This is a genomic window from Aciduricibacillus chroicocephali (assembly GCF_030762805.1).
GTDB lineage: Bacteria > Bacillota > Bacilli > Bacillales > Amphibacillaceae > Aciduricibacillus > Aciduricibacillus chroicocephali.
Window position 1 is genome coordinate 1,108,358 of the sequence record NZ_CP129113.1, and the last position, 57,671, is coordinate 1,166,028.

Annotated in this window: 64 protein-coding genes (2 of these 64 running past the window's edge); 61 read left to right on the forward strand and 3 right to left on the reverse strand. The window is 42.5% G+C overall.

Annotation, left to right across the window (positions count from 1 at the left end; all coding sequences use genetic code 11):
- The 9 genes from coaBC to spoVM form a co-directional block, all read left to right on the forward strand.
- Positions 1–203, forward strand: partial view of a bifunctional phosphopantothenoylcysteine decarboxylase/phosphopantothenate--cysteine ligase CoaBC gene (gene coaBC, locus QR721_RS05780; RefSeq protein ID WP_348029506.1) — the final stretch only. 1,003 nt of this gene lie to the left of the window's left edge; only the last 203 of its 1,206 coding nucleotides appear in the window; its start codon lies beyond the left edge, outside the window; it ends in the stop codon at positions 201–203.
- Entirely contained in the window at positions 200–2,605 is a 2,406-nt protein-coding gene (gene priA / locus QR721_RS05785; protein ID WP_348029507.1) for a primosomal protein N', read from the forward strand. Before coaBC ends, priA begins: the two co-directional genes overlap by 4 nt.
- Before the next feature lie 24 nt (positions 2,606–2,629).
- Positions 2,630–3,574 carry a methionyl-tRNA formyltransferase gene (gene fmt / locus QR721_RS05790; RefSeq protein ID WP_348029508.1) on the forward strand — a complete coding sequence of 315 codons (945 nt, stop codon included), beginning with the start codon at positions 2,630–2,632 and terminating at the stop codon, positions 3,572–3,574.
- Positions 3,571–4,920: a 16S rRNA (cytosine(967)-C(5))-methyltransferase RsmB gene (rsmB, locus tag QR721_RS05795; RefSeq protein ID WP_348029509.1), complete on the forward strand. Its 1,350-nt coding sequence runs from the start codon at positions 3,571–3,573 to the stop codon at positions 4,918–4,920. Before fmt ends, rsmB begins: the two co-directional genes overlap by 4 nt.
- Positions 4,921–4,965: 45 nt before the next feature.
- A complete protein-coding gene (locus tag QR721_RS05800; RefSeq protein WP_348029510.1) occupies positions 4,966–5,727 on the forward strand; it encodes a Stp1/IreP family PP2C-type Ser/Thr phosphatase in 762 nt (253 codons plus the stop codon).
- Positions 5,721–7,727 carry a Stk1 family PASTA domain-containing Ser/Thr kinase gene (pknB, locus tag QR721_RS05805; RefSeq protein WP_348029511.1) on the forward strand — a complete coding sequence of 669 codons (2,007 nt, stop codon included), beginning with the start codon at positions 5,721–5,723 and terminating at the stop codon, positions 7,725–7,727. The genes QR721_RS05800 and pknB overlap by 7 nt, the downstream gene beginning before the upstream one ends.
- Positions 7,728–8,609 carry a ribosome small subunit-dependent GTPase A gene (gene rsgA / locus QR721_RS05810; protein WP_348029512.1) on the forward strand — a complete coding sequence of 294 codons (882 nt, stop codon included), beginning with the start codon at positions 7,728–7,730 and terminating at the stop codon, positions 8,607–8,609.
- 3 nt (positions 8,610–8,612) lie between these two features.
- Positions 8,613–9,266 (forward strand): ribulose-phosphate 3-epimerase, encoded by a 654-nt coding sequence (rpe, locus tag QR721_RS05815; RefSeq protein WP_348029513.1) that lies wholly within the window; start codon positions 8,613–8,615, stop codon positions 9,264–9,266.
- 130 nt (positions 9,267–9,396) lie between these two features.
- Entirely contained in the window at positions 9,397–9,480 is an 84-nt protein-coding gene (spoVM, locus tag QR721_RS05820; RefSeq protein WP_348029792.1) for a stage V sporulation protein SpoVM, read from the forward strand.
- 92 nt (positions 9,481–9,572) lie between these two features.
- Here the strand turns inward: spoVM and rpmB are convergent, their stop codons facing one another.
- A complete protein-coding gene (rpmB, locus tag QR721_RS05825; RefSeq protein WP_348029514.1) occupies positions 9,573–9,761 on the reverse strand; it encodes a 50S ribosomal protein L28 in 189 nt (62 codons plus the stop codon).
- 231 nt (positions 9,762–9,992) lie between these two features.
- Between rpmB and QR721_RS05830 the strand changes: the two genes are divergently transcribed.
- The 11 genes from QR721_RS05830 (at position 9,993) to rnc (ending at position 20,362) form a co-directional block, all read left to right on the forward strand.
- A complete protein-coding gene (locus QR721_RS05830) occupies positions 9,993–10,355 on the forward strand; it encodes an Asp23/Gls24 family envelope stress response protein (RefSeq protein WP_348029515.1) in 363 nt (120 codons plus the stop codon).
- 83 nt (positions 10,356–10,438) lie between these two features.
- Entirely contained in the window at positions 10,439–12,097 is a 1,659-nt protein-coding gene (locus QR721_RS05835) for a DAK2 domain-containing protein (protein WP_348029793.1), read from the forward strand.
- A 186-nt stretch (positions 12,098–12,283) separates the two neighbouring features.
- Positions 12,284–12,943 carry an L-serine ammonia-lyase, iron-sulfur-dependent subunit beta gene (gene sdaAB, locus QR721_RS05840; protein ID WP_348029516.1) on the forward strand — a complete coding sequence of 220 codons (660 nt, stop codon included), beginning with the start codon at positions 12,284–12,286 and terminating at the stop codon, positions 12,941–12,943.
- A 21-nt stretch (positions 12,944–12,964) separates the two neighbouring features.
- Complete coding sequence (gene sdaAA / locus QR721_RS05845; protein WP_348029517.1) at positions 12,965–13,861, forward strand: L-serine ammonia-lyase, iron-sulfur-dependent, subunit alpha; 897 nt, start codon at positions 12,965–12,967, stop codon at positions 13,859–13,861.
- A 4-nt stretch (positions 13,862–13,865) separates the two neighbouring features.
- Complete coding sequence (gene recG, locus QR721_RS05850) at positions 13,866–15,899, forward strand: ATP-dependent DNA helicase RecG (protein WP_348029518.1); 2,034 nt, start codon at positions 13,866–13,868, stop codon at positions 15,897–15,899.
- A gap of 99 nt (positions 15,900–15,998) precedes the next feature.
- The gene (fapR, locus tag QR721_RS05855; RefSeq protein ID WP_348029519.1) at positions 15,999–16,589 is read left to right on the forward strand and encodes a transcription factor FapR; all 591 of its coding nucleotides are present in this window, start codon (positions 15,999–16,001) and stop codon (positions 16,587–16,589) included.
- Positions 16,573–17,577 carry a phosphate acyltransferase PlsX gene (gene plsX / locus QR721_RS05860; RefSeq protein ID WP_348029520.1) on the forward strand — a complete coding sequence of 335 codons (1,005 nt, stop codon included), beginning with the start codon at positions 16,573–16,575 and terminating at the stop codon, positions 17,575–17,577. Before fapR ends, plsX begins: the two co-directional genes overlap by 17 nt.
- Entirely contained in the window at positions 17,574–18,524 is a 951-nt protein-coding gene (fabD, locus tag QR721_RS05865; RefSeq protein ID WP_348029521.1) for an ACP S-malonyltransferase, read from the forward strand. Before plsX ends, fabD begins: the two co-directional genes overlap by 4 nt.
- Positions 18,517–19,257: a 3-oxoacyl-[acyl-carrier-protein] reductase gene (fabG, locus tag QR721_RS05870; RefSeq protein ID WP_348029522.1), complete on the forward strand. Its 741-nt coding sequence runs from the start codon at positions 18,517–18,519 to the stop codon at positions 19,255–19,257. The genes fabD and fabG overlap by 8 nt, the downstream gene beginning before the upstream one ends.
- A 58-nt stretch (positions 19,258–19,315) precedes the next feature.
- The gene (gene acpP, locus QR721_RS05875) at positions 19,316–19,549 is read left to right on the forward strand and encodes an acyl carrier protein (RefSeq protein ID WP_348029523.1); all 234 of its coding nucleotides are present in this window, start codon (positions 19,316–19,318) and stop codon (positions 19,547–19,549) included.
- 117 nt (positions 19,550–19,666) lie between these two features.
- Positions 19,667–20,362, forward strand: coding sequence for a ribonuclease III (rnc, locus tag QR721_RS05880; protein WP_348029524.1), 696 nt, complete (start codon positions 19,667–19,669; stop codon positions 20,360–20,362).
- A 36-nt stretch (positions 20,363–20,398) separates the two neighbouring features.
- Here rnc and QR721_RS05885 read toward each other — a convergent pair whose 3' ends face one another.
- The gene (locus tag QR721_RS05885; RefSeq protein WP_348029525.1) at positions 20,399–20,620 is read right to left on the reverse strand and encodes a DUF1128 domain-containing protein; all 222 of its coding nucleotides are present in this window, start codon (positions 20,618–20,620) and stop codon (positions 20,399–20,401) included.
- Positions 20,621–20,794: 174 nt separating this feature from the next.
- Here QR721_RS05885 and smc point away from each other — a divergent pair, with 174 nt between their 5' ends.
- The 32 genes from smc to fliJ all read left to right on the forward strand — a co-directional run bounded on the left by smc (position 20,795) and on the right by fliJ (position 51,327).
- A complete protein-coding gene (gene smc / locus QR721_RS05890) occupies positions 20,795–24,358 on the forward strand; it encodes a chromosome segregation protein SMC (RefSeq protein ID WP_348029526.1) in 3,564 nt (1,187 codons plus the stop codon).
- Positions 24,359–24,378: 20 nt separating this feature from the next.
- Positions 24,379–25,392, forward strand: a complete 1,014-nt coding sequence (gene ftsY / locus QR721_RS05895) for a signal recognition particle-docking protein FtsY (protein ID WP_348029527.1) — start codon at positions 24,379–24,381, stop codon at positions 25,390–25,392.
- A 76-nt stretch (positions 25,393–25,468) separates the two neighbouring features.
- Positions 25,469–25,795, forward strand: coding sequence for a putative DNA-binding protein (locus QR721_RS05900; RefSeq protein WP_348029528.1), 327 nt, complete (start codon positions 25,469–25,471; stop codon positions 25,793–25,795).
- A 15-nt stretch (positions 25,796–25,810) separates the two neighbouring features.
- Entirely contained in the window at positions 25,811–27,154 is a 1,344-nt protein-coding gene (ffh, locus tag QR721_RS05905; RefSeq protein ID WP_348029529.1) for a signal recognition particle protein, read from the forward strand.
- An 82-nt stretch (positions 27,155–27,236) separates the two neighbouring features.
- Complete coding sequence (rpsP, locus tag QR721_RS05910; protein WP_348029530.1) at positions 27,237–27,509, forward strand: 30S ribosomal protein S16; 273 nt, start codon at positions 27,237–27,239, stop codon at positions 27,507–27,509.
- A complete protein-coding gene (locus QR721_RS05915) occupies positions 27,510–27,767 on the forward strand; it encodes a KH domain-containing protein (protein WP_348029531.1) in 258 nt (85 codons plus the stop codon).
- Between the two features lie 78 nt (positions 27,768–27,845).
- Positions 27,846–28,241 carry a YlqD family protein gene (locus QR721_RS05920; RefSeq protein ID WP_348029532.1) on the forward strand — a complete coding sequence of 132 codons (396 nt, stop codon included), beginning with the start codon at positions 27,846–27,848 and terminating at the stop codon, positions 28,239–28,241.
- A 7-nt stretch (positions 28,242–28,248) separates the two neighbouring features.
- Complete coding sequence (rimM, locus tag QR721_RS05925; protein ID WP_348029533.1) at positions 28,249–28,764, forward strand: ribosome maturation factor RimM; 516 nt, start codon at positions 28,249–28,251, stop codon at positions 28,762–28,764.
- Positions 28,764–29,498, forward strand: a complete 735-nt coding sequence (gene trmD / locus QR721_RS05930) for a tRNA (guanosine(37)-N1)-methyltransferase TrmD (protein ID WP_348029534.1) — start codon at positions 28,764–28,766, stop codon at positions 29,496–29,498. Before rimM ends, trmD begins: the two co-directional genes overlap by 1 nt.
- 131 nt (positions 29,499–29,629) lie before the next feature.
- The gene (gene rplS, locus QR721_RS05935; RefSeq protein ID WP_348029535.1) at positions 29,630–29,974 is read left to right on the forward strand and encodes a 50S ribosomal protein L19; all 345 of its coding nucleotides are present in this window, start codon (positions 29,630–29,632) and stop codon (positions 29,972–29,974) included.
- A 102-nt stretch (positions 29,975–30,076) separates the two neighbouring features.
- Positions 30,077–30,628, forward strand: coding sequence for a signal peptidase I (gene lepB / locus QR721_RS05940; protein ID WP_348029536.1), 552 nt, complete (start codon positions 30,077–30,079; stop codon positions 30,626–30,628).
- A 3-nt stretch (positions 30,629–30,631) separates the two neighbouring features.
- On the forward strand, positions 30,632–31,471 hold the full coding sequence (gene ylqF, locus QR721_RS05945) for a ribosome biogenesis GTPase YlqF (protein ID WP_348029537.1): 840 nt from the start codon (positions 30,632–30,634) through the stop codon (positions 31,469–31,471).
- Positions 31,472–31,518: 47 nt separating this feature from the next.
- A complete protein-coding gene (rnhB, locus tag QR721_RS05950; RefSeq protein ID WP_348029538.1) occupies positions 31,519–32,304 on the forward strand; it encodes a ribonuclease HII in 786 nt (261 codons plus the stop codon).
- A 5-nt stretch (positions 32,305–32,309) separates the two neighbouring features.
- Entirely contained in the window at positions 32,310–34,538 is a 2,229-nt protein-coding gene (locus QR721_RS05955) for a hypothetical protein (protein ID WP_348029539.1), read from the forward strand.
- Positions 34,535–34,816 carry an EscU/YscU/HrcU family type III secretion system export apparatus switch protein gene (locus QR721_RS05960; RefSeq protein ID WP_348029540.1) on the forward strand — a complete coding sequence of 94 codons (282 nt, stop codon included), beginning with the start codon at positions 34,535–34,537 and terminating at the stop codon, positions 34,814–34,816. The genes QR721_RS05955 and QR721_RS05960 overlap by 4 nt, the downstream gene beginning before the upstream one ends.
- A gap of 74 nt (positions 34,817–34,890) precedes the next feature.
- Entirely contained in the window at positions 34,891–36,051 is a 1,161-nt protein-coding gene (gene sucC / locus QR721_RS05965; RefSeq protein WP_348029541.1) for an ADP-forming succinate--CoA ligase subunit beta, read from the forward strand.
- 50 nt (positions 36,052–36,101) lie between these two features.
- A complete protein-coding gene (gene sucD, locus QR721_RS05970; RefSeq protein WP_348029542.1) occupies positions 36,102–36,983 on the forward strand; it encodes a succinate--CoA ligase subunit alpha in 882 nt (293 codons plus the stop codon).
- Between the two features lie 354 nt (positions 36,984–37,337).
- The gene (dprA, locus tag QR721_RS05975) at positions 37,338–38,081 is read left to right on the forward strand and encodes a DNA-processing protein DprA (protein WP_348029543.1); all 744 of its coding nucleotides are present in this window, start codon (positions 37,338–37,340) and stop codon (positions 38,079–38,081) included.
- A gap of 64 nt (positions 38,082–38,145) precedes the next feature.
- Entirely contained in the window at positions 38,146–40,230 is a 2,085-nt protein-coding gene (gene topA, locus QR721_RS05980; protein ID WP_348029544.1) for a type I DNA topoisomerase, read from the forward strand.
- A gap of 97 nt (positions 40,231–40,327) precedes the next feature.
- Positions 40,328–40,642: a hypothetical protein gene (locus tag QR721_RS05985; RefSeq protein ID WP_348029545.1), complete on the forward strand. Its 315-nt coding sequence runs from the start codon at positions 40,328–40,330 to the stop codon at positions 40,640–40,642.
- Positions 40,643–40,867: 225 nt separating this feature from the next.
- A complete protein-coding gene (gene xerC, locus QR721_RS05990) occupies positions 40,868–41,773 on the forward strand; it encodes a tyrosine recombinase XerC (protein ID WP_348029546.1) in 906 nt (301 codons plus the stop codon).
- A gap of 80 nt (positions 41,774–41,853) precedes the next feature.
- Positions 41,854–42,336 (forward strand): HslVU peptidase proteolytic subunit, encoded by a 483-nt coding sequence (gene hslV / locus QR721_RS05995; RefSeq protein WP_431189534.1) that lies wholly within the window; start codon positions 41,854–41,856, stop codon positions 42,334–42,336.
- 18 nt (positions 42,337–42,354) lie between these two features.
- A complete protein-coding gene (gene hslU / locus QR721_RS06000; RefSeq protein ID WP_348029548.1) occupies positions 42,355–43,749 on the forward strand; it encodes an ATP-dependent protease ATPase subunit HslU in 1,395 nt (464 codons plus the stop codon).
- Positions 43,750–43,808: 59 nt separating this feature from the next.
- Positions 43,809–44,588: a GTP-sensing pleiotropic transcriptional regulator CodY gene (gene codY, locus QR721_RS06005; protein ID WP_348029549.1), complete on the forward strand. Its 780-nt coding sequence runs from the start codon at positions 43,809–43,811 to the stop codon at positions 44,586–44,588.
- A 332-nt stretch (positions 44,589–44,920) separates the two neighbouring features.
- Positions 44,921–45,313: a flagellar basal body rod protein FlgB gene (gene flgB, locus QR721_RS06010; RefSeq protein WP_348029550.1), complete on the forward strand. Its 393-nt coding sequence runs from the start codon at positions 44,921–44,923 to the stop codon at positions 45,311–45,313.
- Between the two features lie 2 nt (positions 45,314–45,315).
- Complete coding sequence (flgC, locus tag QR721_RS06015; RefSeq protein ID WP_348029551.1) at positions 45,316–45,768, forward strand: flagellar basal body rod protein FlgC; 453 nt, start codon at positions 45,316–45,318, stop codon at positions 45,766–45,768.
- A gap of 36 nt (positions 45,769–45,804) precedes the next feature.
- A complete protein-coding gene (gene fliE / locus QR721_RS06020; RefSeq protein WP_431189519.1) occupies positions 45,805–46,107 on the forward strand; it encodes a flagellar hook-basal body complex protein FliE in 303 nt (100 codons plus the stop codon).
- 93 nt (positions 46,108–46,200) lie between these two features.
- A complete protein-coding gene (fliF, locus tag QR721_RS06025; protein WP_348029552.1) occupies positions 46,201–47,799 on the forward strand; it encodes a flagellar basal-body MS-ring/collar protein FliF in 1,599 nt (532 codons plus the stop codon).
- A 12-nt stretch (positions 47,800–47,811) separates the two neighbouring features.
- On the forward strand, positions 47,812–48,825 hold the full coding sequence (fliG, locus tag QR721_RS06030; RefSeq protein WP_348029553.1) for a flagellar motor switch protein FliG: 1,014 nt from the start codon (positions 47,812–47,814) through the stop codon (positions 48,823–48,825).
- On the forward strand, positions 48,818–49,564 hold the full coding sequence (gene fliH / locus QR721_RS06035) for a flagellar assembly protein FliH (protein ID WP_348029554.1): 747 nt from the start codon (positions 48,818–48,820) through the stop codon (positions 49,562–49,564). The genes fliG and fliH overlap by 8 nt, the downstream gene beginning before the upstream one ends.
- Positions 49,561–50,880: a flagellar protein export ATPase FliI gene (fliI, locus tag QR721_RS06040; protein WP_348029555.1), complete on the forward strand. Its 1,320-nt coding sequence runs from the start codon at positions 49,561–49,563 to the stop codon at positions 50,878–50,880. Before fliH ends, fliI begins: the two co-directional genes overlap by 4 nt.
- Positions 50,881–51,327 (forward strand): flagellar export protein FliJ, encoded by a 447-nt coding sequence (fliJ, locus tag QR721_RS06045; RefSeq protein ID WP_348029556.1) that lies wholly within the window; start codon positions 50,881–50,883, stop codon positions 51,325–51,327.
- Here the strand turns inward: fliJ and QR721_RS13890 are convergent.
- Positions 51,257–51,679, reverse strand: coding sequence for a DUF3147 family protein (locus tag QR721_RS13890; protein WP_431189520.1), 423 nt, complete (start codon positions 51,677–51,679; stop codon positions 51,257–51,259). The two genes, fliJ and QR721_RS13890, sit on opposite strands and share 71 nt — an antisense overlap.
- Positions 51,680–51,788: 109 nt before the next feature.
- On the opposite strand from QR721_RS13890, the gene QR721_RS13895 reads away from it, so the two are divergent.
- The 9 genes from QR721_RS13895 to fliY all read left to right on the forward strand — a co-directional run.
- Positions 51,789–51,995, forward strand: coding sequence for a magnesium transporter MgtE N-terminal domain-containing protein (locus QR721_RS13895; protein ID WP_431189535.1), 207 nt, complete (start codon positions 51,789–51,791; stop codon positions 51,993–51,995).
- A 12-nt stretch (positions 51,996–52,007) separates the two neighbouring features.
- On the forward strand, positions 52,008–53,462 hold the full coding sequence (locus QR721_RS06055; RefSeq protein ID WP_348029558.1) for a flagellar hook-length control protein FliK: 1,455 nt from the start codon (positions 52,008–52,010) through the stop codon (positions 53,460–53,462).
- Between the two features lie 10 nt (positions 53,463–53,472).
- Positions 53,473–53,985 carry a flagellar hook assembly protein FlgD gene (gene flgD / locus QR721_RS06060; protein ID WP_348029559.1) on the forward strand — a complete coding sequence of 171 codons (513 nt, stop codon included), beginning with the start codon at positions 53,473–53,475 and terminating at the stop codon, positions 53,983–53,985.
- A gap of 15 nt (positions 53,986–54,000) precedes the next feature.
- Entirely contained in the window at positions 54,001–54,378 is a 378-nt protein-coding gene (locus QR721_RS06065) for a TIGR02530 family flagellar biosynthesis protein (protein WP_348029560.1), read from the forward strand.
- A gap of 85 nt (positions 54,379–54,463) precedes the next feature.
- Positions 54,464–55,273, forward strand: a complete 810-nt coding sequence (flgG, locus tag QR721_RS06070) for a flagellar basal body rod protein FlgG (protein ID WP_348029561.1) — start codon at positions 54,464–54,466, stop codon at positions 55,271–55,273.
- Between the two features lie 44 nt (positions 55,274–55,317).
- A complete protein-coding gene (locus QR721_RS06075) occupies positions 55,318–55,539 on the forward strand; it encodes a flagellar FlbD family protein (RefSeq protein WP_348029562.1) in 222 nt (73 codons plus the stop codon).
- Positions 55,532–55,951, forward strand: a complete 420-nt coding sequence (gene fliL, locus QR721_RS06080) for a flagellar basal body-associated protein FliL (protein WP_348029563.1) — start codon at positions 55,532–55,534, stop codon at positions 55,949–55,951. Before QR721_RS06075 ends, fliL begins: the two co-directional genes overlap by 8 nt.
- Positions 55,952–55,996: 45 nt before the next feature.
- The gene (gene fliM / locus QR721_RS06085) at positions 55,997–56,995 is read left to right on the forward strand and encodes a flagellar motor switch protein FliM (RefSeq protein WP_348029564.1); all 999 of its coding nucleotides are present in this window, start codon (positions 55,997–55,999) and stop codon (positions 56,993–56,995) included.
- On the forward strand, positions 56,985–57,671 hold the 5' portion of the coding sequence (gene fliY, locus QR721_RS06090; RefSeq protein WP_348029565.1) for a flagellar motor switch phosphatase FliY. Its footprint extends 543 nt past the window's final position; only the first 687 of its 1,230 coding nucleotides appear in the window; it begins with the start codon at positions 56,985–56,987; its stop codon lies beyond the right edge, outside the window. The genes fliM and fliY overlap by 11 nt, the downstream gene beginning before the upstream one ends.

Consider the following 57,671-nt stretch of genomic DNA (forward strand, 5'->3'; position numbering starts at 1 on the left):
AAAAACTTCAAAAGAAAAATCTGGACGCTATTGTTATCAACAATGTTGCTGAGCCGGGAGCTGGGTTTGGACATGATACGAATATAGCTACTTTTATAAGTAAAGAATTGGGAGAAAAGAATCTCCCGCTATCCAGCAAAAAAATGATGGCTCATGACATTCTCAATCTGATTAAGCGCGAATTGCCAGGTGATACAAAGTGAAAATCGCTAATGTGATTGTCGATGTTCCATCAAGTTCGATCAATCAGACTTTTGACTACCTTGTTCCAGAGCGTTTTGAAGAAGTAATTGAACCGGGTATGCGTGTACTTGTTCCGTTTGGACCAAGAAAAATCATGGGATTTGTAGCTGGTATCTCAGAAAACTCTGAACACGAGAAGCTGCGAAGTATTATTGAATGTCTTGATATCATACCGGCACTTACAAAAGAGTTGCTTGAAGTTGGAAAATGGCTGGCTGAGGAGACACTCTGTCTTTATATAACAGCTTTTCAGGCAATGCTTCCCCAGGCTCTCAAATCTAAATACAAAAAAGAATATATACGTGTTTCAGATCATCTTGAGACGGAGCTTGAACGGCAATTCGCCGGACGTGATATTTTGACTGAAGAGGATTTGGGCGAAGCACAAGGAGACCTTGCTGCTTTACAGCGAGCAATTCGCCGTGGGGATGTTGAGATAAACTATATAGTGAAATCACGCATAACGAAAAAGCAAGTCACTATGGTTGAGCGCGTGGCAGAGCTTTATAAGCTTGAGGAAGCGGTCGCTGATTTGACAAAGCAGGCTGTTAAACAGAAGGAGATGCTCGAATACTTTCTGGAAAATGATGTGCCTGTTGTACAGAGTGATCTTTTGAAAAAGCTTGATACCACGTCGGGAACGGTTAAGACGCTGGTCGATAAAGGACTGCTCCGCCGCTTTAAAAAAGAAGTGCTGCGCAATCCTTATGATGATGAAGCATTTGCCAGGACGGTTCCACATGAACTGAATGACCAACAAAAAAAGGCGATTGAGCCAATTAATAGTGCAGTAGATCAGAACTTACATGATATTATTCTGCTTCACGGCATAACAGGCAGCGGCAAAACGGAAGTTTACTTGCAAGCGATAGAAAAAGTGCTGGCAAAAGGTGAAGAAGCGATTGTACTTGTGCCGGAAATTTCGCTTACTCCGCAGATGGTCAACCGATTTAAAGGGCGTTTTGGCCATAGAGTAGCAGTCATGCACAGTGCTCTTTCTGCTGGTGAAAAATATGATGAATGGCGAAAGATTCAGCGTAAAGACGTCCAAGTAGTCGTTGGTGCACGCTCGGCTGTGTTCGCACCTTTTGAAAATCTTGGAATCATCATCATGGATGAAGAACATGAGACGACTTATAAGCAGGAAGATCAACCGCGCTATCATGCTCGCGATGTGGCAATTCATAGAGCGAATAATCATAGCTGCCCAGTTGTTCTTGGCAGTGCGACACCTACTTTGGAATCGTACGCACGAGCAAAAAAAGGTGTATATAAACTTGCAGAATTGACCGAACGCACAAATGGTAAACCTCTCCCGGATGTAGAGATTGTAGATATGCGAGAGGAATTACATGCAGGTAATCGTACGATGTTCTCCCGTAAGCTGAAGGAGAAGATGGATGAAAGGATTTCCAAAGGCGAACAGATTGTTCTGCTTCTTAACCGAAGAGGCTATTCAACATTTGTTATGTGCCGTGACTGCGGTCATGTGAAGGAATGCCCGCACTGTGATATCGCTTTGACATATCATAAGAACAGCCACCAGCTGAAATGCCATTATTGTTCATATGAAGAGCCAATGCCGCTTGTTTGTCCTGAATGTGATAGTGATGCTATCCGCTATTTTGGAACAGGGACACAGCGTGTTGAAGAGGCTTTAACACAGCTTATGCCTGAAGCTCGTATTATACGAATGGATGTTGATACGACAAGGAAAAAGGGTGCCCATGAACGCTTATTGAACCAATTTGCGGAAGGTGGAGCAGATATCCTGCTAGGTACTCAGATGATCGCGAAAGGGCTGGATTTTGAGAATGTAACACTTGTCGGCGTGCTTACTGCCGACTCAATGCTTCATCTGCCTGATTTCCGATCATCAGAGCGAACTTTTCAACTGTTGACTCAAGTAAGCGGACGTGCTGGTCGTCATGAACTTCCAGGTGAAGTGATTGTACAGACATATACACCGGATCACTACAGCGTTGAGCTTGCAAGCGTTTATGACTTTCACGGTTTTTTTAACAGAGAAATGCGGATGCGTAAAACATTCCATTATCCGCCCTACGTCTTCCTAGCACTAATGACAGTATCTCATGAGAACAAAATCGTAGCGATGCAGACGGCAAGACAAATTGTGCAGAGTCTTTCAGGTGCTGGTGAGGGAGAGCTCATTGTGCTCGGTCCAACACCATCCCCAGTCCCTCGTGTGAAAGATAGATATCGATTTCAATGCATGGTAAAATACAAAAACAGAAGCATAGCGCGAGGACTGATTGAAAAGGCTATTCGCGAACACGATGAAAAGGTTAAAAAAGATAATTTGCAAATAAAAATAGATTTGGATCCTTACAACATGATGTAGGCTATTCCATAAGGAGGAATTTGTTTGAAAAAAATCGTATTCATGGGCACTCCGGATTTTTCAGTTCCGGTACTTCAGGCTCTGGCGAATTCCGATTATGAAGTTGTCCTTGCTGTTACACAGCCCGACCGCCCAAAAGGACGAAAGAAAGTATTAACACCTCCGCCTGTAAAGACTGCAGCCGAGGAACTTGGCATTGCCGTATTTCAGCCTGAGCGTTTAAAGGAAGACTGGGAACCGATTAGAGAAGTGGAACCTGACCTTATCGTAACTGCTGCATATGGCCAGCTTTTGCCGAAAGAACTGCTTGATTTGCCGGACTATGGCTGCGTCAATGTCCATGCTTCTTTATTGCCCGAGCTGCGCGGAGGGGCGCCAATCCACTATGCGATTCTCCAAGGAAAGAAAGAAACAGGCATTACAATCATGTATATGGCCGAGAAATTAGATGCTGGTGACATCATATCTCAGCAGTCACTTGTCATTGAACGGAATGATGACGTAGGTACCTTACATGAAAAGTTATCCGAAATTGGAGCCAAACTATTACTTAATACATTGCCTAAGCTTTTCGAAGGTAACGTAGAGGCTATTCCACAAGATGAGAGCAAGGCAACTTTTGCTTCCAATATTAAACGTTCCGAAGAGAAAATCGATTGGACGCGCACAGCTGAAGAAATATTCAACCAAGTACGCGGTTTAAGACCTTGGCCTGTGGCATTTACTGCCTGTGAAGGTCAAAACATAAAGATTTGGGCTGTAGAGCCGATTCAAACGAGTAATAGTGGGAAGCCTGGCGAAATCACTTCTGTGGAAAATGGTACTGTTACAGTCGCTTGCGGTGACAATCAGGCGGTCAATTTGATAGAGATTCAACCAGCTGGAAAGAAGAGAATGAATACGGACGATTACTTAAAAGGAAGCAAGATTATCCTTCAGCCCGGTACCATTCTTGGTGAAAGCAAATGAGCAAATATAAGCTGAGAAATGGAGCGCTCGATATTCTGGAACGCATTGAACAGGGAGGCTTTAGCCATCTGCTCATAGACAATGTAATCAAGTCTGGCCAGATTGACTCAAAAGACGAGGGCTTGCTTACTGAGATTGTTTACGGTACTGTTCAGCGCCGGCTGACATTGGACTATGTAATTGAATCTTATGTAAAAAATCCTTCAAAGATGAAAAAATGGGTTATTAATCTGTTGCGCATGTCAATTTACCAAATGGTTTATCTTGATCGTGTTCCAGACCATGCAATTATTCATGAAGCTGTTGAGATTGCCAAGCAGCGGGGACATAAAGGAATAGCTTCCCTTGTTAATGGTGTTCTTAGAACTGTGCAGCGTGAAGGAATGCCAGACGTTCAAAAAATTTCAGATCCAGTTACGCGATTAGCTATTGAGACAAGTACCCCTGAGTGGCTTATTTCACGATGGGTCAAGGAATATGGTTATGACACAGCTCTGGAAATGGGAATGGAAAACCTTCGTAAAAGGCCGCTAACAGTGCGTGTGCAGCCGCTTAGAATAAAGCGGGAAGATGCATTAAATGAACTGAAAGCAGAGGGGTATGAAGTTTCACCTTCTCTATTCTCAGAACAGGGAATCATTGTAGAGAAAGGAAACATCCTTAAGTCCCGCCTGTTTAAGGAACATTTGATTACGGTACAAGATCAAAGCTCCATGCTTGTAGGGGAAATGCTCGATGTGCAGCCTGGCATGCGAGTACTGGATGCTTGCAGTGCACCAGGAGGAAAGACGACGCATATCGCTGAAAAAATGCAAAATGACGGTGAAGTTTTTGCTTTTGACATACATGATAAGAAAGCGAAACTTGTAAAGAACAAAGCTGGAGAATTGGGGCTTTCAATCATCTCGGCAGAAGGCCACGATGCCCGTAAATTGCAGGATAAGTTTTCTCCAGAAAGTTTTGATCGAGTTCTTGTAGATGCACCATGTTCTGGCATCGGCGTTGTACGAGGAAAGCCGGATATTAAATACAACAAGCAAGAATCAGATATTTACAATCTGGCAAGAATCCAAGAAGATATTCTTGATAGCATCGCTCCGCTCCTTAAAAAAGGCGGAAAGCTTGTATATAGCACATGTACTGTGGACAAGGCGGAGAATGAAGAGATTGTTCAGAAGTTCCTTGAGAAGCATTCGGATTTTGAAGTTGATCAGCAGTTTTTTAAAGAGCTGCCAGAACCAGTGATAGAAGCTGAAGGCATATCTGAAAACGGATTGCAGCTTTTTCCACAGTCATTTGGCACAGATGGTTTTTTCCTAGTCCGGTTGTGTAAGAAGCAGGGCTGAACGGGTAATCCTGAATAGATGACCTATAACGCAGAGGTGAAGCGAGTGGAAGGGATTTTTTTAACAGACCGTGGCCAGATCAGAAGTCATAATGAAGATGCTGGTGGGATTTTCTTTAATCAAAAAGGTGAACTTCTAGCTATTATCGCTGATGGCATGGGTGGCCATCAAGCGGGAGACGTTGCTAGCGGCATGGCGACTTCCCTGCTCCGTGGCAAATGGGAAGAACTTGTGCATGGAGGCGGTCCGCAGCAAGTGGAGAACTGGCTTGCAAATGCGATTGAAGAGGTGAATAAGGAAATCTTCGAATATGGCAAAGGCAAAGAAGAGTGCCACGGGATGGGTACGACAATTGTAGTTGCCATCTGTCTGGAAGACTTTGCAACAATTGCTCATATCGGAGACAGCCGCTGTTATCTCCTGAATGAAAATGGGTTCAGGCAAGTAACAGAAGATCATTCACTTGTAAATGAGCTTGTTCGAGTGGGACAAATTACGAAAAATGATGCGGAACATCATCCGCGAAAAAATGTTCTGTTAAAAGCTCTTGGAACGGAAGAACAGGTGAAGCCGGACATTAGAACGATTGAATGGGAATCAGGTAATGCATTGCTGCTCTGCTCAGATGGGCTTTCCAACAAGCTGTCTGGAGATGAGTTGAAATTAATGTTGGAAGAAGAACTGGATCTGACCAAAGGCGGCCAGGCACTTGTCAATCTTGCCAATGAGCGTGGCGGGGAGGATAATATCTCACTTGCACTGATCCGGCATGGACAGGCTTTGGAAGCAGGTGACAATGAATGCTAGAAGGCCACCTGCTTGGCGATCGCTATCTGATTAAACGAACAATCGGCGGCGGTGGTATGGCGAATGTGCTTCTTGCATGGGACACAATACTGGAACGCAACGTTGCAATTAAAATTTTGCGGCTTGAATACGCAAACGACCAGGAATTCATCGCCCGTTTTGACCGAGAAGCACAATCTGCTACAAGCCTCGCCCACCCGAATATCGTCAATATTTATGATGTTGGCGAAGAAAAAGAAATGCTCTACATGGTTATGGAATATGTGGATGGAATGACTTTAAAGGAATACATAAAACGGCATGGCCCTATTGAAGTCGAAGAAGCACTTGATATTATGAAACAAATTCTCGCGGCTATTGAGCATGCACATGAGAATGGACTTGTCCATCGGGATATCAAGCCGCAGAATATTCTATTAGATGGTCATGGCCAAGTTAAAGTGACAGATTTCGGGATTGCTCTTGCGCTTAGTGCGACTTCGCTTACTCAAACGAATTCAATTGTAGGCTCGGTTCATTATTTATCACCTGAGCAGGCTAGAGGGAGCATTGCAACGAAGAAATCTGATATTTATTCACTTGGGATTGTCCTGTTTGAGCTACTGACTGGTAAGTTACCATTTTCTGGGCAGTCTCCAGTTGCCATTGCACTTCAGCATTTGCAACATGATACTCCCTCTGTTCGGGATATAAATCCGGAAGTGCCGCAAAGCGTTGAAAACATCGTTCTTCGTGCAACTGCAAAGGACCCATTACATCGATATGCAACGGTTCAGGAAATGGATGACGCATTAAGTGTAGCTTTGGAAGAAGAGCGGCTTAACGAACCAAAGTATGAGCCGCCTGTAGAACCCGGTGAGGAAACTAAAGTACTCCCAGTCATTACAGAGGCGATGCGATCAGACCAATCTATGGACGAAACAATTATTCATCAGGCTGCTGTTCCAAAGTCCAAAGATGACGTCAAGTCTCCTAAAAAGAAAAAACGTTCAAAGAAGAAAAAATGGTTCATCCTGATTTCCATTTTTCTATTTCTGCTCCTAACAGGGGTTGCTGTTGCTATCGCATATCCAATTTTGACAGCTCCAAAGGATACAACAGTACCGAATCTCGAGAACAAGGAATACGAAGAAGCAGTTGAGCTGCTGCAAAAGCGCAAGCTTAAAGCAGAGAGAAAATATGCCTATTCCAATAAAATAGAAGAAGGATTTGTCATTAGGACGAAACCTGCAAAAGGATCGAAAATTAAAGAGAATTCGACAGTCGTGATATATGTAAGTCAGGGAAAAGAAAAGAAACGTTTCGCTGATTACAAAGGCGAACAATTTTCTGATGTGGAAGAAAAGCTGAAAAAGGAAGGTTACAAAGACGTAATCGCCTATGAGACATTTTCTGAAGAGCCTGTAGGACAGATTCTCAGGCAGATCCAGCCTGATGCCAATACGGAAGTTGTCCCTTCCGAAACAAATGTAATCTTTGAAATAAGCAAAGGACCTGAACTCGTCAGTTTGTCGAGTCTACGTGGCATGACAGAAGATGAAGCAGCAGATTACTTGGCTGGAAATGGATTGAAAATTGATCCACATGACGAACATTCTGAAGAAATTCCCAAGGGGGAGGTCATACGTCAGGAACCTGTAGCAAGTACGAACTTGGAGCTTGGTTCAACGGTTAAAGTTTACATCTCAAAAGGACCAAAGAAGAAAAAGCCTGTAGAGAAAGAGATTACCTTCACTGTACCTTTCTCAACAGATCAGCAGGAGACTTCAAGTGAGGAAGAAAACAATAATACCAATAATGCAGTCCCACAGCGGGTTAAAATTTATATTGGCGACAAAGACCGTAATATTGATGACGTCGCAATTGAAGAAGATATTACTGCAGATAAGGATTTTACAATTAAATTGAAAATTGAACAGGGCAAGTCAGCAGAATATAAGGTAACGCGCGACGAACAGCTGATTATGGATAAGAATGTATCTTATGAGGAAGGTGAATAAATGCAAGAGGGCAGGATCATCAAGGCGCTTAGCGGCTTTTATTATGTAGAGAGCGGCGACGAGGTTATACAATGTCGTGGACGCGGCGTTTTTAGAAAAAGAAAAGTAAGTCCACTCGTTGGTGATTTCGTGAAATTTGAAGCCGAAACGAAAGATGAAGGCTATATTCTTGAGATAATGGACAGAAAGAATGAACTCATTCGTCCGCCCATCGCGAATATAGACCAGGCGATCATTGTCTGTTCTGCTGTCAGACCCGACTTCAGCACGCTGTTACTTGATCGTTTTCTTGTTCTTGTGGAAAGCAAACAGATCATGCCGCTTATTTTTATAACGAAGATGGATTTAACATCACCGGAACAGAAAGAAGCTATTGAAAATTATAAAACAGGCTACGAGAAAATCGGTTATACTGTTGAGTTGCTTTCTTCTAAAGATCCGGATGGAAAAGAGTATTTGCACCCGCATCTAACTGGAAAAGTATCTGTTGTTGCCGGTCAGTCGGGTGTTGGCAAGACGTCCATGCTCAATGCGCTTGACAGCGGCCTTTTACTGAAGACGGATGCAATATCTGAAAGCCTGGGACGCGGGAAACATACGACTCGCCATGTTGAGCTCATTGATATTGCTGGCGGGCTCATTGCTGATACACCTGGATTCAGCTCACTTGACTTCCAAGAGTTAGATGCTGTTGAACTGTCGGACTGCTTCCCAGAGATGGATAGACTGTCGGCAGATTGCAAATTCCGTGGCTGTCTTCATCATAAAGAGCCGGGGTGCGCCGTGAAGGAAGCGGTAGAAGAGGGAGACATCTTTATCCACCGTTACGAACATTATTTGCGTTTCCTGGAAGAAATCCAAACTAGAAAGCCGAGGTACTAGATTATGGTTAAAATTGCACCTTCTATTTTGTCCGCTGATTTCGCCAAGTTGGGCGATGAGATTAGAGACGTAGAGGCAGGCGGAGCTGCCTATATTCATGTCGACGTAATGGATGGGCATTTTGTGCCAAACATTACGATTGGCCCACTAATTGTAGATGCTATTCGTCCTGTGACACAATTGCCTCTTGATGTACATTTGATGATTGAAAACCCCGATCAGTATATTCCGGCATTTGCCAAAGCTGGAGCAGATATCATTACAGTGCACCAGGAAGCATGTCCGCATTTGCACCGGACGATTCAGTTGATTCGTGATAACGGAGTAAAACCTGGTGTTGTTCTTAATCCTGCTACACCTGCGGAATTGGTCAAAGGTATTTTACCTGATGTAGACATGGTTCTTGTCATGACGGTAAATCCTGGTTTTGGCGGGCAGTCCTTCATACATTCAGCTGCAGAGAAAATCAAGCAGCTTGCTGAGTGGCGCAAGGAGATGAATCTCGATTTTGAAATTGAAGTAGATGGCGGAGTGAATACAGATACAGCAAAGATCTGCACAGATTTCGGTGCAGATGTACTTGTAGCAGGAAGTGCCGTATATAATAAAGAGAATCGCAAAGAGGCGATATCTTCTATTATTGATGCGACAAAGTAAATGCTTTTCGTCCAACCAAAATTAAAGAAATGAAAAGTGCTTTTTATGGACACCCCCGCATACCTTGAAATATAGAGCGATGCAGAATCTGCAAATTCGCTAGCTTCGCTTGAACAAGGAGGCGGGACTCATGAAATTTTATACAATAAAGCTCCCACGTTTTATCGGCGGATTCGTCCGTGTTTGTATGGGAATGTTCAAAAAAGAAAAGTAGAAAAACGAGCCCCAACCAAAATTGGCAGGGGCTCGTTTTTCATTCAAAAATAAAAAACACCCCCAGAGGGTGCTCTTTACATTTGTCTGTTATTAGACGCGTTCAACTTTGCCTGATTTCAAGGCGCGAGCTGAAACGTATACGCGTTTAGGCTTTCCGTCAACCATAATGCGGACTTTCTGCAAGTTGGCTTTCCAGCTGCGTTTGTTCGCGTTCATAGCGTGGGAGCGCTGGTTTCCAGTACGTGTTTTACGACCTGTAACTGCACATTTTCTAGCCAATGTAATCCCTCCTGCTCTATCGTGATCAAATGACAATACTTAATCAATTTATCATAATTGACTTCATAATGCAATTGATTTTCGATGATCTATAAAGGAAATATTCTTGACAGATAGGAAAACTGAATAGAAGTGGAGAATAACAATTCTTTTAAACATAGATTGGATGTAGTAAAATAAGGTATGATTGTATGCGCTTTGCTCATCACTTTACAGGAGGGGGACATCTCCATGTCCATTGAGATGAACACTGAAGACGGTCTCATTACAGTAACGAATGAAGTGATTGCCGCCATAGCGGGCGGTGCGGCGATTGAGTGCTATGGCATCGTTGGAATGGCTTCCAGAAGTCAAATCAAAGACGGTCTTGCCGAGATATTAAAGAAGGATAATTTCTCGCGTGGCATCGTCGTCAGACAGAAAGATAATCGTCTTGATATAGATATGTTTATAATTGTCAGTTATGGAACGAAGATTTCAGAAGTGGCTCATAATGTCCAAGCGCAGGTAAAGTATATGCTGCAACAGGCGCTCGGTCTTGAAATTGATTCGATTAATATCTTTATTCAAGGTGTACGCGTAGCGAAAAATTAGCAAGGCAAATAGCTTTGGAGAGATCCGGAGCTTCTGGCATCCTGCACTAATGCGGGATGCCAAAAAGATTGGGAGTGAATAATGTGTCGCTTGACAAGCTAGTTGGCGAGAAGCTCGCCCAGATGGTTCAAATGGGGGCAGCGAATCTGGCCCAGAATGCAGATTATATTGATAAGTTGAACGTTTTTCCAGTACCCGACGGCGATACTGGTACGAATATGAACCTTTCAATGACATCCGGAGCAAAAGAGGTGAAACATCAGCCGGCAACGTCAGTAGGAGCTGTTGCCGGAGCCTTTGCAAAAGGGCTATTGATGGGAGCTAGAGGGAATTCCGGTGTTATTCTTTCCCAGCTATTCCGAGGGTTTGCAAAGGAATTGGAAAATGTCAAGGAAGCGGATACAGTTCAGTTTGCTGCTGCTCTTGATGCTGGCGTACAGACAGCATATAAGGCAGTCATGAAGCCAGTTGAAGGAACAATTTTGACAGTGGCACGTGAGACTGCTGAATCAGCAATAGAAGCGGCACTTACTGAAAAGGACATGGTCGTCTTTATGGCAACAGTCGTTGACAGTGCTCGGACAGCTCTGAAGCGAACGCCTGAACTTCTTCCTGTATTGAAAGAAGTTGGAGTGGTCGATTCAGGTGGACAAGGTCTTCTTACAATATATGAAGGCTTTCTCGCTTCTCTTAAGGGGGAAGCTCCAAAAGCTGAGAGTGAAACGGTAGCTATTGAGGAGCTTGTAAATGCCGAGCATCATAGAGTTGCTCAAGATTTCATGAATACAGAAGACATCAAGTATGGTTATTGTACTGAGTTCATGGTTAAGTTTGACGATGAAAAGCTTGCTCAGCATCCCTATGATGAAACGGCATTCCGCAATGCACTTGCTGAACAAGGAGACTCATTGCTCGTCGCATCTGATGAGCAGATTGCCAAGGTACATGTACATACTGAATACCCAGGACAAGCGATGACCCTTGGCCAGCAATATGGCAGCCTCATCAATATTAAGGTTGAGAATATGCGTGAACAGCATATGGCTATCATTGGTAATAAGGAAGTGGAACAGGCTCCGGCCGAAAAGACGGCATATGCAGTTATTGCCATTGCAATGGGAAATGGTATTAGCAATCTTTTTGAAAATCTTGGTGCTAATGTTATACAAGGCGGCCAGACGATGAATCCAAGTACACAGGATATTGCAGAAGCTATCGCTGGAGCGAATGCTGAGCAGGTAATCATATTGCCGAATAATAAGAATATTGTCATGGCGGCTGAACAGGCGGCTGAACTTGCTGAGCTGCCGGCTAAGGTAGTTCCAGCAAAGACGATACCCCAAGGAATCAGTGCTATGCTCGCCTTTAATCCGGATATGGAAATAGAGCGTAACGTGGAAATGATGTCTGCTGCTGCCGCACATGTAAAGACCGGACAAGTTACTCATGCCGTAAGAGATACAACGATTGAAGGGCTTCAGATTAAGAGCGGACAGTTTATGGGAATTGCAGACGGTTCCATTAAAACATCAGCAGACAGTTGCCAAGATGCGGCTGAACAGCTGCTTCATATGCTCATCACTGAAGATGATGAGATCCTAACCATTATATTTGGTGAAGGTACTACACTTGAAGGGGCGGAAAAACTTGCCCGCACAGCTGAAGAGCTGAACTCTGATATTGAAGTAGAAATACACGAAGGAAATCAGCCGATATACTCCTATATTTTTGCTGTCGAATAATGTTATAATATGATCAGGAATTTCTCCCACTGGATTTAAGTAATGTAAATGTCCATTGGGAGAAATTTTGTTTCCAATCAATTTGTGATCATAATTAAAAAGCAGTATGGCGTTTTCAGATCTTTCTGTTATACTGTTAAATGGAATTATTATAAAAAACAAAAACTAATAGGCGGTGAGATGCCCATGAAATACAATTCAGTATTCGACATTATTGGACCGGTCATGATCGGGCCTTCCAGTTCTCATACAGCCGGCGCTGCCAGAATCGGAAAAGCTGCACTCGACTTTTTCGGTAAGGAACCGACATGGGCGCGCATACATCTGTATGGATCTTTTGCAAAAACTTATAAAGGTCATGGAACAGACTTTGCACTTGCGGGCGGTTTGCTCGGATTTGATACAGACGATAAGCGAATGAGCAAAGCACTCGATATCGCGAAAGAAAAGGGACTTGAAATCGAATTTATTGAAGACGAAGCTAGCACTGAACACCCGAATACCGCTCGTCTCATAATAGGCAATGATACAGAACAGATAGAAGTTGTAGGTATTTCTATCGGTGGCGGTATGATGGAAATCACGGAACTGAATGGCTTTGAATTAAGGCTTTCAGGTTCGAACCCAGCAGTTCTTATTGTGCACAATGACCGTTTCGGTGCTATCGCTAAAGTAGCGCAGATTTTCGCGGCAAATGAGCTCAACATAGGACATATGGCAGTTAACCGTAAAGAAGTCGGCAAGGAAGCTTTGATGATTATTGAAACAGACGGTAAAATCAGCGAAACGATTATGGATGAGATCAGAGAGTTGGATAGTGTCATCTCTGTTTCACAGATTAATTAATAGATAGAAAGGAGCCTGCCCATGTTTCGCAATGTAGCGGAGTTGGTCGCAATGGCCGAAGAACAGAATATTCCTATTTCTGAAGTGATGATTCTTCAGGAAATGGAAGTTAAAGAAAAAACACGCGAAGAAGTCTACGCCGAAATGGAGCGCAACCTGACAGTTATGGAACAGGCGATTGAAGATGCGCTCAAAGGTGAGGGTGTAAGGTCTGTAACTGGTCTTACAGGGGGCGATGCTGTCCTTGTTCAGAAATACATGAAAGAAAAAATGCCGCTTTCAGGTAATCTTATTATGGATGCCGTATCAAAAGCGATGGGTACAAATGAAGTTAACGCCGCTATGGGTACAATTTGTGCTACTCCTACAGCAGGAAGTGCAGGTTGTGTACCAGGCACATTGTTTGCTGTTAAGAGTCAGCTCAACCCGACACGAGATCAGATGATTCGCTATTTGTTCACAGCAGGTGCATTTGGATTTGTTGTAGCGAATAATGCATTTATTGCTGGTGCAGCTGGCGGGTGTCAAGCTGAAGTCGGTTCTGCAGGAGCTATGGCTTCAGCTGCAATCGTTGAGATGGCTGGAGGTACGCCACAGCAATCTGCGGAAGCTTTTGCAATGACAATGAAGAATATGCTTGGACTTGTATGCGATCCGGTTGCTGGTCTTGTCGAGGTGCCATGCGTCAAACGAAACGCGGGCGGTTCAACATTGGCTATCATGTCTGCAGACCTTGCACTTGCAGGTGTAACAAGCCGAATTCCATGTGATGAAGTAATCGGTGCCATGTACAAAATTGGTCTATCCATGCCGTCTACATTACGTGAAACAGGTGAGGGTGGACTTGCAGCTACACCTACAGGACGCATGCTGCAAGAGAAGATCTTTGGCATGACTGCTCAGTTGATGGGCGAGTGATTGCATGCTGAACGTGCCTGTTACAGAAATTAAAGGTGTTGGCGAGAAAATGGCAGAAGATCTCGCTTTGATGAAAATCAATACTATAGGAGATCTTTTGCAATATTTTCCGTACCGATACGATATTCATGAAATCAAACCACTTAGTGAATTGGTTCATAATGAACAGGCGACGATTGAGGGAAGGGTGCTATATGCTCCTTCCCTCAGTTTTTATGGCAAAAAAAAGTCGCGTCTTACTCTGACAATAGAGGCAGAACATGTTGCCATTAAAGTCGTCATGTTTAATCGCGCATTTCTAAAAAATCAGCTTGAGCCAGGCGACATTGTTACTTTGACAGGCAAATGGGATGCGAATCGGCTGCAGCTTACAGCAACCCATTTTCACAAAGGTGAGGCTCGGCAGTCAGATGATATTCGACCTGTCTATTCAGCGAAGGGCGATGTAACAACAGCCAAGTTGAAAAAATTGATTGCTGAAGCACTTAAGTCATATGGGAAGGATATACAGGAATTGCTGCCTGCCCGTTATTTGCAAAGCTATAAACTTCCTGGACGCCTGGAAGCGATCAGTTCCTTACATCTCCCCGAAAACAGGCTTGCATTAAAACATGCGAGGCGCCGTTTTATTTATGAAGAGTTTCTTTTATTTCAATTGAAGATGCAATGGCTGCGTAAAACGCTTAGAGAATCAACAGAGGGTAATGCAAAGAAAGTAGATAAGGAAGAGCTAAGTTCCTTTATTAATAGCTTTCCATTCCAGCCAACAACAGCCCAGGAACGAGCTGTGAAAGAGATTTTGAAGGACATGCAGGCTCCTTATCGCATGAATCGACTTCTTCAAGGGGATGTTGGTTCAGGAAAGACAGCAGTTGCGGCAATTTGCCTTCATGCGAATATGACTGCGGGTAAACAAGGAGCATTAATGGTTCCTACTGAAATCCTGGCCGAGCAGCATGTGCAATCATTACGCGGATTATTCGGAGATATTGCACGAATTGAACTGCTTACCGGTTCAGTTAAAGGGAAGAAACGTAAAGAACTTCTTGCAGACTTGCAGAATGGCGAAATTGATCTAGTCATCGGGACACACGCATTGATTCAGGATGACGTGTTTTTTGCCGATCTCGGACTTGTTATTGTGGACGAACAACATCGCTTCGGGGTCGAACAGCGTCGTACATTAAGAGAAAAGGGACTTCATCCGGATGTACTCTTCATGACAGCAACCCCGATCCCGAGGACGCTTGCCATAACAGCGTTTGGTGACATGGATGTCTCTGTACTCGATGTGATGCCAGCCGGACGTAAGGAAATTAAAACATTTTGGATGAAGGATAACGAACTTCCCAAAATATTGGCGTCTGTTCAAAAGCATGTTTCCATGGGAGAACAGGCATATGTCATTTGTCCATTAATTGAGGAGTCGGACAAGCTTGATATTCAAAACGCTGTTGATCTGCATCAGCAGCTTGTCACTTACTTCCCTTCAAATATTAAGGTCGGATTGATGCATGGCCGTCTAACAGCACAAGAGAAAGACGAAGTGATGCAAGAGTTCCAGGAGAATCGGATCCAGATTCTTGTCTCAACAACAGTTGTTGAGGTCGGTGTGAACGTTCCAAATGCAACCGTTATGGTGATTTATGACGCAGAGCGATTTGGTCTGTCACAGCTTCATCAATTGCGCGGACGTGTAGGTAGAGGAGACAAGCAAAGCTACTGTATCCTCATTGCTGATCCCAAAGGAGAAGTAGGTAAAGAAAGAATGCGTATTATGACTGAGACGAATGACGGTTTTGTTCTTTCTGAAGAGGATCTCAAGTTGCGTGGGCCGGGGGACTTCTTTGGTAGAAAGCAGAGCGGATTACCAGAGTTCAAAATTGCCGACATGATACACGACTATCGGGCTTTGGAAACAGCAAGGCAAGATGCTTACGAAATTATCGAACAGAATTTGCTGGAAAAAGATCCAGAATTCAATTTGATTGCTGAAGAGTTGGAGAAAGAAAAAGCTTTTTCAGAAAAACTTGATTGACGGCTTCAATTGTTGCATCTGCCAAAAAGTTCATATATATTACTATTAGTACCAAGTCTTAAATCTATTGAACTTGCATATTTGGACGGTGCGTTTTTTATGAAAAAGAGCAAAGCAGAACGTCAAAAAGAACTAGTTAAAATGATAGAGAAGACACCATTTGTTACTGATGACCAGCTTGCAAGTATGTTTGGAGTCAGTATACAAACGATTCGCCTTGATAGACTTGAACTGGGTATTCCTGAACTGCGAGAAAGGATTAAATCCGTTGCCAAATCGAAATGGAAAGAGACTGTAAAAGCTCTGCCCATAGAGGATGTCATTGGAGAAATCATTGATCTTGAACTGGGCAGGCGTGCTATTTCTATACTGGCAATCGGCAAAGAGCATGTTTTTTCTAAGAATAGAATTGCAAGGGGACATCATTTGTTTGCACAGGCCAATTCGCTTGCTGTCGCCGTAATCAATGATGCCTTCGCACTTACATCTAAATCAACTGTAAAATTTACACGTCCTGTTCTTGAAGGAGAGCGGGTTGTCGCAAAAGCCCATGTAGAAGAATTGGGTGAACGTAATTTGACGATGGTCGAAGTTGAAAGCTTTGTTGATTCTGAGCTCGTTTTTAAAGGGCAATTTCATATGTATCATTCAAGCGAACGAAGGGAAGATTCTGATGAAGTTGGCAATTGACGCAATGGGCGGAGACAACGCACCGAAAGCAATCGTTTCAGGTGCAATGGATGCTGTTAAAGAGATGGACAATCTTACAATCACACTAATCGGTGATGAAAAGCAGATTGCCCCATATCTGTCCGATACTAGAAACATAGAAATCATCCATACGGAAGAGATGATCACCGCAGATGATGAGCCGGCGCGTGCAATCAGGAGGAAGAAAAACGCTTCTCTTGTTCTCATGGCACAGGAAGTGAAAGAAGGCCGTGCTGATGCTTGTATTTCAGCGGGCAATACCGGTGCTTTGATGGCTGCTGGGCTGTTTATCGTCGGACGTATCAAAGGCATTGACCGTCCTGCACTTTGCCCTACTTTGCCGACAGTGGACGGGAAAGGTTTTATGCTTCTGGATGTTGGGGCGAATGTTGATGCCAAACCGCAGCATCTGCTGCAATATGGCGTCATGGGATCAATTTATGCGGAAAAAGTCCGTGGTATTAAAAATCCGACTGTCGGGCTTCTAAACGTTGGAACTGAGGATGGGAAGGGAACTGACCTTACAAAGAACGCATTCAGTTTGCTTGAAGCGGCCCCAGTCAATTTCGTTGGAAATGTCGAGGCACGTGACCTGTTGGATGGAGTGGCAGACGTTGTTGTCACTGACGGGTTCACTGGAAATGTAGCCTTAAAGACAGTTGAAGGAACAGCAATGTCCGTTATGAAGTTGATGAAGGAAGTTCTAATGTCATCAGCGAAAGCAAAAATCGGGGCAAGCCTTATTAAAAAGGATTTGCGCGGCATTAAAGATAAACTGGACTATTCAGAGTATGGTGGTGCGGCTTTATTCGGACTGGCAGCCCCTGTTGTGAAAGCACACGGTTCGTCGAACAGCCGTGCAATTTTCAACGCGATTAAACAGGCGCAGTATATGGCAGACAATCAGATTTCCAGTATTATAAAAACGACGATTGAATCCATGAAAGTTGAGGAGGAAGCAGAATGAACAAAATCGCATTCATGTTCCCTGGTCAAGGCTCACAAAGTGTTGGCATGGGCAAGGAACTTTATGAAACATATCCAATTGTGCGTGCGCTTTATGAGGAAGCTGACGAACTGCTTGGCATGAAGTTATCGGAACTTATGTTTAATGGTCCGGAAGAAAATCTTAAAGCAACCGAGAATGCTCAACCCGCACTTCTGCTCTCAAGCATTGCAGTACATAGTGTATTAACAGAATACGGTATTAAGCCAGATATGGCAGTTGGTCATAGTCTTGGTGAATATAGTGCTCTCGTTGCATCAGGCGCACTTTCATTCCAAGATGCAATTAGACTTGTACAGAAACGCGGTCAGCTTATGGAACAGGCATATCCGAAAGGTCAGGGAGCGATGGCTGCTGTGCTAGGTCTGGAACAAGCAAAGGTAGAAGCAGCTTTGGAACAGATTTCCGGAGATCAGCCTGTTGATGTTGCGAACCTTAACTGTCCTGGACAAATTGTTATCTCGGGAAGTAAAGAAGGTATTGGACAAGCAGAAAGCGTTCTTAAGGAAGCTGGTGCCAAGCGTGTTAAAGAGCTTGCTGTCAGTGGTCCATTCCATTCACGTCTTATGAAACCAGCAAGTGAAAAATTTGCTGCAGAACTTGAAGGAATTACAATTCAAGATCCTGTAATACCTATGTTTGCAAACGTTACAGCAGCACCGGTTTCAACTGCTGCCGAAGTAAAAGACTTACTAATTAAACAGCTCTATTCTCCAGTACGATTTTCTGAAGCAGCTAGCACGATGATTGAAAAGGGTGCCAGCCGATTTGTTGAACTTGGAAACGGAAAGGTATTGTGTGGTCTGCTTAAGAAGATCGATAAATCCATTCCAACTTATGCTGTTCAAGATAAGGAAACATTGGAAGGTCTTGCTGCATGGCTAAAGGAGGAGACACAAAATGCTTAAAGGTAAAAACGCACTCGTTACAGGAGCCTCACGCGGCATTGGTCGAGCGATTGCAATAGAACTTGCAAAACAGGGAGCCAATGTAGCTGTAAACTATGCAGGAAGCGCAGATAAAGCAGAAGCGGTCGTAAAGGAGCTTGAAGAGCTTGGTGTTTCTGCCTTCGCCGTTCAGGCAGATGTAGCGAATGAAGAAAGTGTCAAGGATATGATCAAGCAGACGATTGATACATTCGGCTCTCTCGATATTCTTGTAAACAATGCTGGTATTACAAAAGACAATTTGCTAATGCGCATGAAAGAAGAAGAATTTGATGCGGTCATTAATACAAACCTTAAAGGTGTATTCCTTTGCACAAAAGCGGTTGCACGCCAGATGATGAAACAAAAGAGCGGACGCATTGTCAATGTTTCATCCATCGTCGGAGTTAGCGGTAATGCTGGACAAGCGAATTATGTAGCAGCCAAAGCAGGCGTAATCGGTTTGACAAAGACTGCGGCCAAGGAATTTGCTTCACGCGGCATTCTTGTAAATGCTGTAGCTCCAGGTTTCATTGCTACAGACATGACTGATGTCCTGACAGATGAACAAAAAGAAGCGATGCTTACACTAACACCTTTGGCTAAATTTGGCCAGGCAGAAGATGTGGCACGTGTTGTTCGGTTCCTTTGCTCAGAGGATGCGAATTATATGACAGGGCAAACTCTTCATGTAGATGGCGGAATGGTCATGTAATTGTAGTTTTACAAGAAGGACTTTCTTGTTTTATACTTCTTGAAGGGAGGTGAATTAAGTGGCAGATGTATTTGATAAAGTAAAAGACATCATCGTTGATCAATTGGATGTGGATGCAGACAAGGTAACAATGGAAGCTTCTTTCAAAGAAGATCTTGAAGCTGATTCTCTAGACGTAGTTGAGCTCGTCATGGAATTTGAAGATGCTTTCGATATGGAAATTTCCGATGAAGATGCTGAAAAGATCCAGACAGTCGGCGATGCTGTGAACTACATAAATGGTGCACAGTAAGTAAATGACAGCAGCTCGTTTTACTGCTGTTCTCTAAAGAAAGTCTCGTCAGTTTCGGCGGGACTTTCTGTATATATTGAGCCATGCCGGAAAGATTATAACGCGAGGTGGTAGACCATGAGTTTTTCGCAATTGATGGAAGACCTGAACATCACGTTCCGGGACGGCAATCTGCTGAAGCAGGCTTTTACCCATTCATCCTATGTGAATGAGCATCGTGAAGAAAACAACTCGGATAATGAACGTCTTGAATTTCTTGGGGACGCTGTACTGGAGCTCGGAGTATCGCAGTATTTGTTTCGCAATCATACTGAATTGGCAGAAGGGCAAATGACGAAACTTCGGGCATCGATTGTATGTGAAGCGTCACTCGTCAACTTCGCAAGGGCACTGGACTTTGGAAACTACATTCTGCTTGGAAAAGGTGAAGAACAAACTGGCGGGCGAAATCGTCCGGCTCTTCTGGCAGATGTATTTGAATCATTTCTTGGTGCGCTGTACCTTGATCAGGGTTATGATGCGGCGATTGATTTCCTAGAAAAATACGTATTTCCGAAAGTATCCACTGGTGCTTTTTCGCATGCGATGGATTATAAGAGCCAGCTTCAAGAGCTTGTCCAACAATACAAGAATCAGCAGATTACCTATTCGATCATTAATGAAAAGGGCCCTTCCCATGATAAGGAATTTATTGCCCAAGTTTCAATAAATGATGATATTGCAGCCTCGGGAACAGGTCGCACAAAAAAGGAAGCAGAGCAGAGAGCGGCCAAAAATGCTCTTGATGCTTTTAACGAGAGAAATACAAAATAAGAAAACGAGCGGCATCTTAATTGGCCGCTCGTTTTCTTATTTGCGTGCTTTACGCAATTCCTCGATGAATGCTTGAGTCTCTGAAGGACTTAGAGAATTACGAGATTTAATCATTTCATACATAAATTTCAGGTCTTCATATTTGGATATATCGTAATCTTCTGGGTCGAGCAATGCACGATTGACAACGTTTAATCTCTCGGCGAGACCAGCCATGATAACTTTTAGATTCTCTTCTGTAGCTTTCTCCAAACTCATTCGAACACTCCTTTAAAGTCCCGGGTATGAGGCATCATTGTTTTAACACTAGACTCAAGTGCCACGCGTTCCCTTCTTTTGCTATTCAGATTATGATAAGATAATTACGTTAAAAAGCCAAGAGATAACATTTGTGCATGAATTGCACACCTTGTTTGATATAGGAGAATGAGCATGTATTTAAAACGGTTGGAAACGGTCGGTTTCAAATCATTTGCTGAACGCATTGATTTGGAATTCATGCCGGGCATGACTGCTGTCGTGGGACCGAATGGCAGTGGCAAAAGCAATATTACAGAAGCTGTGCGCTGGGTACTTGGCGAACAATCAGCCAAATCACTGCGAGGCGCCAAGATGGAAGATATTATTTTCCAAGGCAGTGCGGGAAGAAAAGCACTGAATATGGCTGAAGTTACAATTGTTCTAGATAATGAATCGCAATCATTGCCACTTGATTTTGCGGAAGTAAGTATTACTCGTCGAGTATACCGATCAGGCGAAAGTGAGTTTTATATAAATCGGAAATCATGCCGCTTGAAAGATATTATCGATCTGTTTCTTGATTCGGGTCTTGGACGGGAAGCCTTCTCAATGATTAGCCAAGGAAGAGTTGAGGAAATCCTGAGTTCAAAGGCTGAACAACGCAGGACAATCTTTGAAGAAGCAGCAGGGGTTCTGAAATACAAACAAAGAAAGCAAAAAGCTGAATACAAACTTGCTGAAACCGAAATGAACTTGGAAAGAGTTCGAGATATTGCGGGTGAGTTGGAGCAGCAGATTGAACCGCTCGAACTTCAGGCGGATAAAGCTAAGCAGTATAAAGAACTTGCGAATCAGCGCAAATCACAGGAAATTTCAATTTTGCTTGCAGAGATTGAGCAGTTTCACGGCGAATGGAAAAGCCTTCTTGATCAGTTGAAAGAAGGAGAAATCAGAGAAATTGCGTGGAAAAGATCAATCGGTGAACAAGAATCCAAGATTGAGAAAGAAAAAAAGAGTCTGGATGAGCTCGATGGCATGATTGAAGAAGACCAGGCGATGCTTGTCAAATTAACTGAACAGATCGAGCAAGCAACAGGAAAGAGAGAAGTTCTTCTGGAGCGTTCCAGGCATGCGGAGGCATTCAGACAGAAGACAACTCAGGAGAAAGAGAGATTAGGAAAACAACTCAACGAAATTGAGTATGCTTTGAAGGCATGCAGGTCAGAAGTCGATGAAAAAGAATTTTCTTATGAGGAATTACTAAAGAAAATAGCTCAGCTGGAGAGACTGTTATCAGAACTGAGTATAAATCGGTCACATGAGATTGAGAATCTAAAATCTGATTATATCGAACTGCTCAGTAAGAAGGCCGCACTTTCCAATGAAAAAAAGGCCGTTGCAGAACAACTTGATAAATTGTCCTCAAGAACCGATTCAGAACATGATAGAACGGATCATCTGCACACGAAGCTCAAAGAGAATGAGCGGTTTATTGAGAAGGCGAAAGCTTATAGATATGAAGTTATAAAGCAAGTAGAATCCAGTAGAGCAAACCAGCATAAGAACAGAGATGCTATCTCTGCCTTGCAAAATGAATTGCAAAGATTACGTGATATCCAATATCGTTCATATGAGAAAGTTACTAAACTTCAATCCCGCAAAGAAATGCTCGAAACGATGAAGGCAGAAATGCAAGGATTCCAGTTTGGCACTAAAGAGATTCTGCAGGCTATGGAAGCGGGCAAGCTTCAAGGGATCAAGGGAGCTGTAATTCAGCTTATCACTGTTCCTGATCATCTTACTGATGCGATAGAAACTGCTCTGGGGGGAGGAGCACAGCATCTTGTTGCAGAAAATGAAGCGGCGGCTAGAAGCGGAATAGCTTGGCTGAAACAGAATAAAAAAGGAAGGGCAACCTTTTTGCCGCTTAAAACGATAGAAGCCCGTCGTCTTCCCGACTCTATCATTCGAAATATAGAAAAACATTCGGGTTATATTGGAATTGGATCAGATCTGATTAAATTTGAGGCGGAGAGTGAGCCTGCAATCCGTCATCTTCTCGGAAATGTAGTCATTGCTGCAGATCTCCGGGCTGCAAATGAAATTGCAGCGCTCTGCAACCGACGTTATCGTATTGTTACAATTGATGGTGATGTCGTTAACCCTGGAGGGTCGATGTCCGGCGGTACAAAACGGAAAACCGGTACAAGCATCTTTTCAAGAAAAAAAGAATTAATTGAAGTCCATAATATTCTTACAGAAGAAGAAAAGGTGCTTGCTAGTTCACAGAATGAACACCGAGAGGCCGAGAAGCGACTTTCAATCCTTAAGCATGAATTTGAAGATGCAGAGAAGACACTTACAACATATTCTGAGAAGTTGGCAATGGCCGAGAGATCTCTGCAGGAACGTGAACTTGAAAAGGAATCTTTAGAAAATCAGCTTGCAATGCAGCAACAAGGAAATAGTGATTTTCGAATAGAACGTGATGAGCTTCTTAGCAAACAAGCTGAGATTCGTGAGCAGCTTGAAGCACTTCAGAATCAAATCTTACAAATGGACAAACATATTAAGGACCTTGTTGAGGCGGATGAGAAGAACAAGCAGAAACAGACCAAAGTAATGGAACAACTCCATGCTGCACAACTTGAGCTCGCTAAAACTGGGGAACAATTACAAGCCCTTTACAATCGAAGTGCCTTGCACGATGAACAGCGCTCGGCAATTAAAGCAGAGTTAGTTGAGCTGAACGAATCGCTTAATTTCGCAGATGAGGCACAGACAGAGAAGCTTGTGCAGCAACTCGACAAAGAAACAAGATCAGCCGCAAAGGAAAAGGAAAATGTGCTTGCGAGGTTGAGAGATATTCGTCAAAAACGTCACGATCGGACGAAGCGCCTGCAGGATGCAGAACAGGAGCTTAAAGCAGAAAATCGTCTATTGCAGGCCTTTTCGAAAGATAGGCAAAATCAAGAGATTCACGCTGCCCGCCTAGATGTTTCATTAGATTCTAAACTGGAGACGCTACAGGAAGAATATAATATTACACACGAGAAAGCATCAAGTATATATGAAAAATGTGAAAATCTTGAACAAGGGAAAATACAGCTTTCCCAACTGAATAAGCAAATTGAGCGGCTAGGTACTGTGAATTTAGGAGCAATTGAGGAATTCGAACGTATATCAGAACGTTTCCGTTTCCTTACTGAGCAAGAGACAGATTTAATTACAGCAATGCACACATTAAATGGAGCGATTACGGAATTAGATGGCGAAATGGAACGACGCTTTGCTGAGACATTTTATGAAATCCAGAAAGAGTTTTCGCAGGTGTTTCAGGAACTTTTCGGAGGTGGACGTGCAGAGCTTACACTTACAGATCCAGGGAATCTGCTTGGTACTGGAATTGAGATTGTAGCAGAACCACCAGGGAAAAAGCTAAAGGCTCTCAGTTTGCTTTCAGGAGGAGAGCGCGCACTTACTGCGATTGCTCTACTGTTCTCAATCCTGCGTGTCCGTCCCGTCCCATTCTGTATTCTTGATGAAGTTGAGGCCGCCTTGGATGAAGCAAATGTTGTAAGGTTTGCAAAGTATTTGCATGCACATAGCAGGCGGACTCAGTTTATCGTCATTACACATCGGAAAGGAACAATGGAGGAAGCAGATGCATTGTTTGGCGTGACAATGGAAGAATCAGGCGTTTCACGGCTTGTATCAGTCAAGCTTTCAGATGCAGAAGATCTCGTTAATATTTAAAACAGAAAGGGTTGTGGCAAATGAGTTTCATGAAAAAACTCCGTGATAAATTCAAGACAAAAGAGAATGAGGAAGTTTCCGAGAAATATAAATCCGGCATGGAGAAAACGCGTTCATCTTTTTCCGGCAAAATCAATAACCTGATTGCTCGCTACCGGAAAGTTGATGAGGACTTTTTCGAAGAACTAGAAGAGGCGTTGATTACAGCGGATGTCGGCGTCATGACTGTTATGGATCTGATTGATGAACTAAAAACGGAAGTGAAACGACGTAATATTAAAGATACAGCAGAACTGAAAGACGTCATTTCTGAGAAGCTTGTTGAAATTTATTACGGTGAAGATGATGAAAAAATTGAATCTTTGAATCTGCAGGATGAAGGGCTAACTGTCATTCTTGTTGTTGGCGTAAACGGTGTTGGTAAAACAACATCCATTGGCAAACTTGCCCATCAGATGAAAGAAGAAGGGAAGGAAGTAGTCCTCGCAGCTGGTGATACTTTCCGCGCTGGAGCAATTGAGCAGCTTGAAGTATGGGGAGAGCGGGCCGGAGTAGGAGTCATAAAACATAAAGAAGGAAGCGATCCCGCAGCTGTAATCTATGATGGCATTCAGGCAGCCAAATCAAGAAAAGCGGATGTGCTTATATGTGATACTGCTGGGCGACTTCAAAACAAAGTGAATCTTATGAATGAACTTGAAAAGGTTAGACGTGTCATTGAGCGTGAAGTACCTGGAGCTCCTCATGAAACTTTGCTCGTGCTCGACGCAACTACAGGTCAGAATGCACTTAGCCAAGCCAAGACATTTGGTCAAGCTGCAAATGTTACAGGTATTATTTTGACAAAGTTGGATGGAACAGCGAAAGGCGGGATTGTTCTTGCCATTCGACATGAAATGCATATTCCAGTTAAGTATGTCGGGCTTGGTGAGAAAATGGAGGACTTACAGCCGTTTGATGCTGAAGGGTTTGTTTATGGGTTGTTCGCTGACATGCTTGATGAAGAGTCAGTTGAAAAGGAAGAAGAAGCTTAATAAAGAGTATTTACTTGACAGTTAATCCTACTTTTCGCTATTGTAATTGTATTGCAAATCCAAGAGGTGCATAAATATGCTTGAAAAGACAACGTATATTAACGCTCTGTTTGATTTTTATCAGGCGTTGCTTACACCGAAACAGCGCAATTATATGGAAATGTATTATGCCGAAGATTATTCCCTTGGCGAGATATCCGAAGACAGCCAAGTCTCCAGACAAGCTGTATATGACAATATTAAACGTACTGAAGCCATTCTTGAGACATATGAAGAAAAGCTTCGTCTCTATGAAAAGTTCAAGAAACGGACAGAGCTTATTGACAAGCTTGAAATAGACCGTTTGAACATGTCAGATGAGGAATTTGAACATTTAATCTCCAGGTTGAGAGAATTGGATTAAGGGGGGATTCGAAAAATGGCATTTGAAGGTTTGGCCGACCGGCTGCAAAATACAATTAAAAAGATAACTGGCAAAGGAAAAGTATCCGAAGCTGACGTCAAAGAAATGACCCGGGAAGTCCGGCTTGCTCTTCTGGAAGCTGACGTTAACTTTAAAGTAGTTAAAGATCTGATCGGGCGTATTAAAGAGCGTGCGATTGGCCAGGAAGTTATGGAGAGCCTAACACCGGGTCAACAAGTTATTAAAGTTGTAAAAGAAGAACTGTCAGATTTGATGGGTGGCGAGCAGAGCAAAATTGCTGTAAGTGATCGCCCCCCTACTGTCATTATGATGGTTGGTCTTCAAGGGGCAGGTAAAACAACGACAACCGGCAAGCTCGCAAATTATCTGCGTAAGAAACAAAATCGCTCTCCACTCCTGGTTGCTTGCGATATTTACCGTCCGGCTGCCATTAAACAGCTGGAAACGCTCGGTGCTCAGCTTGATATGCCTGTTTTCTCAATGGGCACAGATGTCAAACCGGCTGAAATTGTTCAGGAGGCATTGAAAGAAGCGAAGGCGAATCATAATGACTATGTCTTAATTGATACGGCAGGGCGTCTTCATATTGATGAAGAGCTTATGGGTGAATTGCAGGAAGTTCGAGAAGTGGCGAAGCCTGAAGAGATTTTCCTCGTTGTTGATGCAATGACCGGTCAGGATGCAGTGAACGTTGCTGAGAGCTTCAATGAACAGCTTGATGTAACTGGTGTAGTCTTGACTAAGCTTGACGGTGATACACGTGGCGGGGCTGCACTTTCTATAAAAGCAGTTACCGGAAAACCGATTAAATTTGCCGGGATGGGCGAAAAACTTGATGCTCTTGAGCCGTTCCACCCGGAGCGTATGGCTTCGCGTATTCTTGGTATGGGCGATGTGCTTACCCTGATTGAGAAGGCACAATCAAACATAGATGAGAAGCAGGCCAAGGAACTGGAAGAAAAGATGCGAAACATGAGCTTCACTTTTGATGACTTCCTTGAACAGATGAGTCAGGTGAAGAAGATGGGTCCGCTTGAAGATCTTATGTCTATGATTCCGGGAGCGGGGAAAATCAAAGGCTTGAAGAACGCTCAGATTGATGAAAGGCAGCTTAGTCATATTGAGGCAATCATTCAATCAATGACTAAACAAGAACGTATTGATCCGAATATTATCAATGCTAGCCGCCGCAAGCGTATTGCTGTTGGTTCGGGAACTTCCGTCTCCCAAGTAAACCGGCTAATCAAGCAGTTTAATGATATGAAGAAGATGATGAAGCAAATGACGAACATGACAAAGGGCAAAAAGGGCAAGGGATTCAAACTTCCTTTCATGTAATGTAAAAAACCTTTACAGACTTCGTTCTTTCTGCTAGAATAAAAAAATGTGATCATGATTAAATTTTTGGAGGTATATTATAATGGCAGTAAAAATTCGTTTGAAGCGCATGGGTTCTAAAAGAAAACCTTTCTATCGTATTGTAGTAGCAGATTCACGTTCACCACGTGATGGTCGTCTAATCGAGCAAATCGGCACATACAACCCGATTACAAGCCCAGCTGATGTAACAATCGATGAAGCAAAAGCAATTGACTGGATGGCAAAAGGCGCACAGCCAAGCGACACAGTTCGCAACTTGTTCTCCAAGCAAGGTATTCTTAAGAAGTTCCACGAACAGAAGAACCAGAAGTAATTGCAGTTCAGCGCAGCGATGAAATCTCTCGTTGAATCGATTGTGAAGCCGCTGGCAGTTTATCCTGATGTGGTTTCGATTGAAATGATTGAAACCGATGGAAAGCTGACTTGCCAATTGCTCGTCCATCGGGAGGATGCTGGCAAAATCATCGGCAGAAACGGACGGATTGCCAAAGCAATCCGCAAGGTGATGGAAGCAAGTGCACCTGATATGAAGGTATACTTGGATATAAAGAAATGGGAAGGGACCGAATGAGGCCTTTCCCATTTTCCTTTTTAAGAGCTCTTTTGGTATAATTGTAACAATTGCCAATGAGAGAGCGAGGTTCTGACTATGAACATTATGAAAAAGGTTCTCATCAAGCAAGTAGTAACAGAGCACAGCAAAGCAGCTATGAGGAAGAAGTTCATCAATCATAAATTGCAGCTTGAACAAGAGTGTCAACAACTCCGATTCGAACAGCGTAAATTGGAAAATAAGCCGGGACTCAGTAAAAAAGAGATCGCAAGGCGCTTTCAGTCCGAAATCGGCAGGAGACAAGATGAAATCAGGATTACTGAATTTAAGACTGAACAGTTGGATATCCTTCCTGATGGAATGGAAATGATTGAACGGGAAGTTGAAGCTCTTGTTGAAGTCAGTCCGGGAATGCAATGGGATGAGCTGATGGAACCCGGTGCCATCGTTGTAAAAGACGGTATTGTAATCAGAGTTGAAAGCGGCAGGTGAAGGGCAGATGGAAATGGAACTATTAAATGCAGGGAAAATTGTTAATACTCATGGAATTCGCGGCGAAGTTAAAGTACTGCGGATCAGCGATTTTGATGACAGATTTAAGCCAGGTAATATTCTTTATTTAGAAGGTCCTGATAAGGAAGTTCAGCAGGTTACGGTAACTGCTCATAGAGTCCATAAAGGTTTTGATCTTATCTGTTTCAAGGAGTTTGGCAATATTAATGAAGTAGAAAAATTTAAAGGTTCTTACTTAAAGATACCGAAGACAATGCTTGAAGAGCTTCCTGATAATGAATTCTACTATCATGAAATTATTGGTTGCTCCGTATTTCTTCCAAATGGCGAGGAACTTGGTAAGGTAAAAGAGATCCTTTCGCCTGGGGCAAATGATGTATGGGTCATCCAGCGTCCTCACGGAAAGGATCAACTAATTCCTTATATTGAAGAGGTCGTTAAAAGTGTTGACCCGACAAGAAAACGGATTGAAATAGAACCAATGGAAGGATTGCTCGACTGATGCATATTGACATTTTGACATTGTTTCCAGGCATGTTTGATGGAGTGTTAAACGAGTCCATCCTAAAAAAAGCTCGTGAAAAAGGCAAATACAGCTGTGATCTAGTCGACTTCCGGAATTTCACCGAGAATAAGCACAACAAAGTTGATGATTACCCATTTGGCGGAGGAGCCGGGATGGTTCTAGCCCCTCAGCCTATCTTTGACTGTGTAGAATCGGTCACGAAAAAACGGGAGACGAAGCCTCGGATTATTCTTATGTGCCCGCAAGGTGAGCGGTACAATCAGCGTAAAGCAGAAGAACTGGCACGGGAAGAGCATCTTATTTTCCTATGTGGCCATTATGAGGGCTATGATGAGCGAATTCGTGAACATCTTGTAACGGACGAAATATCTATTGGGGATTATGTACTTACAGGAGGAGAACTAGGGGCAATGGTCGTTGTAGACAGTGTTGTAAGACTGCTTCCTGATGCACTGGGTAATTCTGAATCTGCGGTCGAGGATTCATTCTCGACGGGCCTTCTTGAGCATCCTCATTATACGAGACCCGCTAACTTCCGTGGAATGAAAGTACCAGAAGTCCTTACTAGTGGAAACCATGCACATATTGAAGAGTGGCGCATGCGTGAATCGCTCAGGCGTACACTTGAAAGACGTCCTGACCTGCTTGAAGAAGGCAATTTGACTGACTTGCAGAAAACTGTGCTTGCTAAGTTGAAAAACGAGCAATAAAATTGTCTCTTTTGTATTGTGTCAAGCCTCATCGTATGTTATATTAATTGATGTATTTGTTGTAAATAAACGATGTTCCGCTGTCATCTAACTTATATGGCAAGAGCATTGGTTTGGAAGGAGAAAAGCAGATGCAAACACTAATTGAAAGCATCACAAAAGATCAGCTTCGTACAGATCATCCGGAATTTCGCGCAGGGGACACTGTAAAGGTCCACGTTAAGGTTGTCGAGGGCAGCCGCGAGCGTATCCAGGTTTTCGAAGGTGTTGTAATCAAACGCCAAAACGGTGGAATCAGTGAAACATTCACAGTAAGAAAGATTTCTTACGGTGTTGGTGTTGAACGTACATTCCCAGTACACTCCCCGCGTGTCGATAAAATCGAAGTAACACGCAAAGGACGCGTACGCCGTGCGAAATTGTACTACTTGCGCAACCTTCGTGGTAAAGCTGCAAGAATCAAAGAACGCCGGTAATGAAACAAAAAGGAGCTTAGCATGGACATGCAAAGCTCCTTTTTTTAATGGGAGCAACCGCTTTCAAACAACTAAAATATGATCGAACCAAGGAGGTCGCTCATGACTGAAACGAAGAACAAAAACGAGTGGTGGGAATGGATCAAGGCAATTTTAATTGCTCTTGTTATATTTGGTGTTGTAAAGATCTTTCTATTCGAACCAATTGTAGTGGATGGCCCTTCGATGCAGCCGACCCTTCACAATCGTGACCATATGATAGTGAACAAGATTGGATATAAGATTGGTGAACCGCATCGTTTTGACGTCATTGTTTTTCACGCTTCTGATAAAAAAGATTTTATAAAACGTGTCATTGGACTTCCAGGAGACCACGTTGCCTATAAAGACAACCAACTTTATATAAATGGGAAGAAAAAAAATGAGCCGTTTTTTGACAAATTGAAAGATAGACCGCTTACAAATGATTTTCAGCTTGAAGATCTGCCAGGAGCATATGAAACGATTCCGAAAGGTTATGTGTTTGTACTTGGTGATAACCGTACGAACTCTACTGATTCACGGATAATCGGTCTTATTCCGATGGATAAGATAGTCGGTAAAACGAGTGTTATCTACTGGCCAATAAACCGAATGCAAATTTTGGGGGAATAAAAAATGACAATTCAATGGTTCCCGGGACATATGGCCAAGGCAAGACGGGAAGTTTCTGAAAAATTAAAGCTCGTCGATTTTGTCATTGAACTTGTTGACGCCCGTGCACCTGCCTCAACCGAAAATCCAATGTTGAAGGAAGTAATCAAAGATAAGCCAAAACTTGTCGTCATGATGAAGAGAGATCTTGCTGATGAGGAAATGACGAGACGCTGGCTTGATTTTTATGAGAATTCGGCGCGTGCCATCTCCATTGATGCTAACAATAAAATGGATATAAAAAAACTGATCCAAATGGCTAAACAACTTGGTGATGACAAAATGGAAAAACTTCAAAAAAAGGGTATCCAGCCACGACCTGCTCGAGCAATGATCGTCGGAATTCCTAACGTAGGGAAATCGACTCTGATCAACCGACTTGTCAACAAAAAGGCAGCAAAAACAGGTGACCGCCCTGGTATTACGAAGCAACAACTTTGGGTGAAAGTAGGAAATGATTTTGAGCTTCTTGATACACCAGGTATTCTATGGCCGAAATTCGAAGATGAAGAGGTAGCGTATCGACTTGCTGCGATTGGTACTATTAAAGATCAGCTTCTGCCGCTTCAGGATGTAGCTGCTCATGTAATCACGTATGGTCAAGAACATTATGAGCATATGATAGAAGAACGCTATGGAATTACAAGTGACATGCACGATATGTGGGATATATTTACACTCATTGGCAAGAAGTTTGGTGCGCTTGAAAGCGGCGGCCATGTCAATTTTGAAAAAGTAGCGAATATTGTGCTTCGCGATCTTCGGACAGGTAGACTTGGCAAAATTACTCTCGAACAAGTTTAGGCTTAAAAAACAGTCTGCTTATGACGATATAAAGTACAGGTGAAATTATGGAGAAAAAATCAATTTCAGAAATTAAGACATTGCTGGAAGAAAAGCCGCCTAGTGCGGCTTTTCTTGCACAATTAAAAGAAGATCCGCGCAAAGGTGTACAGCAAATTCTTACAAAGCTGCAGAAAAAGCAGGAAAAAGAAACGGAACTGCGCAACCAATTTATACAGATGTGCCTATTTGAGAATCGGCAGAGGGAAAGAGGATACCGTTTTATTGCGGGTATCGATGAGGCAGGCCGCGGTCCTCTCGCAGGTCCTGTGACAGCAGCAGCCGTTATTCTTCCGGAAGGTTTCTTTTTGCCGGGTTTGAATGATTCAAAAAAACTTACTGAGAAACAAAGGGACCATTATGCTGCAGTTATAAAAGAAGAGGCTGTTTCTTGGCATGTTTCAGTCATTGAAGCAGGGGAGATTGACCGAATCAATATATTTGAAGCTACAAAAAAAGCAATGCTTACAGCAATTGAGCGCTTGCAGCCTGAGCCGGAATTTTGCTTGATAGATGCAGTACGACTTACATATCTCCGCTGTCCCTCGGAGTCAATTGAAAAGGGAGATGCAAGAAGTGTTTCGATTGCTGCCGCGAGTATTTTGGCAAAAACGGAGCGCGACCGCATTATGCTAGCGTTGCATGAAATCTATCCCCAATATAGATTTGATTCCAATAAAGGCTACGGAACAAAAGACCATCTTGAAGGTCTTGCGAAGTTCGGCCCTTCTCCATGTCATCGCCAATCTTTCTCGCCGGTAGCACAGGCGACAACAATACACCAAAAAGGATGAGCGTGATGAGCCACAATCGCATAACCGGCCAGCCGGTTCAAGGGACCACTACTTTACAGACAAAAGAAGTGTCTCTCCGAACTGGTCAAATTGTTGATGGCAAAGTTGCCAAATTGTATCCAAACCAAAAAGCCCTAATACAGATCGGTGGCAAACAAATGGTTGCACAGCTTGAGACAGGGCTTTCAGTTGGTGAACGCTATCATTTTCAAGTGAGTGTTGAGGAAGGAACGGTTTTCCTTAAGGTGATAGGAGAGCAGTCTTCCAGGGACACTGAACAGAATATTGCCAACCTTTTGACCAAACTTGGTTTACAGTCAGGCAAGGCTGAACTTGCCTTGACAAAAAACCTCTTGAATTCCCATATTCCTGTCGAAAAAGAACAGTTACGACAGGCGTTTGCCTTATTAAAAGAAGCTCCGGATAAAATAGCTGCTGCTGAATTGATCAAAACGATGGTTGGCAGCAGAATTCCTCTAACAAAAGACATATTCCTCGCATTGTTTATGAAAGAGACAAAAGGGCTAAATGAAGTTGTGAGGCAAGCGCTTTCACAATTTGTGAAGGCGGCAGAATCACAATCCCAAATAAAGCCCGGTAATCTCCTGGAAGATAGCAAGCAGTTGAAGGGTGGCACACTTTGGGAAAGACTTCAGAACAAATTCGCTGAGACAGTCAGTAACAGCAAAACTGGTCTGAACATCCCTCAAGCACGTAATGCCACATTGACGGATGGCACCCTGATTACAAGCCAGTCAAAGGCGTTAACTTCAGCGATTGAAATGCTGGAAAGGATGTCAAGCCGTCCTCACTTTATGACGTCGCTGACCGTTAAGCAACTCACTCCGCTTCTGACGGAAAATACGGCATTATTTAATGCTGTTAAGGAAGCTGGTTTAATTAACGGTGAAACTACTTTTTCTACATGGAAAAGCGAGTGGACATCGTTCATCCAGAGAAATGCCTCTACTTTTAAGGAAGCGACTCCGTTATCTTTAGAGATGCTTTCTGGAAAAGAAAATGTACTTAATGTGAATGGGCAAACTGCAAGTACATTGTTCAAATCCTTGCAAACTGGAATCTCATCAATAACCAATGAAGTCCAGACCAAAGAGCCGCAACTGCAAGCCTTGCAGCAGAGCCCTCTGGAAAAAGTCCAGCAGACACCAATTGGATCGGAACAGAGAACTATTAACTCCGATGGTTCTCCGACTCGTTTTCCACTGCCTTTTAACTTGTCAGAAAAAGAAATTGCCCTGGCGCTGGACAAGTGGATTGGAGTGAAATCAGCTCAACAAACAGCTGCAAGCAGCCTTTTATCTGAGTATGGACAGGAGCTGCGTAATGCTGCATCTACAAATCAATCATTGCCTCAAAACGTCGTTGGAAAATTGGCGCAGGATGTTGAACAGAAACTGTTGCCTTTGCTTCCGGCCAAAGCAGCAGCTGCGATAAAGGAGCAATTGGATAGAAACCCGCAAATGGTTGAAAAACTCATTGCTACGCTAGAAAAGTTTACAGCCCTTAAAACAGATTTAACTCAGCTTGAAAAAATTCACACAAAGCTCCAATCCGGAACATTATTTACTCAACCACAGCCTAAAGAGCAGTTTCTTGGTGCTATCAGGCTAATGATTGATGAAACAGGGCTTACTCATGAAGAGAATATTTTCAGAGGAGAGACAAGCAAAGTGTCTCAAGATTTGAAGTCACAATTACTCCTATTGGATAAAGCTCCTGGCCAGCCGTCGCAAGTTCAAGAAGCGGGCAGGCAAATGCTTCAATTCATCAATGGCTTACAATTACAGTCAGTTTCTCAGTCCGAACACTTAATCCAAGCCTCAATGATGCTTCCAGGAGGAGCACTTGGACTTGAAAGCGATGCCCGTCTCGACTTTGAAGGGAAAAAAGATAAAAATGGGGCGATTAACCCTGAATTTTGCAGAATCCTTTTCTACCTAGACTTGCAAAATCTCGAAGAAACGATTGTCGATATGAATGTGAATAAAGGGAATGTCTCCGTTACGGTTTATAACGATCATGATCTTATTTCTTCTGTTGCTAGAAGGTTCGTACCCCTGCTGGAAAAAGGACTTGAAGAGATGGATTATAAGCTTGCTAGCATTAGCATTAAATCCAGATCGGCAAGAGAACAGGTCGATCGTTCTTCAAATAGTGCTGCTAGTGTCGTACAGCGAGGTAATAAATCCGGAAAGGTGGATTACCGCATATGAATGAGCAGCGAAAAAAAGCAGTAGCGCTCAAATATGATACTCAGCAGCATACCGCTCCTAAGGTTGCGGCTACGGGAAAAGGGCTTACGGCTGAGAATATTATCCAAAAAGCGAAAGAGAGCAATGTACCGATTATGGAAGATGCTTCGCTTGTTGAATTGCTTGGGAAATTGGATATCAATCAAGCAATTCCAGAAGAACTTTATCAGGCAGTTGCTGAAGTGTTTGCCTACATTTACAAGACAGACCAGGACATAGGCCGCAAAAAACATTCATGATTAATGAAGTAATGTCATAAAGTATAGTTCAGAGTTTCAACCTTTCATTATGTTTCAGAAAGCAGGAGATACGGATGAACATACATGAATATCAGGCGAAAGAAATATTAAAAAGTAAAGGTATTCCCGTGCCGATCGGCTTTCCTGCAATGACAAAGGAAGAAGCCGACAATGCCATTGATGGTATGGATGCACAGGTCATAGTTGTAAAAGCACAAATTCATGCAGGCGGCAGAGGAAAAGCTGGCGGGGTCAAAATCTGTCATACGAAGGAAGATGCAAAGGCGGCCGCTGCTGAGCTGCTGGATAGAGAGCTTATTACGAAGCAGACAGGTCCAGTAGGAAAAGTAGTTCGCAGATTGCTAATTGAAGAAGGCTGCGAAATAGAGCGTGAATTTTACTTAAGTGTGGCAATGGATCGTTCTCAATCGAAAATTGTTTTAATCGGCTCTGCAGCAGGTGGAATGAATATAGAAGAAATAGCCAAAAAAGAACCAGAGAAAATTTGCCGCGAAACAGTGGACCCGGCATTTGGACTCTCGGATTTCCAGGCACGCCGCCTTGCGTTTGCGATGGGATTGCCCGCAGCTTTGGCGAGAAGTGGAGCTAGTTTTATAACGAAGCTTTACAAGTTATTCGTTGATCACGATTGTACTATTGCAGAAATTAACCCTCTAATTGTTACTAAGGGTAACGAGCTAGTAGCCTTGGACGCTAAGTTGAGTTTTGATGATAACGCATTGTATAGACACCCTGAACTGAATGAGCTGAAGGATGAAACTGAAGAGAATCAGCGTGAAAAGGAAGCGGCCGAACACGAACTCAGCTATATTGCATTAGATGGCAATATTGGCTGTATGGTTAACGGAGCAGGACTTGCAATGGCTACCATGGATATTATTCGTCATCATGGTGGTACACCGGCAAATTTCCTTGATGTTGGTGGAGATGCTACAGTAGAAAAAGTAACTGAAGCATTTAAGATCATTTTGAAAGATCGGAATGTGAAGGGGATTTTTGTTAACATTTTTGGCGGCATTATGAAATGTGACATCATTGCATCTGGGATTGTTGAAGCAGCAAGAGCTACAAACCTTCAGCTGCCACTCGTTGTCAGATTAGAAGGGACAAATTCTGTAGAAGGGAAAAGAATTCTTTCTGAATCTGATTTAACGATCATTCCGGCTGATTCGCTTGGTGGAGGAGCAGGAAAAATTGTATCACTTGTCCGTTGATATATGTTCATTCAATGTTTGTTTGAGCATTCCTGGAAAGGGTGGATGTCATGAGCATTTTGATCAACCGAGATACTAGAGTGATTGTACAGGGGATAACAGGATCTGCCGCTCATTTTCATGCAGAACAAATGCTTGATTACGGTACCAAAATCGTTGCAGGTGTGACACCAGGAAAAGGCGGCAAAAATGTGCTCGATATACCTGTTTACAATACAGTAAGAGAAGCACAGGATAAAAGCAATGCCGACGCTTCAGTTATCTATGTACCAGCTCCGTTTGCAGCTGATGCAATTATGGAGGCAGCAGAAGCTGGCATTAAACTGCTCATTTGCATAACAGAGCATATACCTGTGTTGGACATGATTAAAGCAAAGACCTTTGTTAAAGAAAAGGGTGCCATTTTAATTGGTCCAAATTGTCCAGGAGTTATTACGCCGGAAGAGTGTAAAATTGGCATTATGCCCGGACATATACACAAAAAAGGTTCTGTTGGGGTTGTTTCTCGTTCTGGTACATTGACCTATGAGGCTGTACATCAGCTGACTGAACATGGTCTGGGCCAATCTACTGCTGTAGGAATCGGGGGAGATCCTGTAAGTGGGACTCATTTTATCGATATTCTGCAGGCTTTTGAGAATGATAGCGAAACAACTGCTGTTCTCATGATTGGTGAAATTGGCGGTACACAGGAAGAAGAAGCGGCTTATTGGATCAGGGACAATATGACGAAGCCAGTCGCTTGTTTTATTGCGGGAAAAACTGCACCACCTGGGAAGAGAATGGGGCATGCAGGCGCCATTATAAGCGGTGGCAAGGGTACGGCAGCAGATAAAATTAAAACTTTAAAAGAATGCGGTATTACAGTTGCAGAATCTCCGGCAGAGATGGCCGACGCATTAATTAAAGCGATGAGTTTAGCGAAATCTTGAATAAAAAAATTACTTTTTAGCACTGAAAGAGGACAGCAATTTGTCCTTTTTTCAGTGCTTTTTGGTTGTTTTTCACTTTGCGATCAATCAAATTTCTGATTTTGTATTTTTTTCAATACGTGTGCGATCCGGTAAAATCATTGAAAGGAATTTATGGAAAAGAGGAATCTTTGAATGCGGTATAGAATGATACATATGATGAGATGCAGAGGAATGACGAGGCGACTTGCCAGAATTATTTTACAAGATGATCGAGAGTTGCAGCGGGTTTATGAGCTGAGTTCAAAGGATATAACCAACTTGTATAATCTAGCACCTGAGCGGGCCAACAAGCTTCATTCGGATTTGCATTGCATGAGATTGCAAGAACAGATTCGGGAAGAACAGAAGCGTATTAAAATATTAACGTGGTTTGACCGCGAGTATCCTCCCTTGCTGCGATTAATAAAAGATGCTCCGCTCATCCTTTACGTTTTAGGTCGTGACCATCTGTTAATACAGCCAGCAATCAGTGTTATTGGAACACGTAATCCGTCGGCAGGGAGCTCTCATAAAACAGCTGCGATTGTTGATCCACTTACAAAGGCAGGCTTTTGCATTGTAAGCGGGCTTGCGAGTGGAATAGATGCCCAGGCACATGAACGCGCTCTTACTGTAGGAGGAAAGACAATCGCTGTACTAGGCTCAGGTTTTAACTACATTTATCCGCGAAATCATCTGCCTCTTTCAAAAATGATTGCCAATACTGGTTTACTGCTATCTGAATATCCCCCGGATACTCCGCCGAAAAAGTATCATTTTCCAGAAAGAAACAGGATTATTAGTGGGCTATCCTTCGGAGTTGTTGTAATAGAAGCACTTTCAAGAAGCGGTACAATGATTACAGTAGATCAGGCACTTGATCAGGGAAGGGAGGTTTATGCCATGCCAGATTCCCTGTTTCTTCCTCAATCTGCAGGTTGTCACGACTTGATTGGGCAAGGCGCGAAGCTTGTTACATGTGGGTCAGATATCACTAAGGACTGGGTGGATTTTGGGGCAAGGCAGTATGAACCTCATCTTAAGCACTTTGTGCATACATTTGACAAAAGTGATTGATGTATTTACTATTAGTGAAGATTTCCAAATATATTACAGGAACCTCAATTGGGAGGCATTTGATATGTCAGATTATCTGGTAATCGTGGAATCGCCTGCAAAAGCGAAGACGATCGAACGATACCTTGGAAAGAAATATACAGTGAAAGCATCTATGGGGCATGTCATCGATTTGCCTAAGAGCCAAATGGCTGTGGATGTTGAAGATGGCTATAAACCGAAATATATTACGATTCGCGGAAAAGGCGATATCCTAAAAGACTTGAAGAAATCCGCAAAAAAAGCGAAAAAAATATATCTAGCGGCTGACCCCGACAGAGAAGGGGAAGCAATTGCCTGGCATCTTGCCCATGCATTGAATGTAGATGAAGATTCCGATTGTCGTGTTGTATTTAATGAAATTACTAAAGATGCAATAAAGGAGTCTTTCAAACATCCGAGGTCAATTAATAAAGATCTTGTAGATGCTCAACAGGCGCGTCGTATTCTTGACCGGCTTGTCGGTTATAATATCAGTCCATTATTATGGAAGAAAGTGAAGAAAGGCTTAAGTGCTGGCCGAGTTCAGTCGGTGGCCGTTAAGATGATCATCGACCGAGAACGGGAAATCGAGAACTTCGAACCTGAAGAGTATTGGTCTATCGAAGCACTGTTTGAAAAAGATGGTGAAAACTTTGAAGGCAGCTTCTATGGCATAAACGGTAAAAAGCATGATCTTAAGACAGAAGACGATGTCAAGGAAATCATGAATGCTATGTCTGGAAGCAAGTTTGACATCAGTAAGGTAAACAAAAGAGAACGTAAGAGAAATCCATCACTTCCATTTACAACTTCATCTCTCCAGCAGGAGGCTGCACGCAAGCTGAACTTCCGAGCCAAGAAAACGATGATGGTAGCTCAGCAGCTTTACGAAGGAATTGACCTTGGGAGAAAAGCCGGAGGAATTACAGGTCTTATCACGTACATGCGTACAGACTCTACACGTATTTCTGAGACGGCAAAAGCTGAAGCACGCGGTTTCATCGAGGAACAATATGGAAAAGAATACCTCGGTACGAAAACTGGAAGCGGGAAGCAGAAGGAGGGCGCACAGGATGCACACGAAGCAGTACGCCCTACATCAGTCTCTAGGACACCACAATCACTGAAAGGCATCCTTTCCAATGACCAATTGAAACTTTATAAATTGATCTATGAACGTTTCCTTGCAAGCCAGATGGCGTCAGCAATTATGGATACGATGACAGTCCATTTGCTAAATGGCGAAGTTGAATTCCGGGCAACTGGCTCAAAGGTCAAGTTCAAAGGCTTTATGAAAGTATATGTCGAAGGCAGTGATGATAATAAAAAGGAAGAGGAAAAATTCCTTCCACAGCTTGAAGAAGGCATGACCGCTGATGCTAAGGAAATCAACCCGAATCAGCATTTCACGCAGCCGCCTCCAAGATATACAGAAGCAAGGCTTGTAAAGACTATGGAAGAGCTTGGAATTGGTAGACCGTCCACATACGCGCCAACGCTTGACACAATTCAGCGCCGTGGTTACGTGAGCATGGATAATAAACGTTTCATTCCTACTGAGCTAGGGACGATCGTAAATGAGGTCATGCAGGATTTCTTCCCGGAAATCATTGATGCTGAATTTACTGTAAAAATGGAAGGCGACCTTGATACAGTAGAAGAGGGCAAACTACAATGGATTGATTTGATAGACGGATTTTATCAAGGCTTTTCGAAAAGGCTTGAAAAAGCGGAAATTGAAATGGATAAGATTGAAATCCGTGATGAACCGGCTGGAATCGACTGTGAAGAATGCGGCCATGAGATGGTTTATAAAATGGGACGCTACGGCAAGTTTCTCGCTTGTTCAAACTTCCCAGATTGCCGGAATACGAAGCCAATTCTAAAAGAAATTGGAGTCAAATGTCCGAAATGCAAAGAAGGCAATGTTGTAGAACGAAAATCGAAAAAGCGCCGAGTATTTTATGGGTGTGACCGTTTCCCTGATTGTGACTTTGTATCTTGGGATAAACCAATCGCCCGGCCATGTCCGAAATGTTCAGGCCTGCTTGTTGAGAAGAAAGGCAAGAAGGAAACACAGATTCAATGTGTGGAATGTGACTACAAAGAAGTGGCACAAAAAGCATAAAACAGAGATGAACCCGTCAGCTTAGGCTGACGGGTTTTTGTAAGTTTCAAGCTATAAAAACAGGGAAGTAACTTTCATATAAAAGGAGGAGATTGATTTGCATCTGAAAAAACACTTATTTGTAACAGTAGATACCCAGGAGATTAGAGAGATGTCGATTCCAGAAAGCGGAATTGAATATGAAATCATTGCAGATTATGATGACGTGCAAGAAATTAAGCAACTCTTCCAAGGTCAGAATCGGGAGACTTTTAAAGCTCTTGGTTATTTAAGCAAGCCATTTGATGAATGGGGAGCCGATGATAGACGGGCCGCTTATGATGCAGATCTTATTCTTTTATACAGAAAGATATTTGAAACGGGCACTGAAAAGACAAGAGAAGAAATTAGAGAAATGGGTATATTGGAATAAACAAAAAACGTGAACTAGCATGTTAAATCTGAATGTTTGACTATCGAACCTAGAAGGTTTATAATTCCTTCTTGGTAACATATGAATATGACATAAACAGTTCAAAAGCAGGTATTTTTTTGTGAAGCATGAACTATTTCAGAATCTTGTTACAATTTTGTTAAATTGATTGCACGGCCAATTCCTGTATGTTATGATTTATAGCGTTGAAAATGAGGTGATGCAGTGAAGCCCGTTCACAAATCGGAACTGCAACGGCTATTCAAAGATTATTTGCAAGTTGAGAAGAATGCCTCACCGCATACAGTCCAGGCCTATTTAAAAGACCTTGCTGATTTTTTTCAGTTCATGGATGCGGAAGGCTTACTATTGGAAGATATTGATCAACATTCCACCCGCTTGTTTTTAACTGAATTGTACGAGAGAAAGCTGAGTCGCAGATCGGTGTCGCGTAAGATATCCAGTTTGCGCAGCTTTTTTAGATTTTTGGAACGGGAGAAGGTTGTTTCTGCCAATCCTTTTGTTGTGCTTTCTTTGCCTAAGCAAGATAAGCCTGTGCCAGGTTTCTTGTATGGAGAAGAGCTTGATTCATTGTTCAAAGTAAACGATTTATCAAAACCGCTTGGACAAAGAGATCAGGCTATCCTAGAGACTTTGTATGGAGCAGGGTTGCGAGTCAGTGAGATTGCAGGACTGGAACTGCGTCATCTTGACTTGTCGACATGTACACTACTTGTCAGAGGTAAAGGCAGCAAAGAACGCTATGTGCCTTTTGGTGAATACGCTAGGGTAGCACTTGAGCGCTACATATATCAGGGCCGGGAAGTACTGCTCGGAAAAGCTGAAAAAATTACTGAAATGCTTTTCTTGAATAACCGCGGAGGGGCTCTGACTGAACGGGGTATCAGACTTATTTTGAAAAAAATGGTTGAAAAAACAGCACTTTCAATTCATGTCCATCCTCATAAACTGCGCCATACTTTTGCAACACATTTGCTTAATGAAGGCGCTGATTTACGGTCGGTTCAAGAGCTTCTTGGGCACTCGAGTCTGTCTTCAACGCAAATTTATACGCATGTTACGAAGGACCGGCTGCGTAAAGTATATATGAACAGCCATCCGAGAGCATAATAATTGGAGAGGTGATTTGATTGTCCAATGAGATACATGCGACTACAATATTTGCAATTCAGCATGAAGGCCATGCTGCCATGTGCGGAGACGGCCAAGTGACACTCGGTAATTCTATTGTCATGAAGCATACAGCCAAAAAGGTACGACGTTTATTTAATGGCAAGGTTCTGGCGGGGTTTGCCGGATCAGTTGCCGATGCTTTCACACTATTTGAAAAGTTTGAGGCCAAACTTGAAACGTTCGACGGCAATCTTTCCCGGGCTGCTGTAGAACTAGCGAAAGAATGGAGAAGTGATCAAGTATTGCGCAAGCTTGAAGCAATGCTTATCGTCATGGATGCGGAGAAAATGCTTCTTGTTTCTGGGACGGGTGAAGTAATTGAACCCGATGACGGAATTCTAGCCATTGGTTCCGGCGGCAATTTTGCCTTGAGTGCCGGCAGGGCTTTGAAACAGCATGCCCCACATTTATCGGCGGAAGATATTGCAAAAGCAGCGTTAGGTATCGCAGCAGATATCTGTGTGTTCACGAATCACCAGCTTGTGCTGGAAGTTCTTTAATCAAGGAGGCCGATTGGAATGGCATTGGATTTGACCCCGCGGCAAATTGTTGAACAATTGGATCGTTATATTGTTGGCCAGTCTAAAGCTAAGAAATCTGTGGCAGTTGCGCTTCGTAACAGATACCGAAGAATGAAACTGGAGGGCCAGCTCAAGGAGGAAATCATTCCAAAGAACATTATGATGATGGGTCCTACTGGAGTCGGCAAAACAGAAATTGCCAGACGGTTGGCCAAACTTGCTGGTGCACCATTCATCAAAGTTGAGGCGACCAAGTATACAGAAGTTGGGTACGTAGGGCGCGACGTGGAATCCATGGTTCGTGATCTCGTTGAAATGTCCGTTCGAATGGTTAGAGAGGAAAAAATGGAGAGTGTCCGATCACAAGCTGAGGAAGAGGCGAACAATCGTCTTGTTAAGCTGCTCGTTCCGGAAGCGAAAAAGTCGGCATCAATGAAGAATCCTTTTGAAATGCTTTTTGGCGGGGATTCATACTCTTCTGATCAGGAAGACGAAAAACCAGATGAAGAAATCAGCTCTCGTCGAAATCGTATCAGGCATCAGCTTGAGATGGGCGAACTTGAAGACCATATGGTTACCATTGAGATTGAGGATCAATCGCCATCCTCCATGTTTGATATGCTGCATGGTTCGGGTATGGAGCAAATGGGAATGAATATGAATGACGCCTTTGGTTCGTTTATGCCAAAGCGCCGAAAAAAACGCCGTGTTCCTGTTGCAGAAGCTAGAAAGCTTCTTGCTCAAGAGGAAGCAGCCAAGCTTGTGGATAGTGATGAGGCATCACAGGAAGCTGTACAGCGTGCGGAACAGTCAGGGATCATTTTCATTGATGAAATTGATAAGATTGCTGCCAAAGGTGAACAAAGTGCTAATGTTTCAAGAGAAGGAGTTCAGCGGGATATACTGCCAATTGTTGAAGGCTCCACTATCACAACAAAATATGGTCCGGTAAGAACCGAGCATATGCTGTTTATTGCGGCTGGGGCGTTCCATATGGCAAAACCTTCTGATCTTATCCCCGAGCTACAAGGTCGCTTCCCAATCCGAGTTGAGCTGGATAAACTATCTATTGAAGACTTTCAGCGTATACTTAGAGAACCTTCGAACGCTCTGTTGAAACAATATGCAGCATTGTTGGAAACTGAGGGGATAAATATAATCTTTACTGACGAAGCTATAGAAAGAATTGCACAAATTGCTCATGAAGTTAATCAGGAGACCGACAATATTGGCGCAAGGAGACTTCACACAATATTGGAAAAACTTTTGGAAGACCTTTCTTTTGAAGCGCCGGATATTCATATGTCAGAAATAAAGATCACCGCATCTTATGTTGATGACAAATTAAATGACATAGCAAGAAACAAAGATTTAAGCCGCTTTATTTTATAGAAGGCTATAAGCCGGCAGCAAGCTGAAAACGGCTTACTGTAAAAATGGAGGAAATTAAAATGGAATTGCTCACACGAACTAGAAAAATCAATGCCATGCTGCAAAAATCAGCAGGCAAACCAGTAAACTTTACAGAAATGGCAGCATCACTAAGAGATGTTATCGCAGCGAATGTATTTGTAGTAAGTCGTAGAGGTAAGCTGCTCGGTTTTGCAATTAACCAGGAAATTGAAAATGAGCGTATGACAAAGATGCTTGAAGATCGTCAATTCCCTGAAAACTACACAGAAGACCTTTTCTCTGTCCATGAAACAACTGCAAATCTCGATATAGAGAATCGTCACACTGTTTTCCCTATTGAAAACCGCGAGCTTTTCAAAAATTCATTGACTACTATTGTTCCAATTATTGGTGGCGGTGAACGTCTTGGTACGCTGATTTTGGGCCGTCTAAATGACAGCTTTGAAGAGGACGATCTTATTCTGGCTGAATACGGTGCTACAGTTGTAGGCATGGAAATTCTTCAAGAAAAAGCTGCTGAAATTGAAACAGAGGCACGTAGCAAGGCAGTTGTACAAATGGCAATTGGTTCCCTCTCTTATAGTGAGCTTGAAGCGATTGACCATATTTTTGAAGAGTTGAACGGTAAGGAAGGTTTGCTTGTTGCAAGTAAAATTGCTGACCGTGTAGGGATTACTCGCTCTGTGATTGTTAACGCACTTCGCAAACTTGAAAGTGCCGGTGTGATTGAATCACGCTCGCTAGGAATGAAAGGTACTTACATTAAAGTGTTGAATGACAAATTCCTCGTAGAATTAGAAAAACTTCGTTCAAAATAATGACAAAAACTCCGCATAGGAAAATATGCGGAGTTTTTTATTTTTATATCTTTATGTTATTGAGTCATAAATTGGTATATTATAATAGTACCTAGTGTTAGTAAAAAATCCCTAAGAAATAAAGGGCAAAACTTGCAACAAATGTAGAAAAATCTGATGCATCTTTATAAATTAGATGATATAGTATCTATGGACTTGTTATTCATTTTTTTGTGTGGGTATATGGTAAGTGGACTTATTAAATTTGGAAATTCTAAAGGAAAATTACTGAGTTTTGAAGAATTAATAACTATATAGGGAATTTAGGTTCAGGACTAAGGGTGGTAATGATTATGGATTTATTTAGCGGAACAATCCAAAAACTGCAGAATTCACTCGATTATTCGGCAGCGCGAAACAACGCAATAAGCAATAATATTGCAAATGTCGACACGCCGGGTTATAAGGCGAAAGATGTCGCTTTTAAGGATGTACTAAAAGGTGAACTAGACTCGATTTCTGCTAAGAGGACGGATTCAAGGCATTTTCAATTCAGCAACACAGAGCTTGAAGGGTATCGGACTTTCCAAAAAAATGGATCTATGTATAACAATAATGAGAATAATGTGGATATAGACAAAGAAATGACAGAGTTGGCGAAGAACCAAATATATTATCAAACATTGGTAGATCGGATTAGCGGCAAGTTTAAATCAATGCAAAACGTATTGAGAGGTGGAAACTGATCATGTCGATTTTTGGAGGTATTAATACAAGTGCCAGTGCATTGACGGCCCAAAGACTCAGGATGGATGTCGTTTCTTCAAACTTAGCGAACGCAAATACAACTCGAGCTACTAAGGCGGAAGACGGAACAGCAATTCCTTATCGCAGAAAAATGGTAGCTTTAGCACCAACAGAACAGAGCTTCAGTTCTTATTTAAATAGAGCAAAAGGAGCCAGCACAGGAACACAGGGTGTAAAAGCGACAAGAATAAAAGAGGACGAGACACCATTTAAACTGGTATACAACCCCGGCCATCCTGATGCAAATGCTGACGGATATGTCGAAATGCCGAATGTGGATCCACTAAAGGAAATGGTGGACCTTATGAGTGCAACTCGTTCCTATGAGGCAAATGTCACGGCAATGAATGCAACTAAAGGAATGCTGATGAAAGCTTTGGAAATAGGGAAGTAATACTGTGAAACAATGAAATTAGAAAGGTGGATTAAATTGATTCAATCTGTATTGAATGAGGGTGTAACAGGAATTCAGCCTGGGGGTATAAATGGTAGTTCAAAAGTTAAATCTGGAGGTTCAGATTTTGGACAAATGCTTAAATCTGCCATTGAAAAGGTAAATGATGCACAAACAGAATCAGATATGAAAACAGAAGCTTTTGCCAGTGGCAAAATTGAAAATCTGCATGATGTCATGATTGCTTCCCAAAAAGCGAGCATCATGATGGAAACGGCAGTACAAATGCAGAAAAAAGCAATTGACGCCTACAATGAAATTATGAGAATGCAAGTATAATGTCTGCAAAGTGCCAGTTGCAATCAGCCTGGCCATACATAGCAGAGAGTTTGACCAAATAAGCAGCATTGCCTAGTTTCACGGAGGGAACCAATGAAAGAGAAGCTGATATTATACAAAAATAAATTAAAAGATATATGGACAAATCGCTCCAAAGGACAAAAAACTGCGATAATTGCGTCCGGCCTCCTCGCATTGCTGCTGATTGGCGTGCTGGTCTGGGTCTCCGGCAGATCTACATATGTACCGTTGTACAGTAATTTAACTGTGCAAGAGGTAAGTCAGATCAAGACGGAGCTCGATACTCGAGGGATTCCATATGAGATTAAGGATAACGGCGCAACAATAAATGTACCTGAGGAAAATGCTGATTCGTTGCTTGTAGACCTTGCAGGTCAGGGGATTCCAGATAGCGGTAATATTGATTACTCATTTTTTAGTGAAAATGCCTCTTGGGGCATTACAGACAATGAATTTGACATGATGAAACTCGACGCAACACAAACGGAATTATCAAATCTTATAAAACAGATTGATGGTATACATGATGCGAAAGTCATGATCAATATGCCAAAAGAAGCGCTTTATGTTTCGGACAAAGGGGAAGAAGCGAGCGCTAGTATTGTTTTAAATACAAAGCCTGGATACCAATTCAAGGGAAATCAGGTGGACGCTTTATACCATCTTGTATCAAAGGCTGTTCCAAACCTTCCTGAAGATAATATCGTCATTATGAACCAATATTTTGAGTACTTTGATCAAAACTCTTCGGAAAAAGGTGATTTTTCGGATTATGCAAGTCAACAAGCTGTGAAACGAGATATAGAACGTGATATTCAGCGACGTTTACAGCAGATGGTTGGAGCTATGGTCGGGCAGGAGAAAGCGATCGTTTCGGTAACAGCTGATGTAGACTTTACAAAAGAGAACCGTAAAGAAGATCTGATCGAGCCTGTAGATGTTGAGAACATGGAAGGTCTTCCTGTAAGCATTGAAACAGTTAACGAGACTTATACAGGCAAGCCGCCTGCTGGTGGAGTAGCTGGTACAGGTGAGGAAGATGTTCCAGGATATCAAGGTACTGACCAAGACGGCAACGGGGATTATAAACTTGTAAAAGAAACTGTGAACAACGAGTTTAATAAGATACGCAAAGATATCGTTGAGAGTCCATATAAAATAAGGGATCTTGGCATTCAAGTCGCAATCGATAATATTGTTAAAAAAGATGGCGATAAAGTCCAGACTCTAAGCACACAAGAACAGTCGAATGTTGAAAATGGATTGAATTCTATTTTGAATTCGATGATAACTACCTCCATAGATAAAGAATATGGGGAAGTGGATCCGACGGATAAGGTTTCAATTGTATTTGAACCATTCAATGGAACACCGGAGAATGCAGTACCAGAAGCTAAAGGTGTACCGATGTGGATGTATATAACAGGTGGGATTCTCCTCGCGGCAATCATTGTCGGTATTATTCTCTATATGAGAAAAAGAAGAAATGAAGAGGAAGAATATTACGAGGAAGATGAATATTTGGAAACAATTCCAGGTGAAGAAGAAGTTCCTGATATTCGGCCTGAAGAAACAGAGGCAGCTGCAAAGCGTAAACAGCTGGAAAAGATGGCTAAAGAAAAACCTGAGGAATTCTCTAAGCTTCTAAGAAGCTGGATTTCGGAAGATTAAGGGGGACTTGCAGTGGCTAGACAGAAAAAAGGACTGACAGGTAAGCAGAAAGCAGCAATTCTGCTAATCTCCCTTGGTCCCGATGTATCAGCTCAAGTATATAAACATTTGACAGACGAGGAAATCGAGAAGCTAAGTCTTGAAATTTCCTCGGTAAAAAAGGTAGAAAGTGAACTGAAGGAAGAAGTGCTTGACCAATTTCATCAAATTGCGCTGGCTCAGGATTATATTTCACAGGGCGGTGTAGGATACGCGAAGACGGTCCTAGAGAAAGCATTCGGGAAGCAGGAAGCAACAAATATTATTAACAGGCTTACATCTTCATTGCAAGTGAGGCCATTTGACTTTGCTAGAAAGGCAGACCCGCAACAGGTACTGAACTTTATTCAGAATGAGCATCCGCAAACTATTGCACTCGTTCTATCATACTTGGATCCCGAACAAGCAGGTCAGATTTTGTCGGCCTTGCCTCAGGAAAGGCAGGCTGAGGTAGCGAAGCGTATTGCAACAATGGATTCAACTTCGCCCGATATCATCACGCAAGTTGAGCAAGTATTGGAGAAACATCTGTCTTCATCCATCACTGAGGACTACACACAAACTGGAGGTATCCAGGCGGTAGTTGAGGTCCTGAATGGAGTAGACAGGAGTACAGAGAGAACAATTCTAGATGATTTGGAGCACCAGGATCCGGAATTGGCAGAAGAAATCAAAAAGAGAATGTTTGTCTTTGAAGACATTGTTATTCTTGATAACCGAGCAATTCAAAGGGTTATCCGTGAAGTTGATGGAGAAGACCTACGTCTTGCCCTTAAAGTTGCCAGTGAAGAGGTTAAGGAAATCGTCTTCAATAATATGTCGTCACGTATGGCTGAAACTTACAAGGAAGAGATGGAATTTATGGGTCCTGTCCGCTTGAAAGATGTTGAGGAGGCCCAAACAAGAATTGTATCTGTAATTAGAAGATTGGAAGAGACTGGTGAAATCGTCATTGCACGTGGTGGAGGAGACGATATTATTGTCTAGGAAATATGAGGGCGAACGTCTCATTGAATTAAGACCAATTGAAAGATATGTTCCCAAAGAGCCGATTGATGAAGAAGCATTTGAAAGAAATGTCGAAAGTGCCGAATCCCGTCTGAAGGCTGCCGAAGATCAGTTAGGTGAATTGCACCGCAAAAAAATAGAATTGCAAGAACAGACAGAAGCAGAAATCGCTGAAGCAAGAAGCGGCTGGGAGTCCGAACGCGCGAGTTATGTAGAAGCGGCACGACAGGAAGGCTTTGAAGTCGGCTTAAAAGAAGGCAGACAAGAGGGACGATCAGAGTATGATGACCTCATCGAAAGAGTGAACACAATACTTGGAGCGGCTCAGAAGGACTATGAAGTCACAATAGAAAAAAGCGATCATGCTATTATAGAACTAGCAATTGCAACTGCTCAAAAAATTATGAATAGCAAGCTTGAGGAAGAACCAGATAAGTTTGCTGTTATAGTATCAGCTGCGATTCAGGAAATAAAAGATCGGGGCACTATAACAATTAATCTGAATCCAACGAACTATGAGGCGGTTCTTAATCAAAAAGAGGAATTAGAACGGCTACTTACCCATGATGCGCAATTGCAAATCTATCTGAATGAAGAAATTACCGAAAATGGTTGTGTCATCGAGCATGCATATGGGCAAATAGATGCGAGTATTGATACCCAGCTCAAAGAAATTCGGGATATTCTTCATGAACTTGCATTGGAGAGAAGACAATGAACAGCCAAGTCTTTTTTGACGCTATTTCTCAAGCAGACCCTTATAAACGCTATGGAAAAGTTCAGCAAGTTGTTGGCCTTATGGTTGAGTCGGAAGGACCTGCAGCGAATATCGGGGAAGTGTGTTTAATACATTCTTCAGTAAACCATAAAGAACCAGTTTTATCCGAAGTTGTCGGATTCAATAAGGAAAAAATAATTCTTATGCCCTATGGAGAAATTAATGAAATTGGTCCTGGTTGCCTTGTTGAGGCTACCGGGAAACCACTCACTGTCAAAATTGGCCGAGGATTAATCGGCAAAGTTGTTGATCCATTGGGGAAAACATTGGATCAATCCAAACTGCCGAAAGGGCTGACGAAGTTTCTTACTGAGCAAGCTCCGCCAAATCCTATGGAACGGCCCCGTATATTGGAACCATTTCAAGTCGGAGTCAAAGTAATAGACGCACTTCTGACAGTAGGCAAAGGGCAACGTGTAGGTATTTTTGCCGGGAGTGGCGTGGGTAAAAGTACATTGCTGGGTATGATTGCCCGTAATAGTGGAGCGGATATCAATGTAATTGCCTTGATCGGGGAACGGGGACGTGAAGTACGTGAATTTCTCGAAAAAGACTTGGGACCAGAAGGATTAAAAAAATCAATTGTAGTAGTTGCTACTTCTGACCAGCCTGCGCTGATGCGTATAAAAGGAGCATATACGGCAACGGCAATTAGTGAATATTTCCGTAACCAAGGCTTTCAGGTGAACCTAATGATGGATTCTGTAACGAGGGTAGCGATGGCTCAAAGGGAAGTAGGGCTTGCAACTGGGGAGCCGCCAACAACAAAGGGGTATACTCCTTCTGTATTTTCCATATTGCCAAAATTACTGGAAAGAACAGGGACCAGTGATAAAGGGACGATAACAGCCTTTTATACAGTACTTGTTGATGGAGATGATATGAATGAGCCGATCGCTGACACAGTACGAGGCATTTTAGATGGTCACTTTGTACTGGATCGAAAGTTGGCTGAGCAGGGACATTTTCCTGCGCTAAATGTGTTAAAATCTATAAGTAGGGTAATGAACCAAATTGTGGATCAGGAACACTTACAAGCTGCTCAGCAAATCAGAGCGATCATGTCACTCTATGAAGAGAACAGTGAGCTAATTCACATCGGGGCTTATAAAAAAGGAACAGATCCGGAGATAGACAGAGCAATTGAATATTACCCATCTGTAAAAAGGTTGTTGCAGCAACATGTAACAGAAAGTGTTACGTATGAAGAAACAGTTCAACAGATGGAAATGTTATTGAATGGGAGTGCTGTGTAAATGTCAGGAGTTGCATCACTGTCCAAGATTCTGAACGTCCGTGAACAGGAAAAGAAAAGTGCTGAGAAAGACTACCGTACTTCAATGAATATTTTTGAGAGTGTCGCCATGAAATTATATGAGGCACTTAAGAAAAAAGAAAATGCTGAAAATGCTTATGAATCTTATCTACAAGAAGTAACTCCTATCGATGTTATCAAAGAGCAAGTAGCATATATAGAAATATTGAATAAGCAAATTGTTCATTTGCAAAAGGAAGTTCAGCAAGCGCGAACTGCCATGGAAATCAGACAGGATAAACTGGCAGACGCTCATATTGAAGTAAAAAAATTTGAGAAAATCATTGAGCACCGTCAGCAGGAAAAAGAAGAAATGATTAAAAAAGAGGAAAAAGCAATGATGGACGAAATTTCGATCCAGCAATACTTAAGCTACAAGAATAGGTGATTTGAATGGCCAAACAAAACCATGAAGAAAAGACAAAAATGAATCCCATTCTTTGGTTCTTTTTCGCTATCGTCATTCCATTGGCCGTCGCTCTGACAATTACTGTCGTTGTCCTTGCAATTGCTGGAGTTGATGTTGCCAGCTGGGCAAAAGACAAAGCATCGAACATTCCAGGTGTTTCTTCGATGATAAATAAAGAAACAAAAACGGCTGGTAAAGAAGCAACTAGTGATGAACTGAATGACCGTTTAAAAGCAAAGGATGAACAGATTAATAAGTTGAAAGACCAGATTGATGAGCTTGAAGGTACAGTCGATAGTTTAGAACAAGATATCGCTAAACAGAAGAACAAAGATAAAAGTGAAAAGAATGCAGAGAAGAAACAAGCTGTAAATGGAAGTGTTGCAGGAGCAACGGGTACAGGTCAACAAGAAACAGAACAGAATGACCCTGTGAAGAAAATGGCAAGCTCATTTAAAAAGATGGATCCCGCACAAGCTGCATTAATTGTCCAAGATCTTTCTAACGACATGGCAATTGATCTCATGAACGAACTTTCGACTCAGACAAGAGGACAAGTTTTACAGGAGATGGATCCTAAAAAGGCTGCTGATCTGACTGAACGCCTCATCAAGAAAAATACAGCTGCACAGGAAAGCACCCCCTAAGGAGGTGAGAAAATGCAAGTTATCGGAAATAGTACAAGCATGCCGGGTAATTTTTCCGGGATTTCCAACTCAAAAAGTGGTATAAATGACTTATCAGGAATTTGTCCTGGTAATCCTTTTCAGGAAATTTTACAAACTACCGCTTCAAAAGGGATGTCTATCAATCAAGCTATTGAAGTTGTTGATGATACCGAATTGGATTTATCGCAGGATCAACTGGAAGCATTAAAAGGAATACTTGAAAGCCTTGAAAAACTGGTGACATCTGATATACCTGGTGCAAATGAGCTTAAAGAGGAGTTTGAGGAGGAAATAGAATCGGGACTAATGGTCTTTCCTGATGGTTTGGAAAAACTAGATATCCCCAACTTATTGAATCAATTGCAGAATCTAAATGAAGTACTCCAAAATTTTTTAGCCGGTGAAATTACAGCTGGTGAGAGTTCTGAAGAAGAGTTATTGACTAAGGTTGAAAAGGTATCCGATGAACTGCAATCCCTTTTAAACAACATGCAAGGGGATAAGTTTTTAAACATTCAATCAACTAAGCTAGATGTCAATATGGATTATCAGACAAAAACAGATTTAACTGTAATTAAAAAGCTTAATGCTCAGAGGAACGATCTAATAGAAGAAATTCAGTCTCTAATGGCTAAAGCTTCAGATGCTACTGATCCAGCTAAAATCGCTCCGAAAGTCCTTAAGCTGTTAGAACAGTGGGGAGCGCTTGGAAAGCAACTTGAAAAATTAAATAGCAATTCAACAAGCCAAGGCTCACAGTCTGCTAAGCAACTAAGTCCTGAAGTGGATTCGATTTGGAAAACACTTGCTGAAACGTACCAAAAGCGCACAACAATGGCAGACAAGCGTGTTTACAACACAGTGTCAAAGGTTACATCAGCCGATGTCGCCAAATGGATTAGTAACGCGGTTGAGGCGAACAATCAGCTCTCAACTGTTTCTGGAACTGCGATGCCGATGCATAAACTTGAGCAATTGGCAATCCATCTGACACCGTTACAATCGAATCAGCAGCAGAGTGAACAGTTTACTTCACAGTTTGCACGTATTATTGATACGAGCCGGTTCATGCAAAACGGCATTAACGGCAAACCTTTGACCATTTCGCTTAACCCAGGAAATCTTGGTGAAATAATTGTGAAAATGCAACGAGTGAATGGTGAATTGATGGTAAAACTTTTTGTTCAATCACCAGAGGCTAAACAATTGCTTGAGTCTAATCTAGGACAACTGCGTCATATGTTCAGTCCACATCAAGTTGCGGTCGAACGTCAAGATGCTCAACAAGCAACATCTGCTCAGAATGCTCAGCAGAACGAACAGGGATTCCGCCAAGATGCTAGAGACCAAGAACATCAGAATAGACAAAGAAAAGCGAACGACCAACCTTCTGATGAATTGGAAGAAGCAAGCTTCAGCGAACTCTTGATGAATGCGAAAGTGTAGGTGATCGTCTTTGACAACAATTGATCCGTCAATGTATTTGCAAAGCAGTCAGGCTAATAAACGAAGCACTCCAGGTACCGAAATGGGTAAAGACCAGTTCCTGCAACTTCTTGTTACTCAGTTGCAGAACCAGGATCCTCTAAATCCGATGGAAGATAAAGATTTCATGGCTCAGATGGCGCAGTTTTCTTCTTTGGAACAAATGATGAACATGACTAAGTCCATTGACACACTTGTTCAGAGCCAGCTTGTGTCTCCTGTTATCCAGTATAGTCACATGATTGGCAAATATGTAAGTTACGATATTAAAGATGACAAAACGGGAGCGGTCACTGAATCGAAAAACGGGAAAGTGGTCGCGGTTAGCCAAAAAGATGGCTGGGCTATTCTTGAACTTGATAACGGTGAAAAAGTATATGCTGATGCCATTACAAGTGCTAGTGATAAGGAAAATGCTGGCAATTCTGATGGAGAAGTGAAAGGAACGCCACCTACTAAAGGAAAGGATGAAGAAGCGACATAAGAAGGAAGTGAAGAAATGGATTTGCGCATGCAGCAAATTGTGGGAACACAGGAGCTTCAGAAAAAAAGCTTATTGCCGAGCAAACCTAAGAAGAATCAGGTCGTTGGTAAATTCGCAGAAATTCTTAGCAATGCTGAAAAACCAAAAATTAGCAAACATGCGGAACTGCGCATGAAAGAGAGAAACATCAGGTTTGATGAAAAAAAGTGGGATGAGATTGCGTCCAAGATGAAAGAAGCAAAGGCAAAAGGTGTTACAGATTCACTCGTGCTAACAGATAATGCTGCACTCATTGCGAGTGTTAAAAATCATACGATCATTACAGCAATGGATAGAAGTGAAGCGGATAGCCAAGTGTTTACAAATATTAACGGTACGATTGTGATGAAATAAAGAGAGGCCGGACCCGGATAGGGAAGCCAAAAAGCAGCCGACTGATTGACGCTGCCTATACTAAAAACCAAAGGGGACTTTTTAAATGCTACGTTCTATGTACTCAGGAATCTCAGGCATGAAGAACTTCCAAACTAAACTTGATGTTGTCGGTAACAACATTGCGAACGTGAATACGGCTGGGTTTAAGAAGGGCAGGATTGCTTTCCAAGATATGTTGAGTCAGACATCGCAGGGTGCCACTGCTCCTGGAGCAAATCGTGGTGGAATTAACCCAAAGCAAGTTGGAACAGGATCTAAAATAGGCTCGATTGATACAATTCATACTCAAGGTTTTATGCAAAATACCAATGAAACAAAGGATTTAATGATACAAGGTGATGGAATGTTTGTTGTTCAAAATGGTAACGAAAAGCTTTTGACACGATCAGGGAACTTTTCACTGGATAAAAACGGAGATTTAGTTACTGCCGACGGATACAATGTTTTAGATACAGCAGGACAGAAAATTAATATTCCTAATGGTGCGAAAAGCCTGAGCATTCAACAGAATGGATCAGTCAGTTATATTACTGATGTCAACGGAACAAGCACTGCAGTGAGCAATCAAAAAATTGGACTTTTCTTAGTTACAAATCCAGGAGGACTAGAGAAATTAGGTAGTAACTTATATAGAACTACTGCTAACTCAGGGGGAGCTATAGGAGCTACTTTAACAGAGCCAGGAAATGGTGGTGCGGGTGAGATTATTTCCGGTGCACTCGAAATGTCCAATGTCGACCTTTCCGAGGAATTTACTGAAATGATTACAGCTCAGCGCGGTTTCCAGGCGAATACTCGCATCATCACAACGTCCGATGAAATTCTTCAGGAGCTTGTTAATCTAAAACGATAAGGGGGATAGGTGGCGTGTAATCTGAACGCGTCACCGCAATTCCTATGATTTCATTGAATAGATTAAATGGTGATGCCTTTACGCTGAATGTATTGCTTATTGAGCAGATCCAGTCTTTTCCAGATACAACAATCACCCTTTCTAATGGTAAGAAATTCGTTGTGCGCAATACCGAGGCTGAAGTGATCCAGCGAGCTATGGCTTTTTATCAAAGAATCGGTTTGGGCGGTATTCATACATTCGAGGCAGGTGACACAGATGAATAAGACAATTAAAATGATGGTAATTATGCTTGTCGTAATGCTCCTTGGTGGGACGATCACCACTGTCATTTTCCTCAACATTAGTGGAAAAGACGGGAAAGAAGCTAAGGCGTCCATTTCGGATATGGTGGAATATTCATACGAAACTCCGGAAATGACAACAGATCTTGATGATGGAAGTTTCGTGAAAATCCAATTCCGCATTATTACAGACGGAAAAGGGGCTCGTAAGGAAATTGAGCAACGTGAATTTCAAATTAAGAATATTCTAATCAAAGAACTTGGTACCATGAATGAAAAGCAGTTTAAATCAGGCTTGCCAGAACTTGAGAATAAAATGAAAATCAAGCTAAATGAAGTAATGCAAGAAGGAAAAGTAACAGATGTATATACAGTTAACAAGATTTTGCAGTAAAATGATTTAAGAAGAAACAGGCTCCATTCCGGAGGTGAGTCCAATTTGGTAGATGAAGTACTCTCGCAAAATGAAATTGATGCCCTCTTATCCGCAATCACGTCTGGAGAAATGGATGCAGAAGAGCTGAAAAAGGAAGAAAGTGAGAAAAAGGTGCGTCTGTATGATTTTAAACGGGCGCTCCGCTTTTCAAAAGACCAGATTCGCGGGATTTCCAGAATACATGAAAATTATGCCCGGCTTCTGACAACGTTCTTCTCTGCTCAGCTCCGTACATATGTCAATATCAATGTCGTTTCGGTCGATCAGATTCCTTATGAAGAATTTATCCGATCTATACCGGAAATGACAGTGCTGAATGTCTACAGCTTAGAGCCTTTGGAAGGGCGCATTATTATGGAGGTCAATCCGAGCATTGCCTATGGGCTACTCGATCGGGTTCTTGGTGGTAAAGGGAACAGTATCAACAAAATTGACAATTTGACAGAAATCGAAACGATGCTCATGTCCCAACTGTTTGACAAGGCGATTGTCAATTTGCAGGAAGCGTGGGCGAACGTTGCGGATATTGATCCAGTATTGGAAGAATTTGAAGTGAACCCACAATTTCTTCAGCTTGTTTCACCGAATGAGACTGTTGTTGTTGTGTCACTTAATACGGAGATCGGTGAAACGAGCGGTATGATCAATATTTGTATCCCTCATATAGTACTTGAACCGATTATTTCAAAATTATCTGTTCATTATTGGATGCAGTCCAATACGCAACAGCGTGACCCAGAGGCTTATGATAAGCTTGAAAAGAGTCTTTATGAAGCAAATGTTGAAATGAAAGCAATTCTTGGTGAAACAGCTATTACAATTGATCAGTTTCTGAAACTCGGTCAGGATGATGTTATCATGCTGAATCAAAATGTTGGCGATCCACTTAAACTTGCTGTCAACAATGAAGTGAAATTCCATATCCAGCCAGGCAAACGAAAAAACAAAATGTCTGTGCAAATCCTGGAAGAGATAAAGGGGGGGCCTGAATATGATGGATGATGGAATGCTTTCCCAGGAGGAAATTGATGCGTTGCTTAATGCAACGAGCACGGACGACGATGAGCCTGCAGAAGAAGTAGGCGAAGTTGCAGATTCTATAAATCAGGAAGACTATCTGACTACTATTGAAGTTGATACTTTGGGTGAAATCGGGAATATCTCTTTTGGAAGCTCAGCTACTACGCTTTCCACTTTGCTGAATCAGAAGGTAGATATTACGACCCCTCAAGTAGCAGTTGTCCGAAAAACCGACCTGCTTACGGAATTTGAATTTGAAATGGTTAGTGTTGAAGTTAAATATATAGAGGGATTCACCGGTCAGAACGTCTTTGTAATCAAAGCGGAAGATGCTGCAATTATTTCCGACATCATGCTCGGCGGAGATGGTACGAATCCTGACTATAATATGACTGAAATCCATTTGAGTGCTGTCCAGGAAGCAATGAATCAAATGATGGGGGCAGCCGCAACAAGTATGTCGACAATTTTCAAAAAGAAAATCGACATTTCTCCACCGATTGTAGAAGTTGGCGAGAATGCCAAGCATACTAGTGCGAACTCAATAGACGAAGAAGTATTTGTACAAGTTTCATTCCAATTGAAGGTCGGAGACCTGATCGACTCGAATATAATGCAAATCATTCCCTTCCCATTCGCCAATGAACTTGTTGATGAA

Coding starts and splice junctions, on each gene's coding strand:
- fapR (WP_348029519.1), top strand. CDS start 15,999: ATGAAAAAGAGCAAAGCAGAACGTCAAAAAGAACTAGTTAAAATGATA.
- fabD (WP_348029521.1), top strand. CDS start 17,574: ATGAACAAAATCGCATTCATGTTCCCTGGTCAAGGCTCACAAAGTGTT.
- rplS (WP_348029535.1), top strand. CDS start 29,630: ATGCAAACACTAATTGAAAGCATCACAAAAGATCAGCTTCGTACAGAT.
- smc (WP_348029526.1), top strand. CDS start 20,795: ATGTATTTAAAACGGTTGGAAACGGTCGGTTTCAAATCATTTGCTGAA.
- QR721_RS05830 (WP_348029515.1), top strand. CDS start 9,993: ATGTCCATTGAGATGAACACTGAAGACGGTCTCATTACAGTAACGAAT.
- flgG (WP_348029561.1), top strand. CDS start 54,464: ATGCTACGTTCTATGTACTCAGGAATCTCAGGCATGAAGAACTTCCAA.
- QR721_RS06075 (WP_348029562.1), top strand. CDS start 55,318: ATGATTTCATTGAATAGATTAAATGGTGATGCCTTTACGCTGAATGTA.
- topA (WP_348029544.1), top strand. CDS start 38,146: ATGTCAGATTATCTGGTAATCGTGGAATCGCCTGCAAAAGCGAAGACG.
- flgB (WP_348029550.1), top strand. CDS start 44,921: ATGGATTTATTTAGCGGAACAATCCAAAAACTGCAGAATTCACTCGAT.
- hslV (WP_431189534.1), top strand. CDS start 41,854: ATGTGCGGAGACGGCCAAGTGACACTCGGTAATTCTATTGTCATGAAG.
- recG (WP_348029518.1), top strand. CDS start 13,866: ATGCTGAACGTGCCTGTTACAGAAATTAAAGGTGTTGGCGAGAAAATG.
- codY (WP_348029549.1), top strand. CDS start 43,809: ATGGAATTGCTCACACGAACTAGAAAAATCAATGCCATGCTGCAAAAA.
- rsmB (WP_348029509.1), top strand. CDS start 3,571: ATGAGCAAATATAAGCTGAGAAATGGAGCGCTCGATATTCTGGAACGC.
- ffh (WP_348029529.1), top strand. CDS start 25,811: ATGGCATTTGAAGGTTTGGCCGACCGGCTGCAAAATACAATTAAAAAG.
- QR721_RS06065 (WP_348029560.1), top strand. CDS start 54,001: ATGGATTTGCGCATGCAGCAAATTGTGGGAACACAGGAGCTTCAGAAA.
- trmD (WP_348029534.1), top strand. CDS start 28,764: ATGCATATTGACATTTTGACATTGTTTCCAGGCATGTTTGATGGAGTG.
- spoVM (WP_348029792.1), top strand. CDS start 9,397: ATGAAATTTTATACAATAAAGCTCCCACGTTTTATCGGCGGATTCGTC.
- dprA (WP_348029543.1), top strand. CDS start 37,338: ATGAGATTGCAAGAACAGATTCGGGAAGAACAGAAGCGTATTAAAATA.
- rnhB (WP_348029538.1), top strand. CDS start 31,519: ATGGAGAAAAAATCAATTTCAGAAATTAAGACATTGCTGGAAGAAAAG.
- ylqF (WP_348029537.1), top strand. CDS start 30,632: ATGACAATTCAATGGTTCCCGGGACATATGGCCAAGGCAAGACGGGAA.
- sdaAB (WP_348029516.1), top strand. CDS start 12,284: ATGAAATACAATTCAGTATTCGACATTATTGGACCGGTCATGATCGGG.
- sdaAA (WP_348029517.1), top strand. CDS start 12,965: ATGTTTCGCAATGTAGCGGAGTTGGTCGCAATGGCCGAAGAACAGAAT.
- rpe (WP_348029513.1), top strand. CDS start 8,613: ATGGTTAAAATTGCACCTTCTATTTTGTCCGCTGATTTCGCCAAGTTG.
- QR721_RS05920 (WP_348029532.1), top strand. CDS start 27,846: ATGAACATTATGAAAAAGGTTCTCATCAAGCAAGTAGTAACAGAGCAC.
- rnc (WP_348029524.1), top strand. CDS start 19,667: ATGAGTTTTTCGCAATTGATGGAAGACCTGAACATCACGTTCCGGGAC.
- fliF (WP_348029552.1), top strand. CDS start 46,201: ATGAAAGAGAAGCTGATATTATACAAAAATAAATTAAAAGATATATGG.
- flgC (WP_348029551.1), top strand. CDS start 45,316: ATGTCGATTTTTGGAGGTATTAATACAAGTGCCAGTGCATTGACGGCC.
- ftsY (WP_348029527.1), top strand. CDS start 24,379: ATGAGTTTCATGAAAAAACTCCGTGATAAATTCAAGACAAAAGAGAAT.
- pknB (WP_348029511.1), top strand. CDS start 5,721: ATGCTAGAAGGCCACCTGCTTGGCGATCGCTATCTGATTAAACGAACA.
- QR721_RS06055 (WP_348029558.1), top strand. CDS start 52,008: ATGCAAGTTATCGGAAATAGTACAAGCATGCCGGGTAATTTTTCCGGG.
- QR721_RS05900 (WP_348029528.1), top strand. CDS start 25,469: ATGCTTGAAAAGACAACGTATATTAACGCTCTGTTTGATTTTTATCAG.
- rpsP (WP_348029530.1), top strand. CDS start 27,237: ATGGCAGTAAAAATTCGTTTGAAGCGCATGGGTTCTAAAAGAAAACCT.
- plsX (WP_348029520.1), top strand. CDS start 16,573: ATGAAGTTGGCAATTGACGCAATGGGCGGAGACAACGCACCGAAAGCA.
- QR721_RS13895 (WP_431189535.1), top strand. CDS start 51,789: ATGGCAAGCTCATTTAAAAAGATGGATCCCGCACAAGCTGCATTAATT.
- QR721_RS05885 (WP_348029525.1), bottom strand. CDS start 20,620: ATGAGTTTGGAGAAAGCTACAGAAGAGAATCTAAAAGTTATCATGGCT.
- fabG (WP_348029522.1), top strand. CDS start 18,517: ATGCTTAAAGGTAAAAACGCACTCGTTACAGGAGCCTCACGCGGCATT.
- fliI (WP_348029555.1), top strand. CDS start 49,561: ATGAACAGCCAAGTCTTTTTTGACGCTATTTCTCAAGCAGACCCTTAT.
- sucD (WP_348029542.1), top strand. CDS start 36,102: ATGAGCATTTTGATCAACCGAGATACTAGAGTGATTGTACAGGGGATA.
- rimM (WP_348029533.1), top strand. CDS start 28,249: ATGGAAATGGAACTATTAAATGCAGGGAAAATTGTTAATACTCATGGA.
- hslU (WP_348029548.1), top strand. CDS start 42,355: ATGGCATTGGATTTGACCCCGCGGCAAATTGTTGAACAATTGGATCGT.
- lepB (WP_348029536.1), top strand. CDS start 30,077: ATGACTGAAACGAAGAACAAAAACGAGTGGTGGGAATGGATCAAGGCA.
- QR721_RS05960 (WP_348029540.1), top strand. CDS start 34,535: ATGAATGAGCAGCGAAAAAAAGCAGTAGCGCTCAAATATGATACTCAG.
- sucC (WP_348029541.1), top strand. CDS start 34,891: ATGAACATACATGAATATCAGGCGAAAGAAATATTAAAAAGTAAAGGT.
- QR721_RS05955 (WP_348029539.1), top strand. CDS start 32,310: ATGAGCCACAATCGCATAACCGGCCAGCCGGTTCAAGGGACCACTACT.
- rsgA (WP_348029512.1), top strand. CDS start 7,728: ATGCAAGAGGGCAGGATCATCAAGGCGCTTAGCGGCTTTTATTATGTA.
- fliJ (WP_348029556.1), top strand. CDS start 50,881: ATGTCAGGAGTTGCATCACTGTCCAAGATTCTGAACGTCCGTGAACAG.
- fliL (WP_348029563.1), top strand. CDS start 55,532: ATGAATAAGACAATTAAAATGATGGTAATTATGCTTGTCGTAATGCTC.